Origin of the sequence: uncultured Prevotella sp. (genome assembly GCF_946407605.1) — a bacterium.
Taxonomy (GTDB): Bacteria; Bacteroidota; Bacteroidia; order Bacteroidales; family Bacteroidaceae; genus Prevotella.
Genome location: NZ_CAMJOS010000003.1, coordinates 1 through 57671 on the forward strand (window position 1 = coordinate 1; position 57671 = coordinate 57671).

Consider the following 57671-nt stretch of genomic DNA (forward strand, 5'->3'; position numbering starts at 1 on the left):
AAGAATTGCCGAGTCGCGATTCGGTTAGACACGAAGTGTCAATCCGCTGAGCAGTGAGAGCAATGCTAAATAAAAATTTAAGAATTGCCGAGTCGCGATTCGGTTAGACACGAAGTGTCAATCCGCTGAGCAGTTTGAAATAACAAATACTACAACCTATGAAAAGAATACTAACCCTAACACTATGCCTGCTGACAGTAAGTATTGCCATGCTGGCACAAAAGCCCCACAAAGAGGTGGGTTACGACAAGTCAACGAACATGCTGACCACTGTAGCCTATGGCTATGGCAACTCGGTGGACCAGATTATCTTTAAAGGTAAGGACCAGACCTCTATCAAGGTGAATAACTATGGTTTCCCGACAGAGATCGTCAATAGCCTGACCACTATGGAATTCCAATATGCAGGCACGAGTGCGGTAACCGTGACACAGACAGTCAATGGAGAGAAGAAGACAGAGAAAATACCTCTTGACAGCAAGAAGGTGCTCAGTTTTCGCGAGGAATACAACAAATTCAAACAGGATCCTTCGTTGTTTGACAGGGTTGACAACTTTCTGGCCAATGGTGGAGCAAAGAAGATTGGCAATGCACTCAACTTACTTGATTTAGGGAAACAATTCTCCATCGGTATTTGTTTCGACGAAGCCATAAGAGCTGCCCAGCAGACCGACAACCCTATCATCTCCGTTGACAACATTCAGAAGTTAAAGGAATTGAGCAAATGGATCACAGATTGGGGTGGTCAGGTCTTAGACAACTACAACAATATTACAGAGGGCGTGGCTGATTTTGTCTATCGTAGAGAAATGGAGATATACAAAGAGCAGAAGGAAGCCAACCGCACAAAGGTGGAGGCACGCCTCGAACTGGGCAGAAAGCTGCTGGAAGAAGGTCATAGCCCCGAAGAACTCTCAAAACTGATTGACCAGGCGCTGCATCCTCAACCAAGCACCAAGCCGTCACAGCCTTCTAATGCAGGTCAAGATAATAAAGGCAACGGACAAAAGGGCCAAGGTACAGCACAGAATGGTGGTCAAAGCACTGGTGAAAACACACGAGGAACAAAGGCGATGCTCGAAACAGACTATTTCTATTTCGACAACCCCGACGGCACCATTGAGTCCTTCCCCGAATACTGCTATCCGGACCTGAAATCACGCATGATGAGCATCTCTTCGACGAAGTATGCCACACCACTGAAGAATGAAAAACTCGAAGGCACACTGAAGCAGTATGAGAGCATACTCAACCTTTTCTTTGGACGTCAGACACGCACCGCCGTGTTTGTCTTCGACGGTCAGGAGTCGGCCAAAGCTGCCATGATGACCACCATGACTTATTCGATGTCCATCCTCGGCCTATGGGCAGCACTGGAAGACGGCATGCGCGAGAAGTTCAGCCAAGAACTCACCAAGGCCAACATAGCCCATACCACCAGTAAGACGTGGAAAGACGCAATCAAGCAGGGCAAGCCCGAAGAACTGATGTTCAACGGTCACGAAGGCGGCCGCATCGTGAACAAGATAGACTTGAGCAACTCGTGGCTCTCACTCCTTGCAGGTGCCAACATTGAGATGGTGTTTGACAACTACTTCTATTATGACAAGGACTATGACAAATTAGTGGGTGTGGTATTCGTATATTCAGAGGTTAGCAATCCCAAAGATAAATACACGGCAGCTGCCTATACGGCCATCAAAGCCCTCAGCGGTACCTTGGGCTACTCTGATCCCACGACGAGCAACACCACGCTGGCCTCGATGTTCGAGCATCGTGACATGATAGACTTCTTCAAGAAGCACTTTCATCTGAAGAAACAGACTAAGATTCTCGAGAATAATCCGCCAAAGTGTGTGGCCACCTATGTGGGAACACCGGAGCGTCCGGCCATCGACCTTTGTGGCGACACAGTCTGCATCAGTATTGAGTGCCTCATTGAAGAGGGGGGGGGCGGAAGGAAACCTAAAGAGAAGGAGCAGGAAGACGGGGGTAAAGATAATACCATCATTGTTCCTATTATAGATCCCATCGATCCCCTGACACCAGATCCCCCGAAACCAGGTCCCCCGATAGATGACCCTCAACCCCCTGTAAACGAGCCACAGGGTAATGACAAGGAGCAGATTTACTATTCCCAAAGTAAATATGCCGTCATCGGACAACTGAATCAGGCCAGTGTTGAAAAGCCCTTCGCCGAAAACGATGACTACGTCTATTTCATGCAGTCGACCTATGGCGACAATGCCGTATTGGCCGTAAACAAGATTACTGGCAACCTGACAGAGGTCGTGCCGGGCAAGCGCAAGGGCAGTCGTCCGGGCATCATCAGCATCGGTGCCTATGGTAAAGACCTCTACCTGGACGTGGAAGGACTTGGCATTGTGCGCTACAACGGCAAGGATGTCAGCACGTCAGAACTGATTAGCAAGATAGACCGTGGCTTCATGGATAACTTCAAGAAGATTGTCTTTTCGCCTAACGGACGCTATATGGCCTATGGCGGACAGAATTGCCACCAATACGTGTTCGACCTGAAAGAAGGTAACCGCATCGTGAAGAGTTTCCACGACGGTCTTGACGACTTCCTCGTCACCGACGATGGTGACTTCTTCGGCGTGAACAACTATCGCGCCCTGGTCTATCGCAACGATGGCAACCCCGACAGCGACCCTGCCAGTGTACGTGAGATGTCAGACCTGCTCAACGACCATCCCATCACAATACGACAAATAGGCAGCGACATCTATATCGTAGGTGGCAAAAGAGTGATGAAGACCGATTCCAAGGAGTTTGTGTGGATTGAAACCTCCACCATCACATCTGAAGGTCTCAGACTGTACGACGGAACATTGGATGCCAATGGATCAGGCTTCGCCTATATGGGCGACAACGCATTGAACCGCTTTGTCATTTTCAGCACCACCAAGAAGGCTCCAACCATGAAGAAGCAACTCGTCACCAACATCAATGTTGGTCGCCGTGACCTCCTCGTTGTTCAGAATGCCAGCCAAATCTTTGCAGACAGCCTCGGCAACATCTGGATGGTAGAGCAGTCGGGTGCAGGTTTCGTGGTGGTCTATAACCCCAAAGGACTGGCTGAGATGAAGAACGCCGCAGGCAAATTCATCAAGCAGAAAGAATGAAGTGAACTGAAAATACGCATTTTTAGTTAAAAGAAGAAAAATAATCCGCCGAAAATTTGGCGGATTGTTTTTTTCTTTGTACCTTTGCACCCGCAAACGAAAGGAATGCAGTGACACAATGGTGCCTTAGCTCAGTTGGTAGAGCATCGGACTGAAAATCCGTGTGTCCCCGGTTCGATTCCTGGAGGTACCACTCCTCCTTTCATTATGAATCCCGCGAAAGTCGTGTTGACTCGTAGCGGGATTTTTTTGTTTATGCTAGCAAGCAAAAGATAAACAAAAAGGCGGACTTAATAAAGCCCGCCTTTTGTTCTTTTTAGGTATATAATCTTAGAGGTTGGCAAGAGCCACCACCTTGTCGACAGCAGTGCTGAGACCATCGGTATTCTTACCGCCAGCCTGGGCGAAGTGAGGTTGTCCGCCACCACCACCCTGAATGAGCTTGGCAGCTTCGCGCACCATCTGTCCGGCGTTCAGGCCGTGGTCGCTAACCATATCGTCGCTCATCATCACAGTAAGCATGGGCTTATCCTGGAACTTAGAGCCGATGACGCAGAGGAACGGAGCCTGAACGGCAGCACGCAACTGGAACACGAGGTCCTTCACGGAATTGGGTTGCATCTCCAATACACGGGTGATGACGTTGACACCGTTGACGGTCTGGATCTCGGTGAGCAAGTAGTTCTTGGTACGCTCCACAGCCTGTGCCTGGAACGACTCAATCTCTTTCTTCATGCTGTCGTGCTCCTCGATATACTTTTGGACAACGGCCTCCAGGTCCTTGGCATTGTTGAAGAGTGCCTTGATGGCCTTCAGGTGGTCCTCCATCACATACAGCAGGTCTTCGCACTCGCGGCCTGTCTTGGCCTCGATACGACGGATGCCGGCAGCCACGCTACTCTCAGAGAGAATCTTGAAGAAGCCGATGCGACCTGTTGAACTGGCGTGTACGCCACCACAGAACTCGCACGAGGGACCGAAACGCACCACGCGCACCTTGTCGCCATATTTCTCGCCGAAGAGAGCGATGGCTCCCAGCTGCTTAGCCTCGTCGAAAGGCATGTCGCGATGCTCGTCGATGTGGATATCCTGACGAATCATCTCATTGACCATACGCTCCACCTGACGCAGCTGCTCGTCACTCACCTTCTCGAAGTGAGAGAAGTCGAAACGCAGGGTGTCAGGGCTGACGAATGAACCCTTCTGCTCCACATGGTCGCCCAGAATCTGCTTCAGGGCATAGTCCAGCAGGTGGGTAGCAGTGTGGTTGGCTGCCGAGGCATCGCGCAGGTCGGTATCTACGCAGGCCATAAATGGTGCTGTGAGGTCTTTGGGCAGCTGCTTCACGATGTGAACGGTCTGACCGTTCTCGCGTTTCGAGTCGATAACCTCTACGGTCTCGTTCTCGCCAGCCAGCACGCCCTTGTCACCTACCTGACCACCCATCTCTCCATAGAACGGGGTGTAGTCGAGCACCAACTCGTAGAACTCGTTTTTCTTCTGTGTCACCTTGCGATAGCGGAGGATATGGCACTCGTACTCAGTATAGTCGTAGCCCACGAACTGCTGTTCGCCTGGCTGCAGCTCCACCCAGTCGCTGTTTTCAACAGCAGCGGCATTGCGGGCACGCTCTTTCTGCTTCTGCATCTCAACGTTGAACTGCTCCTCATTAACTGTGAAGCCGTTCTCACGACAAATCAACTCAGTCAGGTCGAGGGGGAAACCGTAGGTGTCGAACAGACGGAAAGCCTGAACGCCATCGAGCTCGGTCTTGCCTTCTGCCTTGTGCTGCTCCATAGCCTTGTCGAGCATTGAGATACCCTTGTCAAGGGTACGCAGGAATGCGTCTTCCTCTTCCTTCATCACCTTGGCAATGAGCTGCTGCTGAGCCTTCAGTTCGGGGAAGGCATCACCCATCTCCTCAACGAGAGTGGGGAGCAGTTTGTAGAGGAAGGCCTCTTTCTGACCCAGGAAAGTATAAGCATAGCGTACAGCACGACGCAGGATACGGCGGATCACGTAGCCTGCCTTAGCATTTGAGGGCAGCTGACCATCGGCAATAGAGAAAGCTACAGCACGCAGGTGGTCAGCGCAGACACGCATAGCCACGTTGATATTGTCCTGCTCCTTGCTAATGGGGTTCTCTGTCTCCTCCTCGAAGGTAGTATATTTCAATCCTGTAATCTGCTGTTCGGCCTTGATGATGGGCTGGAACACGTCGGTATCGTAGTTAGAGTGCTTGCCCTGCATCATGCGTACCAAACGCTCAAAGCCCATACCAGTATCGATAACGTTCATCGACAGAGGCTCGAGCGAGCCATCAGCCTTACGGTTGAACTGCATGAACACGATGTTCCAAATCTCGATGACCTGTGGGTCGTCCTGGTTCACCAGTTCACGACCAGTCTTACCGGAAGCCTTGCGCTGTTCAGGAGTACGAGAGTCTACGTGAATCTCAGAGCAGGGACCACAGGGACCTGTATCGCCCATTTCCCAGAAATTATCGTGCTTATTACCATTGATGATGTGATCGGCAGGCACGTGCTTAGCCCAGTATTTGGCAGCCTCGTCATCGCGAGGAATGTTCTCTTCGGGCGAACCCTCGAACACGGTGACATACAAATCCTCTGGGTTCAGTTTCAGCACATCAACCAGATATTCCCATGCCATATCAATGGCGCCCTCCTTGAAATAATCACCAAAGCTCCAGTTGCCCAGCATCTCGAACATCGTGTGGTGATAGGTGTCATGGCCTACCTCTTCCAAGTCGTTATGCTTGCCGCTAACGCGCAAACACTTCTGTGTATCGGCTCGGCGACGGGGTTCTGGGTCGCGTGTTCCCAGGATAATATCTTTCCACTGGTTCATGCCGGCGTTGGTAAACATCAGCGTCGGGTCGTCCTTGATAACCATCGGAGCCGAGGGCACGATGGCGTGTTGCTTTGACTCGAAGAACTTCTTAAACGAGTCGCGAATCTCTTTTGCAGTCATCATTATTTTGTCTTGTTTTGAAATTTTGCGTGCAAAATTACTCTTTTTTTCTCAAATAAGCGAAGTATTCTCAAGCATTTTTTGTAATTTTGCATCTATAAAGACTCTAACAACACAGAATCATCAATTCTACAGGTTATAAAGCTTAAAAATAAAAGATGTACGTGCGAACCTTATTAGTTATTTTGCTCCTGATTCTTACCTCTGGTGCAAAGGCACAGCAACAGGCTGTTGCCCCCCAATCCTGTACCGTAAAAAAGGTGCAGGTGGAGCGACTGCCCGACCTTAACATCCCACGTAGTGGAGGCCACATGTTGGTCATTAATGACATTCCATACGTGTTTGGTGGTCATACTTCGGGTTTCGTGCCAACACCTACCGCCGAGTATTTCGAAAATGGCGAGTGGCATGTGCTACCTATGGTCTATACCCACGACCAAGGCTTGTGCCAGCCACTCCCGTCAGGCAAAGTGCTACTGGCTGCTGGCCATGAGAAAGCGTTAGGCATAGGACAGACTTTCACCGTGGAGTTTTTTGATCCTGAGATGCGCACTTTCGAGGGCTATGGCTGCATGGAAAAGAAACGCTTCTTCCCTTCTTCGGCCTTGCTGGCAGATGGACGTGTTCTCATCAGTGGCAACTCTTACGAAGAGGACTGCATGGAGGTGTTCGATGGCTCGCGGCAGAACAAGTTCGTCAAGGCGGTATCGGCCTTCCTTGCTTCTCCTTTCATCTTCCCGATAGCTTCCGACGATGCCCTCGTCATAGGATGTATGGACGAATACATGTCTCTTCACTCCGATACGGTAGTCGTGGATCGCTTGAAAGGCGATGCGCCGCAGATGCCGTTGTTCAACGAGTGGTATCCCATATCCGTGCTGCTTCCTAAATCATCCGAAGATAGTCGTATCAGTCAAGATTCGAGCCAATACGCCTATCTGCTCTTGGTGCTTAACAAAAAGAACCAACAGGCGGCTATTGCCAAACTGGAGGGCACCGACCTTCAATTGCTGCCTACCGACTGCAGCATCCCTATGGACCTTGAGGTAGGAGGACGCTTGGAGTGGTTCACATCTGTCATTGTTGATCGCACTGCCCACCGAGGCTATGTCGTGGGACGTGACGAGAGATTCCATCTGTATATCCTCGCTGTAGAGTACGACAAACAGCCCGCCCACCTTACTTTCTATGAAACGGAACTACAGGATTCTCTGCCCTTTTCAACTCCTGTTCTCCTACCTGATGGCGACTTGCTGATGGCAGGTGGCATTACTGACAATAATTTCACTCCTTTTGCTACCGCCCTTCGCTTACATATGGGTACTGTTGAGGCCCAAGAGGCGCAGGCCGGTCATTGGTGGTTCTGGCTATTGCTGGGGACTGTCTTTGTGCTGGTCATTGGTGTTGCTGTGTGGATTTTCAAGAGCAGAAAACCGCATTCGCCTGTTGATACTAATGCTGCGGAGGATTCAACCTCAGAAACCTCAAATAAAAGTGGCGAAGAGTTGATGGCACGCATCTGTGAACAGGTGGAACAGCGGAAAATGTATTTAGACTGCTCCCTCAAAGTGGCCGATGTCGCTGCTGTGGTAGGCACCAACAGCCGTTATGTGTCTGACTGCATCAAGGCTTTACGTGGTTGTACATTCACTCAGTTTGTCAACAACTATCGCATAGAGCAAGGGAAGCGACTGCTATTGCTGCAGCCAGACGCAAAGATTACCTCTGTAGCGCTCCAGTCAGGCTTTGCCAACGAGACATCGTTCTTCCGAACCTTCAAGTCAATGACGGGGATGACTCCTCGCGAATGGGTCGCCCAACAAAACGAGATGAAATCCACACCTTATGGGAGTGACAGCCGCGAGTAGTGATGCCTGAATCAGCGTCAGCCACCATCCGCTTCAGGTCGTTTGAGGCCGATGTCCTGCATTGATCTGTGGCTATGGCATAGTCGCTGAGCGTCATATATCCTTGTTTGTCGATGATGGCTTTGGCTTTTTCCAGTCGCTCTTCACGGCTGTACTTGCTTTTCTGTGGAACTACGACGTCTGTATTGACACGATCGAAAGTGGCCTCGCGGTTCATTTCCTTCAGCAACTCAGGGTCTGGCTTGAAGTTGATGCCTTTGATGCATACGTGCCTGTATTTCGTCTTGGGCTCTTCACCTTCCTGTTTGTTCTTGGCAATTGCCTCTTCTGATGGGCTTGAGGTATCGAAACCCAAGGACAGAGAGAATACACCCAATCCGTCAATCTTGATATTGTGGCCCAAAGGCATCCAATTCTGCATCGTTGATGCGAGTGCGTCGAAGACTGCTCGGATGAGGCCTTCGCTGATGTTGCCAGCATAGGTGCGCATGTGTTTGATAACGGTCTCGTAGTCGTGCAGCGAATAGGTCTGCATCTTTGGATAGACGATTTTTTTGCCGTCTGTCATCTCATCGGGAAGTTCCTGTAAAACAAAATTTGCCATATATTCTATATTTATGCCTTGTGAACTTGTATTCGTCGTCCGCGAACGTATGTTCATGCGTTGCGTACTTATGTTCACCGTGCGAGAACAAAACTTTTCACGTTGCAAAGATACATCTTTCTGCTGAATCCACCAAATAATTCCTTTACAATTTGTACTATCAAGTCCCTATTATGATTATTCGGAGAAGATGATGAGTGGGGAAAAACATCAAATGACTGACATATTTTGCTGTTGTCAGTCGTTTTTCTATTTTTGTAAGTCCTCCTCAATGGCTTATTATGTAAATTTGCGTAAAATTGTAATAACGTAATCAAAAATGTACCAATTATGAAGAAACTTTTATCTCTATGCTTACTGCTCCTGACGGCGATAGCCGGATGGGCGCAAACAACATTTACTATTGACAACTTTACCTATACGGTGACAGACGATGTGAACCATTATGTTTCGGTGGCCCAGAATGACGGGAATAAACCTACTGGTGCTATTACCATCCCATCGAGTGTCACTTATGAGACGGTGAAATATACCGTAACCAGTATTGCTAATAGTGGATTCAGTTCGAATGAGAATATTACCGAAGTGACGATTCCGAATACGGTGACAAGCATTGGAGATTATGCTTTCTATTATTGTTCTTCATTAGCATCATTTAGTGTTCCAGCAAGCGTGACAACTATTGGCTCTACGGTGTTCGAATTTTGTTCAATACCGAATTTCACCTTTGAGGCAAGTAATACTGCAATCACTTGTAATTCTGGAATCCCTTGTACTGACCATCTTTTTCTGTATCGTGACGTCAACAGGGGAGGTTATGAATTGACAACAGGAGCCATAAAAGCACTGACCATTGGCGCTAATGTGACTACTATCTACACCAATATGTTCAATGGTTGTACTCTTTTGAGTTCTATCGATTTTAGCGAAGCCACGGGTTTGACCAGCATTGGAGATTATGCTTTTATTAACTGCGGTAATTATGTTCCTACAGAGCCAGGGGAAGCCACCGTACCTAACTTGACTACTATCGACTTGAGTAATACCAAGGTGACATCGATTGGCCAGTATGCATTTAATGCTTGCTCAAAACTGACAACCATCTCGCTTCCGAACACATTGCAGACCATTAATGATGGTGCTTTCAATGGCTGTTCTTCATTAACATCATTCAGTGTCCCGGGTAGCGTGACAACTATCGGCTCTACGGTGTTCGATTATTGTTCAATACCGACTTTCACCTTTGAGGCAAGTAATACTGCAATCACTTGTAGTGCGACAATTCCTTGTACTAACCTCTATCTGGGTCGTGATATAACTTTTACCGAAAGTGGATTCTCAGGTGTTAGTGCTCTTACTATAGGAACTAACGTCACCAGTATCGGTTCCCTGTTTTTCTATAGTAATATTACATCTGTTACCGTGCCTTGGCTGAGTTCTCCAATTGCCATTGCTGATGACGCATTCTCCGAAGAGACTTTCACAAAAGCTACTCTGTGGATTCCAGGCGGCACCAAGGCTGCCTATGAGGCTGCAGACGGATGGAAGAAATTCGCTAAAATGGATTTCTCCAGCTTCGTAGTTAGCATCACAGGTTCTGCTCATGGTACATTGGAAGTAGGCGAAATCAGCTCCACTAACAATGAAACGGCAACTACTCTCATTGACCGTGGGGAAGATGCCGTGTTCACTGTTACTCCTGCCACAGGCTATAAGTTGAATACCTTTACAGTAAATGATGTGGCTGCTACGCCTACAGAGGGTAGCTATACGGTAGAAGACTTGTCAGCAGACCAGACTGTGGTAGCTGGCTTCACTCCAATCACCTATACCCTGACTTACACGATGAATGGTGGTACTGCTACTCCTGCTAACCCCGCTACTTACACCATCGAGACTGAGACCTTCACGCTGACCAACCCAACAAGAACCGGCTACGACTTCGCAGGCTGGAAGCTGAATGGTGTGGGAGAGGCTATGATGACTGTGACTATTACCAAGGGTAGTACAGGCGATTTGAAATATACCGCCACTTGGACACCTACTGTATATAATATTGTATATACGAATGATGGAACTGCTACTCCTGCTAACCCCACGACTTATACCATCGAGACACCGACCTTCACGCTGAATAACCCCACCAAGACAGGTCACACCTTCAAGGGCTGGAAACTGAATGGCGAGGGCGATGCAATGATGACTGTCACCATCACTCAGGGCAGCACAGGTCACCTGGCCTACACCGCTACCTGGCAGGTGAACAAGTACACCATCACGTTCGAGAGCAACGGCGGTTCGGATGTTGATCCCATCACCCTGGACTATGGTAGCACAGTGACTGCTCCTGCCGCACCTACAAAGACTGGTTACGATTTCGCCGGATGGACACCCGCATTGCCCGCAACGATGCCTGCTGAAAACATGACAGTGACGGCTACATGGACGAAGAAGACCTATACCGTAAGCATCACGGGCGCTGGCGTTACTGCCGATAAGATGAATCCTGAGTATGGTGACGATGTGGTGATTACCATTGCTGCAGACGAAGATCGTACGCTGAACACGCTGACTGTTAACAATGTCGATGTGACAGCACAAGTAGTCAACAACCAGTACACCATCCACAACGTGAGCAGCAACATCACCGTGGTGGCTACGTTCAACTCCACCAAGGAGTACATTATTCTGGCTCAGGGCGTGGGAACCTTTAGCTGCTCGCAGGACCTGAACTTCACAGGCAGCGAACTCAAGGCCTATATCGCCGCTGGTTATAACAAGAGCAGCAAAGTAGTGCTTCTGGTACGTGTCTACGACATTCCTGCTGGCACAGGTATCTACCTGAAGGGAGAGGCTGGTGTCACCTATAAGATTCCTTACTCTACCTCGCAGTCCTACTATGTCAACATGCTGAAGGCTAACCTCACCGAAGGCCCGATTGCTAAGACCTCTGGCGATATGAGCAACTACCTGCTGAGCAAGGAGAATGGTGAATTCATGTTCTGTGCTCCCTCAGAGTCGGCAGTACTTGGTGCCCAGAAGGCTTATCTGCAGGTGCCTACCTCGTTCATATCTAATAATGCACGTGCCATCGGCATTGCCTTCGAGGACGACGAGACCACCAATATCCGCGATTTCGAGCTCTTTACCAACGGCAATGACCGTCTCTATAACCTGAAGGGACAGCGCATTGAGAAGGCCGGACGCGGCGTTTACATCAAGAACGGCAAGAAGGTCGTGATAAAATAACCCTTAACAACATGAAGCTTATGAAGAAAATATATCAACGACCCATCACAAGGGAACTGCTCATCAAGGCAGTTCCCCTGATGGCTGGCTCCTATTTCAGAGTGGGAGAGACAGAAAACGGTGGAGGCATAGACCCCAACACCGAAGTAAACTACGGCCTGAGTAGACGCTACAACACTTGGGACGATGAAGAAGATTATTAACTTAAAACGAACTTCTATATATGTGAGGGGGTCGGAGATATTATTCTCCGGCCCCTATGTTTTTATTTGAAGAAGAAAAATTAATGATGTCTTCTGCCATTTTGTTCAATGCCAAACACATGGATCGCGTCAGTGGAATACGTTCGTTTTGATGGGGCCAGGGGGCCAAGAGCAGCAGGCGCCCTTCTGCACATGCCTCAAAATATTGGTGACCAGGCTTTGAGAACTTATTGAAGCCCCAAGGAGTGATGAATATTTGTGGCAAATGGGCATTCATAACCGTACGCATAACTACCTGTTCACCTGTCGAGATGGCTGGCGATACCAGCACTGTACCGCTCATAGCCATTGTTAGGAACTTATCTCTCTCTTCGGCAATCTGGGCTTCTGTCAGTTTACGTGTCAGTTGCACCCGCTCCATATCAGGATGGTCCAGCAGGAAACGATTGCCTATAGCAGTATACGTCTTTCCTGCCACAGTAACTCCAAACTGGACGCGGAAAAAATCAGGATGTTCACGGCGTATGGCCAAGCGCCGTGGGTTTTCGTGGAGGTAATTGGTTAAACGTGGCAGCATGTCGTAGCTCTTTGATATCAGGTCGTTATAGCCACGCTCGAAAAGTAGCCCATGGCTTCTGTCGTCTTTCTTAAGCCGCCGCTCAGAGGGAAGCGGAAGTGGCGGTGCCACTTCATACGCAGAGGGCCTTTCATTCATCGTAAGTTGAGGCACCGCCTCAACTATCACTGGCTTTGCCTCTACACCCACGAACCTCCTATAGGCCTTGTTGCAACCAGCCTTGAAGCCACTAATCACCTGCCCAAGGTGCTCTTCCATCGCCTCCTGCACAAAAAGGATGCCATGTAGGTGGTCGGGCATCAGCTGGAAAGCCAACAGGCGCACCTCTTTATGAAACTGAGGAATCTGCTCCCAACAGAGAATCACCTCGTGTCCTAAAGGGGTTGGCACTATACAGGGAGCACCAGCCTGACCGTCAGGAACAGTTGAACTGCCTATCAACGTGCCTAATAGGGGACGACGACCCTCCACAGCCATAGTCACCATATAGATATGTCGGCCGTAGTAGTCGTTGATATTGCTGCGTCGTTTCATGGAAGGCACTTTCTCCCCTGCAAAACGCAACTTATCCTGCAACTTCTTCTCTTTCTCGTCCATCATTGCAAAGATACAAAGAAGTGGGGAAACTACAAAGAAAAAAGAAGGAAAAATAGGAATATGTACGTTCTGTGTCTGGTTACGGTTACAGCTGTAACCTTGTAACCGCTCGATGTTTTCGAAGGGATAGGGTTTTGCAGTTGTTCGGATAATCCCTTTCGGTGTTAGGGAACGGGGTTTACGTTATAAGGGATAATCCTTTAGGGGATAAAAGGATTATCCCTTACACTGTAAACTCCTATACTTTACTCTGCAAAGTGCCATGCATTACACCCTAAAGTGCCATGCATTATACCGTAAACGCCTATTGTTTAGAAGCGGTGTTACTGAAGTCCGTCGAGCTGGTGTTTCAGCGCCTGGAGGTCGTCGCGCACTCCCATCAGGCGTGTCAGCACTTCGGCACGACGGTCTGCACCATCGCGGTTGGCATTGATGATTTTCTTGGCTGCTGCCAACTTGAAGCCACGCTCCTTCACCAGGTTGTAAATCAGTCTGATTTCCTTGATGTCGTTTTCAGTATACTGACGTACTTTGTTGGGTCCGGCAGTCTTGGGCTTCAGATAGGGAAACTCTGTTTCCCAGAAACGCAACGTGCTCTCGTTGAGGCCAAACATCTCGGCCACCTCCTTGATGGAGTAGTAGAGCTTGAGGTTTTTGTTCAGATTCAGTGCCATATGAGTAAAGATTTTAGATGTTGCTATAATTTCGCTTTATTCGTAGAGTGAGCGGGGAATGGCGATAGGCAAGCGCTTGCGCTTGAACTCCGAGTTGCGATGACGCTGCAGCACGCGCTCTACCGTCTCAGCACCATAGGCTGCGTTCAGACGCTCAACTGCTTCATTGATTTGAGAATTGAGATTTGAGAATTGAGAATTAGCTGCCGCCTGGATATAGGTGTTGAGAATATCGTCAACCTCCTCGTAGGTATGTCCTGGGGCTATCTGTCCCATATCGCCACCTGCCGACACGCCATTGCCATCGGTAGGCATGATGTCGTAGGCAGCCTTCAGGGCCTTATAGCGAGGGTCGTTCTGGTCAGGATAGACCTCTGTGAAGAGATACTTGCACAGCTCGTAGACCTCGTGTTTCCACAGTCCGCCAATGGGGTTGTAGTCAGCCACATCGCCATGAATGGTCCAGAAACCCAGATAGTGCTCTGTGAGGTTGTCGGTGTCCATCACCATTCCACCTGTGACAGAAGCCAGGTTATAGAGGTAGATCATGCGCAGGCGAGCCTTGATGTTGCCCTGAGAGACGGGGGTTGAAGGATAGTGCTGTTCGCAGGTAGCCTTCATCAGCAGGTACTGTGCCTGCAGGTTCTCCACCCAGCATTCTGTGCAGAAGGCTTTCATGGCCTTGCTGGCAGAATCGTTCTCTTCAATGGTGTTGGTGGTGCAGGGCATGCTGACGCCAATGAACTTGAACTGCTGCTGGGGATAGCGTTTTACCACTTCGTGGCAGACGGCAGCAGTCACCGTAGAGTCGATGCCACCTGAGAGTCCCAGAATCATGGTCTTCAGGTGGTGGTTACTGAGATATTGAGCTGTCTCAGCTACCATGATGTCGAATACTTTTTTGTAATCCATAGTGTGTGTTTGTGTTATAGAATTTGTGATATTTCCTTCAGGTCTTCAATGCCCTTGAGGTTATTGATGATCTTGCTCACATCGTCGCGATCGTGCACGCGAAGGTCGATGATTCCGTCGAAGATACCATCCTCGGTGGTGAAGGTCAGCTTGCGGATATCGACAGACATCTGGTTGGAGATGACGCGTGTGACCTCATTGACCAGTCCGCGACGGTCTATGCCGCCCAGACGGATGGTGGCGTCGAAGAACAGCAACTTGTGCATATCCCATTTCACGTCGAGGATACGGTTGCCAAAGCTGGCTTTCAACTTGTTGGCCACAGGACAGGTGCGCTTGTGCAGCTCTATGCGGTTGTTGTTGTCGATATAGCCCAGGGTGTCGTCGCCAGGGATGGGGTGACAGCAGTCAGGGAAGAGATACTGTCGGATGTTATCCTCGTTGACGTAGATGGGCTTCTTGCGGTTGAACTTCTCAGGCACGACAAACAGTTCTGGCTGCTGTTCTGTTTCCTCCTCAGGCTTTGAGGCCTTGATAAATGGAACATACTTGCGCCAGCCACCGCTGGTTTCTGTCTTTTTCTTGTTCTTTCCGTTCAGCTCGTCGATATCCTTTTCTCCGAGGATGACGACATTCTCGCCAATAGCCTGGAATAACGCCTCACGACGTCTGACGTCGTGGAACTTGCACAGGCGGTCGATGACTGATGGTGACGGCTCGAAACCGTTCTTTTCCAGCCATTCATTCAGCTTCTCCTCGCCCTTCTTCTGAATCTCGCGGTAGGTGCGGCGCAGGATAGCCTCAATCTTAGCCTTGGCCTTAGCCGTAGATACGAAGTTGATCCATGAGGGTTGCACATGATGCGTCTTTGACGTCAGGATCTCTACCTGGTCACCACTCTTCAGCTTGTAACTGAGGGGCACCAGCTTGTGGTTCACCTTGGCACCAATGCAGTGTGAGCCCAGGAAAGTATGGATAGAGAAGGCGAAGTCGAGCACCGTACAGCCCGAGGGCATGGTCTTGATTTCACCCTTTGGGGTGAATACGAAGATCTCTGTGGCAAAGAGGTTCAGCTTGATGGCATCGAGGAAGTCCATAGCATCAGGCTGTGGGTCGTCGAGAATCTCCTTGATGGTGCGCAGCCACTCGTTCAGCTCTGATTCGTCTTCGGTATATTCCTCTTCTATGCCGTCTTTGTATTTCCAGTGGGCGGCCAGTCCCTGCTCTGCAATCTCGTGCATGCGGTCAGAGCGTATCTGCACTTCAATCCAGTGTCCTTGCTTCGACATCAGCGTGACGTGCAGCGCCTGATAGCCATTGGCCTTGGGATGACTGAGCCAGTCGCGTGTTCTGTCTGGATGACTCTTATAAATCTTCGTTAGTGCCACATAGATATTGAAGCACTCGTTGATTTCCTCTTCACGAACCTTTGGCGTGAAGATGATACGAACAGCCAGAATATCGTAGATCTCGTCGAAGGTGACACCCTTGTTCTGCATCTTGTTCCAGATAGAGTAGGGGGTCTTCACACGCTCGTGTATCTCGTATTCAAACCCCATCTTGTTCAGGGCTTCTTTGATAGGCTCGATGAACTGGTCGAACGACTGGTGACGTGATACGCGGGTCTCTTCCAGCTTCCTCTCGATAAAGGCATATTCCTCGGGATGCTCGAAACGGAAACTCAGGTTCTCTAGCTCGGACTTGATCTTATAGAGTCCCAGACGATGGGCCAGAGGTGCGTATAGATAGAGCGTCTCGCCAGCAATCTTATACTGTTTGTTGGCAGGCTGTGATTCCAGTGTGCGCATGTTGTGCAGACGGTCTGCTATCTTAATCAGGATGACGCGGATGTCAGCACTCATGGTGAGCAGCAGCTTCTTGAAGTTCTCTGCCTGGGCCGATGCCTGCTCGCCAAAGATACCACCGCTGATCTTCGTCAGTCCGTCGACAATCTGTGCAATCTTGGCGCCGAACATGTTTTCTATATCCTCTACCGTATAGTCGGTGTCCTCCACCACGTCGTGGAGCAGGGCTGCACAAATGCTGGTAGAGCCCAGTCCAATCTCAGAACAGGCAATCTGTGCCACAGCAATAGGGTGCATGATATAGGGCTCACCCGACAGTCGGCGCACACCTTTGTGAGCCTGTCGTGCGAAATTGAATGCCTTGGTAATCAGGTCTACCTTCTTGCGATGTCGCGAGTTCAGATAGTCGTTTACCAGCCGCTCAAAGGCATCGTTAATCAGTTTCTCGTCAGCGGCTTCTTGTTTCAACTGCTCATCATCCATAAATCATCCTCCTTATACCTTATTATATATATTAGCGCACTCTGAGTCTTTGTCCTACACGGATTGTGTCCTTGCGAAGTCCGTTGAGCTTGCGGATCTTGGCTGCAGTCGTTCTATATTTCCTTGCAATACCACCTATCGTGTCACCACGACGCACTGTATGATATTTGGCACCAGAAGAGCGCTTGTCTGATTTGCTTGATTTTACGCTTTGTTCGTCAACCTCGACAAGCAGACGCTTATCTGAAGAACTGGCGTTATAGACGGAATCCTGCATCTCAATAAAACGTGTCACATCGGTCAGTGGCAGTCGGATAGCATAGGGCTTCGTGGCACCAGGCACAATGTCGCGTTTGTATTCAGGATTGAGTGAGCGCAGCATCTGAATGTCGAAACCGCAAATGCTGGCCACCTGGTTGAGATTGATATTGCGGTCTACCAGCACCGTGTCGGTCTTGACGGGCAGACGACTGCTCATCGGACAGATGTTATGCTCGCAGTAATAGTTCATCACATAGTTGGCTGCGATGAAGGCAGGCACATAGCCACGAGTCTCCTTGGGCAGATAGGGGTATATCTTCCAGTAGTCGCGTTCGCCACCAGCACGTGAGATGGCCTTGTTGATATTACCAGGACCGCAGTTGTAGGCTGCAATCACCAGGTTCCAGTCGTTATAGACCTTATAGAGGTCGCTTAGCAGACGGGCTGCAGCATACGATGCTTTCACAGGGTCACGACGTTCGTCAACCAGTGAGTTGGTCTCCAGACCGTATTGCTTGCCAGTGCTCAGCATGAACTGCCACAGGCCAGTAGCTCCCACGCGAGAGACGGCTGTGGGGTTCAGGGCCGACTCGATGATAGGCAGGTACTTCAACTCCAATGGCAACTGATAGGCATCGAGGGCCTCTTCGAATATGGGCATATAGAAGTTAGAGGCACCCAGCAGGAAACCTACAGTACGGCGCATACGTCCTGTGTAGCGGTCGATGCACGACTGCACCACCTCGTTGTAAGGCATCTCCATGACGGTTGGCATGCGATACAGGCGCTCTATATATACCTCCTTCGAGAAGGTGGGGTTCTCGTCTTTCGTCTGACAGTCGTTGTCTGGCTCGAGGTATGTCTTCGACATATACTCGTTCATCAAGCTGTCCAGGTTGTAGGTCATGGACTCAGGGAATTCGATGTCCTCTTCAGAGCCCTGCTCGTCGATGACTTCTTCTATCTCGTCAGCACTCTCGTACTCTTCCTCCTCTTCCTCTACAACCTGTGCATGAAGGGTGGCAGGTAAGAATGCCAGCAGACAGAGAGGCACGAAGAAGCTCCGCGCAGCCCATTTGAAAGATGTATATTTCCTATTCCTCATTCGTCATTTCTCGTTTAAAAATTGATACTGCAGTTGACGCCCAACGATGTGGCGTACAGCGGATTCATGGATGACTTGTTCTCCATAATCGTAGGACGTACCTTCAGACTCAGGTCTTTGGAGATGTCGAAAGCAGACAGCTCAGCATCGACATAGGCATCAATCACCGAGATGGCATAGACGCCTATCAGACAGAAGAAACTCAAGTCACGCCAGCGGCGGTATTTGTCCTTTCGGCTCTTGAATACCTGTTTATAGCGCTCGATGTTCGAATCGTTAATCTGTTTTCCCAGATGGAGGAACTGATTGTAACTGGCTGTCGTCGGGTCATTGTCCATAATGTCCAGATAGGCCTGCGAGTAGTCGTGATACATCATATTGTTCCACATCATGGCATAGATACATCCCACGAAACCTCCATAGACGATGGGCAGCTTCCAGTATTTGCGGTTGTAGATCTGTCCTCCGCCAGGGATTACCAGTGCCAGCCACAGAGCTCGCTGTGGGTTGGGTCGCCATGTGCTCCAGTCGCGTTTCGCCTTCATGGTGGGAGGGTCCAGCTCTACGATGGACTTCATATGTTTGATGGTGTCGCTGATGGCTGCGGTGTCAACAGCCATTGCTTCATACATCGAGTCGATAGCCATGACGATAGAGTCAGAAACCTCGTTCTGTGCCACAGCCGATGACGGTAAAAAGGTAAGAAGGTAGAAAGGTAAAAAGAAAAATAGCCTTTTCACCCTCCTGTTAATCCTTGTTGTCATATCCGACATCTTCATCTTTACTTTTTTACCCTTTTATTCTTGTTTATTTTCCCAACAGCGACAGGATGCGGTTCAGGTCATCCTCGTTGGTGAATGCGATACTGATCTTTCCATTACCCTTGGCTGTGCACGACAGCTGGACCTTTGCCTTCAGACGGTCAGAGAGATACTGCTTCTTCTCATTCAGACTCTCAGACAGAGGCGTGTCGGTTGTGATACGCTTACGTACCAACTGCACATCCTCGCCATTCTTCAGGGCCTGCACCATCTCCTCCACCTTACGTACAGAATACTGGTTCTTCTGTACATCACGGAACAGCTTCAACTGCATCGAGGGAGAGTCGAGCGACAACAGGGCACGGGCATGTCCCATATCAATCTCGTGGTTCTTCAGGGCCATCTGAATCTGGGCGGGCAGCTTCAGCAGACGCATATAGTTGGTAACGGCAGTACGGCTCTTGCCTACACGCTCCGATATCTTCTCCTGCGTCATGCCACTGGCCTCGGCCAGATGCTCATAGGCCAGCGCAATTTCAATGGCATTCAGGTCCTCACGCTGGATATTCTCTACCAGCGCCAGCTCCATCACACTCTCATCGTCAGCGGTACGGATATAGGCAGGAATAGAGGTTAAGCCTGCCATCTGCGAAGCACGCCAGCGACGCTCACCAGCAATGATCTGATAGCGGTTCTCGCTAACCTGACGCAGGGTGATAGGTGCAATGATACCCATGTTCTGGATACTGGTGGCCAGCTCCTGCATGGCTTCCTGGTCAAACTCACGACGGGGCTGGTCAGGATTGGGTTCTATCTGCTCGATGGGAATCTCGTTCAGGTTCGATGAGCCCTGTGTCTTCACGTCGCTGGTGTCAATGAGGGCGTCCAGCCCACGTCCATTGCCTATATCGTCCAGGCCACGGCCCAGCACACTCTTGTCAAATTTCTTTCTGACTGCCATAGTTACTTCGTCTTGCTAATGATTTCCTTTGCTAAAGCCAAATGGTTTTTACTGCCGGTAGAGTCGGCATCGTAGAGGATGACGGGCAGACCGTGTGACGGACTCTCCGACAGTTTTACGTTACGCTGAATGACGGTCTTGAAGACCAGCTCCTGGAAGTGACGCTTCACCTCGTCGTAAATCTGGTTGGCCAGACGCAGACGAGAGTCGTACATCGTCAGCAGGAAACCTTCAATCTCGAGTTTCGGATTCAGCTTTGATTTGATAATCTTGATGGTATTGAGCAACTTAGAGATACCCTCCAATGCAAAATACTCACACTGCACAGGGATAATCACGGAGTCTGCAGCTGTCAGCGAGTTAACAGTGATGAGGCCCAGCGAGGGTGAGCAGTCAATGAGGATATAGTCATATTCGTTGCGGATGGGGTCCAACAGCTTCTTGATAACTTTTTCGCGGTTGTCCAGATTCAGCATCTCAATCTCTGCGCCCACCAGGTCTATATGACTGGGAATAATGTCAAGTCCTTCAATATCAGTGGTATAGATAGCCTCACGCACATCAGTATGATTGATGATGCACTCATAGAGCGAGCAATCCACCTCCTTCAAGTCAACACCCAGTCCACTCGAGGCATTGGCCTGCGGATCAGCATCCACAACCAGTACACTCTTCTCAAGCGTAGCCAGCGAAGCTGCCAGATTAATGGTTGTTGTCGTTTTGCCAACGCCGCCTTTCTGATTTGCTAATGCAATGATTTTTCCCATTTCAATCTTTCTCCTTATTAGATAATAGACTGCAAAGGTAGTAATTTTCCGTGAAACAACGTTGTTTCACCAGATTTATTTTAATTATTTTAGATTTTTGGGTATTTCAAAGAAAATAAGTATCTTTGCACGCAAAAACAGAAAAAGAATGACAGAAAGACCTCTGATATTGATTTCCAACGACGATGGCTATCAGGCCAAAGGCATTATGTGCCTGGTAGATATGTTGCGCGATATGGCAGACATCATCGTCTGTGCACCTGACTCAGCCCGCTCGGGTTTCTCGTGTGCCTTCTCTGCCACCATCCCTCTCCGACTGAATTTACAGAAGAAAAGTGAGGGCGTGGAGATATGGTCGTGTAATGGTACGCCTGTTGACTGCGTCAAGATGGGACTGGCCAATATCTGCCCCCGCAAGCCCGATATGATTATTGGTGGTATCAACCATGGTGACAATGCCTCGGTAAATACGCATTATAGCGGTACGATGGGTGTTACGCTGGAGGGCTGCATGAAGTTTATCCCTTCTGTGGCCTATTCTCTTTGTGACTATCGCGGCGATGCCGACTTTGAGCCGCTTCGCCCTTATATCCGTCATTTTACGGAGAAGGTGTTGCGCGAGGGACTGCCTAAGGGCATCTGTCTGAACATTAACTTCCCGCTGGCGCCTACATTCTTAGGGGTGAAGATGTGTCGTATGGCTTATGGCTCTTGGTGTAACGAGACCACCCAGTGCCATCATCCGCGTGGCTATGACTACTGGTGGATGGTGGGACACTATCGCAATGAGGAACCGGAACAGGAGGATACAGACCGTTGGGCACTGGATCACGGCTATGTGGCTATCACGCCCACACACATGGATGTGACGGCTTATGAGTTCTTGAAACAGAAAAACGACTGGGAACAATGAGATACTATCTGATAGCTGGTGAGGCCTCAGGCGATTTACACGCCTCACGACTCATGATGGCCCTGAAGGAACAGGACGCTGCAGCTGAGTTCCGATTCTATGGTGGTGACCTGATGCAGTCGGCTGGTGGTGTGCGTGTAAAACATTATCGTGAGTTGGCCTATATGGGTTTTGTGCCTGTGTTGCTGCATCTGCCTACCATTCTTCGTAATATGAAGCAGGCCAAGCGCGACATCGTGGCGTGGCAACCTGATGTGGTCATCCTTGTCGACTATCCTGGTTTCAACCTCGATATTGCCAAATATGTCAAGAAACACACCAACATCCCTGTTTACTACTACATCTCTCCTAAGATATGGGCTTGGAAGGAGTATCGCATCAAGAATATCAAGCGCGATGTAGACGAACTCTTCTCTATTCTACCCTTCGAAGTGGAGTTCTTCGAGGGAAAGCATCATTATCCCATCCATTATGTCGGCAATCCTACTGCCGATGAGGTGAAGGAGTTTTTAGTGGAAAGTGGCGCTCGGCCGAAGGACGCTTGCTACCAGAGGGACGCAAGAAAGAGGAAAGTGGAAGGAGGAAAGAGGAAAGAGATCAAACCCATCATTGCCCTGTTGGCTGGTTCCAGAAAGCAAGAGATCAAGGATAACCTGCCCACGATGATTCAGGCAGCCAAGAAGTTTGAGCAAGACTATGAACTGGTGCTGGCAGGTGCTCCCAGCATCGATGATGCCTATTATAATCAGTTTATAGCTGGCACTAACGTGCGCCTGGTGAAGAACCAAACCTACCAACTGCTTTCTGAAGCCCATGCTGCACTGGTGACGAGTGGTACTGCAACGCTTGAGACAGCGTTATTCCGTGTACCTCAGGTGGTATGTTACGAGACACCTCTTCCTCGTCTGATAGGTTGGCTGCGTAAGAAAGTGCTGAAGGTGAAATATATCTCACTGGTTAACCTGATTGCAGACCGTGAGGTGGTGCGTGAACTGGTTGCCGATACCTTCACGCTGGATAACATCTCTCATGAACTGGAAGTGATTCTCTCTGATCCACAACGAGAGCAGATGCTGAAAGGCTACGAGGATGTCTGGGCACGACTCGGAAAAGAGAATGCCCCTCGTAATGCAGCGAGAATCATGATTGAACTGTTGGGAAAAACGTCAGTTTAACCCAATTTCAGACTCAGCAGCGTCAGGTCATCATTGACCTCGGCACCATCGCGGAACTGATCGACCAGTGCCTTCAGACACTCGTCAAGTTCCTTACCATTTTCAAAGTGGTTGTTGCACAGGAAGTTCATCAGACGCTCCTCGCCAAACTGCTCCTGTTTTTTGTTCTCTGCCTCTGTCAGACCGTCAGAATATACCAGTAGCGGGTGTCCCATGATGCTCTCAATCTCCTCACCTTCATATTCCAATTCAGGCCACAGACCAATTGGCGCATTGGGCTTCATCTCAATGAAATGTGCAGGATGTGGGCCGTTGTCGCCTTTCTCTACAGGAGCGTCAGTCAGAACAGGCGGGTTGTGACCGGCATTACAGAATGACAGCTTACCGGTATTCAGGTCAAGCAGTCCCATAAACATCGTCACAAACATGCCTTGCTCGTTATTCTCTGTCAGCGCCATATTCATATGGGTGGCAATCTCTGCCGGCATCATGTGCTGGGCTGCCATAGTACGGAACAGACGGGTAGCCTGAGCCATGAACAGGGAGGCGGGAACACCCTTGCCGCTGACGTCGCCCAAGCAGAAATACAATTTGTCGCCCTCTAACAGATAACCATACAAATCACCACCAACCTCCTTGGCAGTTGTCATCAGGGCATGCAGATCCAGACCTTCGCGCAATGGGAACTGATGGGGCACCATCGACATCTGAATATCGCGGGCAATACGCAGCTCACTTTCAATACGCTCCTTGGCTGCAGTGGTCTCTTCCAACTGATTATAAGCCACTTTCAGTTTCTGGTGTGCCTCTTCCAAACGCTGGTGGGCATGCTTCAGACGCTTGGCCGACCTGTAACGGAAGAAGATAAAAATAGAGAAGAAGACCACCACCAATGCCAATGCTATCAAGGAGCTGATCATGCGCTGGCGAGCCATTTCTGCCTGCTGGATAGCTATCTGTGCTTCCTTCTGCTGGGTCTCGTAGATAATAGCCAACTCGGCAGTATCGTCACCCTTCCTCTTGACAATAGCACTGTCCAGTGCATTACAGAGCTGTAGGCTGACAGCCATCACAGAGTCCTTGCGGAGGGCTTCTACGTTGGCACGCAGCTTGGGAAGCAGGTAGAGCTGGATATTGTCGAGCGATGGTTCCAATCCCCAGTCTTCAATCATCTGGTCTAAGTAGCGATAGTTGTCAGCAGCCTCAGTATAGAGACCTGCTGCCATCAGGTAGTCGTTAGCATAGATTCTGCCTGTGCTGGTCTTGGAAAATTCAGTCTGCAGGAAGGCCTTATAAGCCTTGGCGGCTTCGGTATTCCTGTTCAGTCCCTGCATGGCCACCGCTCTCATAATCTCTATTCGTCCCTGATATTCATCGAAATACTCTCGACGGGCATCAGGCTTTTCGCTATATAGGCCAAGCAGCATCTCTGCACGGTCAATCCAATAGACGGCCTCGTCAAATCGACGGGTGTTGATATATGCCAGACTGGTATATACGGTACCTATGACTGCCTCCTGTAATCCACGAGCCGTACTGTCTGTAGACCATCGGTTGACATAGTGCTCACGGGCTGAGTAGAAACTCTCCTGTGCCTCTTCACCATGACCCAGGTTCAACTGGCAGCAACCGATATTATTCAACAGGATGGCATAGTCAATATCCGAGCCATAGCCCGTCTCTTGCAGTTTCTTCACGGCAGGCATGGCCACACGCAGCGCACCTTCATAGTCGCCTTTGACGAGTAGCAGTTCTGACAGTCTGCGGGCTGACTTGACGTAGGCCATAGAGTCTTGTGCTGTCTCAATCTTGCCGTCAATCACCTTTTTATAATAGAACTCAGAAGTGCGATATTGCGCCTGACGATAGTAGGCCACACCTCTCCAGCGGTTAGCGTCCATAGATGAGATGCTGCCATTTTGCTCAAAACTATCGGCCAGTGCTAACACACGGTCATAGTCTTTTTGATAGCCTGCTTCAAAGATAAGGCTGTCGGCATGTTCTGATTTGAAGTCGGATGTTTTTGTGTTGTGTTCACACGACACAATGACCGCAATGTTTGCGACCAAGCATACCATAGGCCATAGTCTCGTTAGTTTCATCATTTTATATGTTATTGATTTCGTTTGCAAAGATAATGATTTTCCACTAAAGTCAATCTTTTTTTTCCAAAAACTTTTTGCGTTCTTGCCAAATCTCTATAGAATTGATAATATTTTGCCATAGGATGTAGCAACCAGGCCCCACAGAGGATAAGGGATTCAGGTAGGTGGTGCCCAGCCAGATGGCAAAGGCGGTGTTCTTCTGCCCTAAGGCCTGACCTGCTTCCTGGGTCCTGTTGAAGAAATGACCTATGAAGCGACCTACTGCAAACTGGATGATACAGAGCACAAGTCCTAATAAGGCTATTGTAGTGAGTAGCAGCAGTGAAGCCTCGGCATGTACGATATTCTTCACGGTGGTACCAGTCACAATCATCAACGAACAGCCCCAGAGGTAGAACGACAGGTCACGGATGCTTGTAATCTTTTGATGCAGTTTGTGCATCGTGTGCTTGACCACATAAGCCAGCAGCATGGGGACTACAAGCAGAATGACAACTTGATAAAGAATCTTGGTGAAGGCACTCATGAACGAGACATCGGCTCCTTTCTCAATCATTGGGAAACATAGGGGCACCAGCAGCACCGTGATGAAATTTGACAGGAAGGTAAAGGTGGTGGTCTGCTCCAAAGAACCGCCCAGCTTCTGTGTGACTACAGCGGCAGCAGTGGCGCAGGGGGCGATGATGCACATCAGCAGGGCTTCCATCAGTACCAGCTTCTCGTCTTTCAGGTTCAACCCCAGAATCAGTGCCATCACGATGCCTACAAACAGCAGGTTGAACACACTCACCCACAGATGCCACCATACTGGTCTCATCTTGTGGAAGTCCACCTTGCAGAACGTCACGAAGAGCACCAGGAACATAAACATCGGCAGGATAGCCTCCATGATGGGGTCAAAGAACAAGGCTGCCCCTTCTAGTTGTGGCACAAAGGCAAAAACCAGATAGGCAACGGCACCAATACCCATTGATACAGGCAGTGTCCAGTCTTTCAGAAATTTTATGATGTCCATAATCGCGACAAAGGTACATAATTTATTGGAGTTAAAGGGAGTTAAGGGAGTTAAAGGGAGTTAAAGGACGATAGTTTATTGAGCAAAATTAACTATATTTGCGAATCAATTCATTTATTACCTAACTAAAAAACCGATTAATTATGGATTACAAGATTATTGACATCGAAGGTGTAGGCGACGTTTATGCTGAGAAGCTGCAGGCCGCAGGTATTAACAAGGTGAGTGAGTTGCTCGAGAAATGTGCAGCCCCCAAGGGACGTAAGGAACTGGCTGAGGCTACGGGTATCTCAGAGAAGCTAATTCTGAAATGGACCAACCATGCAGACCTGTTCCGCATCAATGGCGTGGGTCCTCAGTTTGCTGAGTTGCTCGAGGCTGCTGGCGTAGATACTGTGAAGGAGTTCCGTCATCGTGTGGCAGAGAACCTGCAGCCCAAGTTGGTGGAGATCAACGAGAAGAAGAATATCTGCAATCGTGTTCCTGCCGTCAGCGAGATACAGAAGATGATTGACCAGGCCAAGGAACTGGAACCAAAGATGACCTACTAAGAGTCATATCATACAGAAATCCCCAGCCAGCGCTGGGGATTTTTTATTTGTCGTATGCGTGTACAGGATAGTCGATGGTGTAGTGCAGTCCTCGACTCTCCTTGCGCTCCAGTGCAAAGCGGGTGATGAGGTAACCCACGTTGATCATGTTACGCAGCTCACAGATATCCTTCGTGGCCTTCACACGCTTAAAGAGGTTCTCCGTCTCTTCGTAGAGGGTATCCAGACGTACCCAGGCACGATGCAGGCGCAGGTCTGAACGTACGATACCCACATAGTTGGACATAATCTCACCCACCTCCTTTACACTCTGCGTGATAAGCACCTTCTCCTCGTTGGTCATCGTGCCCTCATCGTTCCACTCAGGCACCTTCTCATTGAAGTCATACAGGTCAACATGCTCCAGCGAGTGTTTAGCGGCAGCATCGGCATAGACCACTGCCTCAATCAATGAGTTGGAAGCCAGACGGTTACCGCCATGCAGACCAGTGCACGAACATTCGCCAATGGCATAAAGACGTTCAATACTTGAGCAGCCGTTGAGGTCCACCTTGATACCACCGCACATATAGTGGGCAGCGGGACGAACAGGGATATAGTCGGTGGTGATGTCGATGCCCATGCTCAGGCACTTCTGATAGATGTTGGGGAAGTGTTTGCGGGTCTCGACAGGGTCTTTATGGGTGACGTCCAGACAGACGTGGTCCAGACCGTGAATCTTCATCTCCTTATCAATGGCACGGGCCACGATGTCGCGTGGCGCCAGTGATAATCGCTCGTCATATTTCTCCATGAAGCTCTCGCCATTGGGCAGACGCAGTATGCCGCCATAGCCACGCATAGCCTCAGTGATAAGGTAGGCTGGGTGGGTCTCGCCAGGCGAGTAGAGGGCGGTGGGGTGGAACTGCACAAACTCCATGTCGGCCACAGTACCCTTGGCACGATACACCATTGCCTCACCGTCGCCAGTGGCAATGACTGGGTTTGTGGTGGTCTGATACACGGCACCGCAACCACCTGTACACATCAGTGTCACCTTCGAGAGATAGGTATCCACCTTCTCAGTCTCGGGGTTCAGCACGTATGCACCATAACAGTTGATATAGGGGGTGCGTCGTGTGACCTTGGCACCCAGATGGTGCTGGGTGATAATCTCCACGGCAAAATGATTCTCTTTGATGGTGATGTTGGGGTTGTTTCTCACTGCCTCCATGAGTCCACGCTGAATCTCGGCACCAGTGTCGTCAGCGTGGTGCAGGATACGGAACTCAGAGTGTCCACCCTCACGATGCAGGTCAAAGCTGCCGTCTTTCTGCTTGTCGAAGTTCACACCCCATTCCACCAGTTGCTTGATTTGCTCAGGTGCGTTTCTCACCACCTGCTCCACAGCAGCGCGGTCGCTGATATAGTCACCTGCAATCATCGTGTCCTCGATGTGCTTGTCAAAATCATCAACGGCCAGGTTCGTAACACTGGCCACGCCACCCTGGGCAAACGAAGTGTTGGCCTCGTCGAGCGAGGTCTTACAGATAAGGCATACCGAGCCCTTTTTGGCTTGGGCCACTTTCAAGGCGTAGCTCATACCAGCCACACCTGCTCCGATAATCAGAAAGTCGTATTTGTAGACCATACAAATCAAATTTATGGTGCAAAGGTACGAATTTATTCTTATTTTTAATTCTTAATTCTTAATTTTTTGTATCTTTGCACACAATTATGAAGAAAAGATTGATTTTTGGATTGTCGTTGCTTCTGTCTTCCACGCTTTTCGCGCAGACAGAAGGCTTGGTGAGTGAGGTAGATAGTGTCGTTGTTGACTCCATAGAACAGCAACTGCCATGGCCTAATTGCTTGCAGGTCAGGCTCGACTCTATGATGCGCGACCCCTTGCTCGACTATACCCAGCTGGGACTGATGGTTTGGGACCTGACTGACGACCGTCCATTGTTCAGCTTCAACAAACAGCAGCTGATGAGGCCGGCATCTACCATGAAGCTGCTCACGGCCATCACTGCCCTCGACCGCTTGGGTGGTAACTATCAGTATCACACCTCTTTATATTATAAAGGTGAGATAGTGAGTCATACCCTCAAAGGCGACCTCTACTGCGTGGGAGGCATGGACCCTGCCTTCGATGCTGGTGACCTGCGTATCTTTGCCGATGCACTGAAACAGGTTGGGGTAGACACCATCAGCGGAAGTATCGTGACCGACATCTCTCTGAAAGATACCCTGAAATGGGGCGAGGGATGGTGTTGGGATGATGATAACCCTGACCTGTCGCCACTGCTGGTCGGACGCAAGACGGGTTTCGTCAAGCGCTTCTCTACTGCTCTGGCAGAAACAGGCATTACTCTTGATAATGTGACGACCACCAATGGCGTATTGCCTTCCGATGCTGTGCTGGTATGCGAGCGTAAACGCAGCATCGACTATATCCTGCAGCGTATGATGAAGGATAGCGACAACCTCTATGCTGAGTCTATGTTCTATCAGATTGCAGCCAGCAGTCATCGTCCTGGTCGTGCCAACGATGCTGCACGTGTGGAACGTGCGCTGATAGAGCGTGCTGGCCTGAACTCCTCTCACTATCGTATTGCCGATGGTAGCGGACTCTCGCTCTATAACTATCTCTCTCCGGAACTGGAGGTCAGCATTCTGCGTTATACGTTTAAGCACCAGGCAATGTACGAGCACCTGTTGCCCTCACTGCCCATTGCTGGTGAGGATGGTACGCTGAAGAAACGCATGAAGGATACCTCTGCAGCAGGCAATGTGAAGGCCAAGACGGGCACGGTGACTGGTGTCAGCGCATTGGCAGGCTATTGCACGGCCTCCAATGGTCATCGTCTGTGCTTCTCCATCATGAATCAGGGCATAGAAAAAAGCTCGGATGGCCGAGCTTTTCAAGATAAAGTTTGTATGATTCTATGTGATTAGAAGTTCACACCGAGGTTGACGAAGAATGCGCCATTGTGCACAGAAGCATCGTCATTCTTTCCAGGAATTTTCCAGTCAGCAATGTTGGTGAGGCCAAACTGATAACCCAATTCCAGGTAGAGTTTGTTATACTCAGCACCGCAACCAACCTTGATGCCTACGTCGGGACGGGTGAACTTGTTGCTGCCAAATGAGCTTTCCTTATCTGCGCCTTCACCGCCTTTCATCTTACCGCCAACACCATAGCTGAAGGTAGGACCAATAAAGGGAAGTACAGCAATCTCATCAGTAGCTGCGATACCATACTTCAACAGAAGAGGAATTTCCAAGTAGTTCAGACTTACATAGGTGTTCTTGTCTTTTGAAGCACCGCGCTGGGTGAAGTACAGACCACTCTCCAAGAAGATGGGGGTAGAGTCTGAGATACGGAGACCGAGGACACCAGCAAAGTTCAGACCTGCTTTGGCACCATTTTCATCCATGTCACCTGTCAGGTTTGACACGTTAATACCAAGGCGCATGCCATAATAAACTGTGCTCTCATTGAGTGAGAAACCGCCGCTGTTGAACTGAGCGAACGAAGGTGCTGCGAACAGCACGGCTACGATAGCCACTAATAACTTCTTCATACTTTTTGATTTTAAGTTAATGTTTGATAAAAACTTTGTGCAAAGTAACACATTTTTTTTCATTTCGCCAAACATTTTGACAAAAAATATGCAATCCTACAGCAAAGAAATAGTAAAAAGGTAAACTACAGCGGCAGGAATGGCCAGTAACGACGAGTCAAAACGGTCTAACATACCACCATGACCCGGCAGGATATTACCGCTGTCCTTGATGCCTAAGGTGCGCTTGAAGAGACTTTCCACCAGGTCGCCCCAGGTGCCAAAGACCACCACGGTAAGACCGAGTCCTGCCCATTGCCACATATTGAGATTCGACTCGTTGGGGAAGTACAATCCCAGCAGATACCATACCAGCACGGCGATGGCTACTACCAGCAAGCCACCGCCAATGCTACCTTCCCAGCTCTTGCCTGGCGAAACACGGGGGAACAGCTTATGACGTCCCAGCAACGAACCGCAGAGGTAGGCGCCGGTGTCGTTCATCCACAGGAACACGAATACGCTCAGGGGCAACACAAACGAGTAACTGCCTGCCTGTGGGAATGCCAGCACGTTGAGCATCGAGAAGGGTAGGGCGATATACAGCTGTGGCAGCATGGTATAAGCCCAGTTGTTGATGGGATCCTTGGCCTTCAGGTAGAGCTCAGCCACCATCAGGTAGATAATCGTTATTAAATAAGGTATAAACACCGTGTCGCTGGTGGTCCAGCCACTGCAGTGTCCGGCCATGGCCAGAAACAGGTACACACCAGCCACTGTCGAGATAAACTGGTTCACCTGCACATAAGGCCGTTCATTAACCAGTCCGCAGAACTCCCAGATGGTGAGTCCTGTGACGAGTGCAAACAGAAACACCATAGCCAGCGGGTTCATGAAGCTGACCACGACGGCGGTGACGAAAAATACACCTGTGATTGTTCTAACAATAAAGTTCTTCATAATTATTCGTTTTTGGTGAAAGGTGAAGGGTGAAAGGTGAAGGGAGGTTAGTTTTGAGGTGAGTCTTTCTTTCCCTTCACCTGTCACCCTTCACCATCTTCCAGAGGAGCTTGTTCAGCAAGCTCCTTCTCCCGCTCCGCCGCCATTTGTTCTGCCTCAGCACGCATTTGAGCCTCGAGGAGTTCATCGGCACGAGAGGTCCAGGGGCGTTTGCCAAAGATGTTCTCCACATCCTCGGCAAAGATGACCTCACGCTCCACCAGGAGCTGAGCCAGCTGGGCGTGACCTTCCTTGTGTTCAGTCAGGATCTGCTTGGCACGCTCATACTGCTCGTTGATCATCTTCAGCACCTCGTCGTCAATGAGCTTGGCAGTGGTTTCAGAGTAAGGACGCTGGAACTGATACTCCGCATTGTTATAATAGCAGATATTGGGCAACTGCTCACCCATACCTGCATAGGCAATCATACCGTAAGCCTGCTTGGTCACACGCTCCAGGTCGTTCATGGCACCAGTAGAGATATGACCCACGAAGAGCTCCTCGGCAGCACGTCCACCCAGCAGAGAACACATCTCGTCGAGCATAGCCTCCTTGGTCTGCAGCACACGCTCCTCGGGCAGATACCACGCAGCGCCAAGGGCCTGACCACGAGGCACGATAGAGACCTTCACCAATGGGTTGGCAAACTCCGTAAACCATGAGATGGTGGCATGACCAGCCTCATGGATGGCGATAGAGCGCTTCTCGGCCTCAGTCATCACCTTGGTCTTCTTCTCCAGACCACCGATGATACGGTCCACAGCATCCAGGAAGTCCTGCTTGCCTACCTTCGGACTGTCGTGACGGGCAGCAATCAGGGCAGCCTCGTTACATACATTGGCGATGTCGGCACCCGAGAATCCTGGTGTCTGACGGGCCAGGAAGTCCACATCCACAGTATCGTCGAGCTTCAGAGGTTTCAGGTGTACCATGAAGACCTCCTTACGCTCGTTGAGGTCGGGCAGGTCAACATGTATCTGACGGTCGAAACGTCCTGCACGCAGCAGGGCTGAGTCGAGCATATCCACACGGTTGGTGGCGGCCAGGATGATTACACCGCTATTGGTGCCAAAGCCGTCCATCTCTGTCAGCAGGGCGTTCAGCGTGTTCTCGCGCTCATCATTACCACCCATGGCAGGGTTCTTACTGCGGGCACGACCCACAGCATCAATCTCATCGATGAAGATGATACAGGGACTCTTAGCCTTGGCCTGCTGGAACAGGTCACGCACACGACTGGCGCCCACACCCACAAACATTTCCACGAAGTCGGAACCACTCATCGAGAAGAAAGGCACTCCAGCCTCGCCGGCTACAGCCTTGGCCAGCAGCGTCTTACCTGTTCCCGGAGGACCCACCAGCAGGGCGCCCTTGGGTATCTTACCTCCTAAGTCCGTATATTTCTGCGGGTTCTTCAGGAAGTCCACAATCTCTTGTATCTCTTGTTTGGCACCAGCCTGACCAGCCACATCTTTGAATGTGATGCCCAGCTCGCCGCCCTTTTCATACATCTTAGCCTTGCTCTTGCCTACGCTGAAGATGCCGCCACTTCCCATGCCGCCACCTCCACTCATCCTGCGCATCAGGAACATCCACAGGAATACCAGGAAAAGGATGGGTAACAGGGAGCTGATGATAAAGTTCAGGATGCCATTGCTACTCTCGTGCTCGTAGTCGAACTTACCTGAGAAGTAACCACGTGCACGGGCGGAGTCTACAAACTCCTCAATCTTGGCATTGCTGCCATATTCCACGCTCAGGTAAGGCTCAGCGCCAGTCTGGGCAGTGGTCTTATGAAACACAGCCTGGATGCTGTCGGGCTTCACATACATCTTCAGTGTCTCTGTCGACTTGTTCACCACGATGCGCTCGGCATAGCCGTTCTTCACAAAGTTCTTGAACTCACTATACGAGGCCTGGCCAGTGGTCACCTCTTTCTCTCCCTGTATGTCGGTAGAACCGTTGGAGAAAAAGAAGAATGCCAGCGCAGCGATGGCTATCAGATATACCCAGTTCATGTTGAACTTGGGCATCTTCGGTTGGTTATTTTGATTCTGTTCCATATTGTTTACTTGTCATTTCAATCAGTCTAGGTCGGGAATGTGCGTCAACTGGGCATCATCCCACAGGTGCTCCAGGTCGTAATACTGTCGCACGTCGGGCAGGAAGATATGAACCAACACGTCAGTATAGTCCATTGCCACCCACTGGGCGTTCTCCAATCCCACCACATGGGCAGGACGCTCCTGTAGTTCCATGCGAGCCATATCACCCACCGACTCTGCAATGGCTTCCACCTGTGTGGGCGAGTTACCCTGACAGACGATGAAGTTATTACAGATGGTGCCGTCGATGCCGCTGAGGTCGGCAACCACGATGTTACTACCTTTTTTCTCTTGTATACCTTTAATTATTGTTTGAACCAGTGTCTCTGTTTGTACCATTAATATAATTATGTGTTTATGAGATGCAAAGATAGTGTTTTTTATCCGATTACCTTCAATAAAAGTGTTTTTTTTGAGGATTTTTATAAAAAAGTCCCAAAAAGTTTTGGCGGTTCAAGAAAAAGTAGTACCTTTGCACCCGCAATTCAGCAAGCGCGCTGAATCTAAATACAAGTTTGGGGTATGGTGTAATGGTAACACTGCAGATTCTGGTCCTGCCTTTCCTGGTTCGAGTCCGGGTACCCCAACAAAGAGAATCGCTAATTGGCGGTTCTCTTTTTTTGTATTCAATCCTTTTCTACCCGTTGCGTTATTTTTTTCAATAGAAAAGGGTGCGAATTCAAAAAATAATTGTATCTTTGCACGGAATATTACGTTCAATACAAGCTAAACAATAATAATGAAACAGAAAAAGACAATAGCCGCTGCGCTGACCATGATGCTGACGGCTGTTCCATTCGGAGAGATGCAGGCCGAGAATCTGAACGATTCGCTGGCGCTGCCCGAAGTGGTAGTAACAGGAACCAGAAACGCTACTGATGTGCGTCACCTGCCAATGACGGTGACCGTGATAGGGCGCGACATGCTGACGGCAGAGCACCAGACGAGTGTGCTGCCCACGGTGATGCGCGAGGTGCCCGGATTCTTGGTTACCAGTCGTGGTATGATGGGCTATGGCGTCAGTGGAGGCGCTGCAGGTGGTATCAATATGCGTGGCCTCGCTGGCGGCTCAGGTCAGATGATGGTGCTGATTGACGGCCATCCCCAGTATCAGGGCATCTACGGACATCCTATCAGTGACAGCTATCAGACGTTGATGGCCGAGCGTGTGGAGGTGTTGCGCGGTCCTGCATCTGTGCTCTATGGCTCGAATGCAATGGGTGGTGTGATGAATATCGTGACCCGTCAGGCCAAGAAGGACGGCATCTTTACGAATGTCAACCTGGGGGCAGGCAGCTATGGTACCATCCAGACCGAGGCCTCTAACCAGGTACGTGCCGGCAAGTTCAGCAGCACTGTCTCTGCACAGTATAGCCGTTCTGACAACCATCGTCCCCGCATGGGCTTCGAGCAGTATGGCGGCTACCTGAAGTTGGGCTATGACATCAACGACAACTGGAATGCCTATATCGATGCCAACGTGACCCATTTCAATGCCAGTCAGCCTGGCTCGGAGGAGAAACCGTTGTGGGATGCCGACCAGTGGATTACCCGTGGTGTGGTGTCAGCTGCCCTTGAGAACAACTACGGATGGACCAGTGGTGCGCTGAGTGTCTATACAAACTTTGGACGTCATAAGATTGACGACGGTACTTCAGACCCCACCACGCCCACAGCCCGCTATTTCCGTTCTAAGGATGCGCTGACAGGTGTGTCGCTCTATCAGAGCATGCAGCTCTTCGAGGGCAACCGTGTGACGGCAGGTGTTGACTATATGCATATCTATGGCAATGCCTACTACACCTCGAAGGCTACGGGTGATATCCTCGACACACCCAACAAGCAGAGCGGTAAGTCGTATCGCAACGAGGTTGCCGGCTATGTGGACTTCCGTCAGGACCTGATGGACTGGCTGACCGTTGACCTGGGCGCTCGCGTGGACTATCATAACATCACAGGTACGGAGTTTGTGCCTCAGGCAGGTGTCGTGGTCCGTCCTATCGAGGATGGCGAAATCAAGGCGATGGCCAGCAAGGGCTTCCGCAATCCCACCATGCGCGAGATGTATCTCTATCCCCCTTCTAATACCGACCTGGAGCCTGAGCGTCTGTGGAACTACGAGCTGTCGTGGAACCATCGTCTGGAAGACGGTACCGTCTATGGCGTCAACGTGTTCTACCTGAAGGGCGACAACCTCATTCAGCAGGTGCCTGTCGATGGTAAGCAGCGTCTGGTGAACACTGGCGAGATTGAGAACTGGGGCATGGATGCCGAGCTGAAATATCCCATTGGCCCTTATTTCTATGTACGTGCCAACACCTCATACCTGCACATGAAGAACAAGATTGTGGGTGCTCCCGAGGGTACGGGCTATGCCGGTGTGGACTACCACCAGGGCAAGTGGTTTGCCTCGCTGGGATTGAAGCGCATCAAGGACCTCTATACTGCAGTGGGCGATGACGAGACCAAGGAGGACGTGCTGCTGGTTAATGCCAGCGTCACCTATGCCCTGATGCAGAACATCAGTCTCTGGGCTCGTGGCGAGAACCTGCTGGCCCGTAAGTATGAGTTCAACAAGGGCTTCCCCATGCCTCGCGCCACATTCATGGGTGGTGTCAGCCTCTCCTTTTAATGTTTAATGTTTAATCTTTAATGTAAAAATATGAACGCAACAACAGTTAGACTTTACACTTTGAATTATGACGAGGCAAAGACCTACATGTGGGCAGCCATCTTCGTGGCTTGCAACCTGGTACTGCCTCAGGTGTTCCACCTCATTCCCCAGGGCGGCATCATCTTCTCGCCCCTGTCGCTGGTTATCCTTGTGGGTGCCTACAAGTTTGGCTGGAAGACGGGTCTGCTGGCAGCTATCCTCTCACCCCTGGTGAACCATGTGCTCACAGGCATGCCTGCCACAGAGGTGATGGGTGTGATGACCATGAAGCTGGGCGTGCTGGCACTCGTTGCCGGACTGGCAGCACAGTATTTCAAGACCCTCTCACTGCCTTTGCTGCTGGGTGTGGTGCTGGTCTGCAAAGCCATCGAGGCCCTGGGCGAGCTGATCCTCACAGGAGGCATCAGCGCCACGATAGCCGACTTCACCATAGGTTGGCCAGGCCTGCTGCTCCAGATAGTTGGTGGCTATCTCATCATCAAATATCTCCTGAACAAATAACAGTAATCCCCAGCCAGGCGGCTGGGGATTATTGTTTATTCTTCCTCGTTTTCTTCTTCGTCATTTCCTTACCTCATAATTGTATTGTCATTAGTCCTCCAAATCGGCAATCAGACGCTTCAGCCTTTGTTGCAAGACCTCCACCAATTCCGGTTTCTCCAGTTCTTCTTTTATCTGCTGTGTCGTGCCGAGTTTGATCACAGTCTCAGCCCCATAAGGGCTAGGGTAGTTCACCACTGCCAGTTCCAGGTAGCGTTCATCCTCTGACCCTTTCACTTGCACGTTCGTCACCTTCAAGATTACGTGTGATGCTCCGATCCTTCTTTCTTTCACATCCTCCCGTTCATACACCACCGGAAACTCTCCCGTCTCCGGCACCTTCTCCTCCACCTGCTTCCGCAGGTTCTGGATCATCATTTCAAGAAACTCTCTCATGATATGACTATTTGCTAATTTTGAATCCCAATTTCATAATCAGTTTCAGAGTTCCAATAGAAGTATTGCGGTCGTACTCTTTCTCAGATTCTGGCAGGTCTTCGTATGGAACCAAACACGGATGAGTCTTTAGTTCATCATTGCGCTGTTCCCCGTATGTCCATCCTTGATTGATACGGGTCTCCGACCACACCTCATGGACGTTCTTCGACATCTTCTCTACCAATTGTTCTAATTCCTCGGGCAGCTTGACATCAGAAGTATCTATAGGCTGCGGAGTGTACTTTCCTGTTTTCATAATTCGTACGTTTTATTTGACTGATAACAATGATAGAGAGTCGTTCTTCGTTTTAAGTCTATCACAAATATTTATCAAAAAGTTTGATATCTTTCTGGACGGTCTCGCTTAATCTGTTCCACAATCTTTGCTTTGGCCAACTTATGCATCTTGATGCAGAAATAAACTAGGACAAAGAAACTGATGCCGCCAAGGACGGGATTGACGGTGCCACTCATGGCAATGGCATCGTAAACGCCATGGAAGAGTACGGGGATTAGGAGAACGCGGGCTGCTGCTTTGGGCGAATGGTCTACAAAATGATAGATGGAATAGTAATAGCCCATCAGGACAGCAAAGGCATAATGACCAGGAACAGCCAAGAGTGCTCTGGTGATGGCAACAGTTACCCATTCTTCCTCACCAAACACATACCCAATATTCTCAATGGCTGCGAATCCTAATCCGATAAAGACGGCATAGACGATGCCGTCAAAATGCTCGTCAAAGAAAGGATTATTCCTCAATAGCAGCCATAGTGCCAGCAGTTTAAAGGCTTCTTCGGTCAGGGCTGCCACGACAAACGCATCTATCGTAGTACCGATAATGCTTGTCGCTTCGCCATCAACACCAAATAAAATAGTTTCGAGCCCCAACTCTACGAATGTTATGGGAAAGCAGATGGCGATACCCCAAAGAACGGCCCTGGCCAACCATGAACCAGGTTCGGGCTGAGGGTCTTTCTTCCAGATGTAATACAAAAGTAAAATAGCAGGAAGCAGTGCCGCTATGAGTATAATTATGATATTCATCGTTTGTTCCTAGTGATGTCGAATCCTAATTTCTTTACCAGTCTAATGGTCTCACGTGCCATGATTCGGTCATATTCTTTCTCACTGTCAGGCAGCGCGGAGTAGGGAATGAGGTCTGGATGCTTCTTTCGGGCATCATCCCTCTCTTTTCCGTAAGTCCATCCTTCTTTGATTCTTGCTTCCGCCCAAACCTCATGGGCATTCTCTGCAATAGCCTCCTGCAGTTCATCAAGGTCTTCGTCTATGATGACATCTGACAACTTGACTGGATGAGGCTCGTATTCCTCTATAGACTGGAGCACCTGAATCATGTAATTACGCGACTCTTTCCAGGCATTAAGGAAGTCTGCGATGGGAATGTTGTAGATATAAGGCTCTTGATAGGGGTCGAAAACAGTTACAGAGTCTTTATTGATATGGGTTACCACCACTGCATGGTTTGTCGAATCTTCCAAGTCAATCTCTTCCATATATAGTTTCTCGCGGTCAACACCTACCACTACATCATTGTCTCTTTGAAGGGCTTGACGAATATCCGAGAGTGTTGAGTCGTACCTCCTGCTGACCATCAGTCCCGAATATGCCAGTAGATTACCTATACAAAAGAGTGGCGTTCCTTTTGACTTCAGCCAACCTCTAAGTCGGGCAGACGATAGCAGTTCCTCTTGGTTGTATGGTATGCCACGACGATGTAGAATAAATATCTCACAGAATACCGCACAGACATTCTCGCCACTCTTAGCAGCCATCTGCAACATCGGTAGGAAATCCTCTTTTATCTGATATTCGTCAATATCTACTTGAGTGGCAATGTCAAGCACTTCCCTCAATTCAGGGTCTGCTTTCATGGCTTTCAGCACGTCCATCGTCTCCTGCTCATTGGTATTTCCATCCAGATATGCAGCCAACAGCTCGTCAGATATATGTTTTTTATTTGCCATAAGCTTTTATGTCGCTAAGGGCGGCATGAGTCAATTGAGCCATTGCGCGCCGTTTGATGTTATATAGGTTTGCCGTAGTGATATGCATCTCTTGTGCCAATTGTTCTGGTTCCCAGTCTTCAAGAACAAGGCGTTGGATGACCAACACATATCTCTTATTGTTCATTCTGGCGAAAAGACGTTCAATATCTTCTCTTGCCGAATTGCTTTCTGTAGACAGTCGTTCTGTATTCTGCATGTCATATAGAGTTTCATGACTGGAGTCTTCTATCATTTTATGACGCTTTTTAATAAAGAAACGAATGGCCAACACCTTTATCCACTGGTATACAGAGCTACGATACTCAAAGTTCCTGAGTTTCTGAGCATCATTCTCCATTAGGTAGATATACAACTCATTCACCAGTTCATCATAATCCACCTCATAGTCGAACACAAGACTGATGATCTTACCGAACAACGGTCTGCAGTTGACGAAGAAAAACGTCTTCGTCAACTTATTGTCCCTTGCAATCAGTCCTTTTATGATTTCCTGGTCAGTCATCTTCAGTCATTTTCATGATCCATGGAAGATATCGTGAGAATTCATAGTCAAGTTCGCTGACAATGTCTAATTCTTCGAAAGGACGAATATCATGATGAATAAACAACTTTTTGTTGCTTTGCAAGTCTTTTGCAAATTCAGGATGTTCATATTTGTCTTCATTGGCTTTTGGCTTCCTGAATCCCATAAGAAGTTTCTCCACATTCCATCTGTTATGTTCAACTTTCGCAAGAACCTTAACCTCTTCGTCAGACAACGTGTAATAATCATGCGATTTGTCTCTAATGTCTAATCCTCGCATGGCGCGCAGTGTGGCCAACTTAGTTCTCATGGTGTATGCATTATAGAGGTTGGACCATTTTAATGCAACAGAAAGATCTTTCCAATAATTATCAGCCTCGGCCCAAATCTGCTCAGGAGACATGGCGTCTAATGCCAATATTCCTTGGAACTTATTAGTACTGTAATTGGCAGTCGAGTATAGGTAGTTGATAAGTTTTGCCCGTTTCAATGCATGATTATCTGCGCAATAAGCCGTTTCGTTCATGCCAAAGGGGTAGATGTGGGCATAACGGGCATTACACTTTTTCTGATTCAATGTTCCATTCGTGACAGTTGAGTATGTCAGTTTCTTGTCATCTTTCTTAATGTCTGCATTTCTTAAATTCGTAACAAAATTGTCTGATCGGTCTTGACGTATGAAAACAGGCACCTCATTATTGTATATTTCATCCGGCATATTCATACCCATCACGAAGTTCTGACGCTGATCGGCTAGAGCGAGGAAAACGGACATGTACTGTTGTTTGTTGTGCTCTTTTGCCCATTTACTTATTTCTTCTTGAACATTCTTTGAGAATACATCACCTTTGATAAACTCAAACTCCACGTCAAGGAAATCGGCATCTTTACCTTGGAAGCACAGATAATCTTTTACCTTGTTTGTTTTATCATTATTAACAGTAAAGTCTCGATAATAGAATGACTGCACCTCAAAGAAATGTCGGTTACGGATGATAAATTCATCTTTCTCCTTGTCGGCGTTGATATCTATAAATGTTATTCTTGTCTTCTTCTTATCAGAATTAGGGAAGTGTAGTACATGAGCTGCCTCCATGGCGAAGGCAACCGCAAAATTAGTCGTTCCTACAAATACCAGATGAACGTACTTGTCATCATCCGGTGTGATACCATTTCCATAAACGGCAGGGTAGGGGTATGTAGTGCCAGGATTGTCAAAGTCCTTATACTCACGTTTTACAAATACCTGTTTAGCCCATCCGGTATAGAAGTTATAGGGTACAAACTCTATACCCAGATCTCCCACCTTCTTAAAGATCTCAGAGGTCTTAAAAGCTGCGTATGTATCCAAATCCTTAAACACACAGACTATCTTGTTGGGTCTCCCTTTCGTTTTTGGATTTTCTAAATATCTGCAAATGCTGTCCACGCATTCCACGTTGATGGCATCATGTGCCGACTTTTCATGATTACCAACGATATAAAGTTGTTCTGCTGCCTCTAAATAAATATCCTTAAAGGCTTCTGTAGATATCCGGTGTCCGTAATTGATAATAATTCGTTTCATCTGTTTGTCGGAGAACGATTTCTGCAGTTTCTCCCTTATGTCAACTACTTCTGCCGAAGTCAGGATTAGTATGTATGCATCCTTGTCCTTGTCAAAGATATGGGAGATGAACGAAGGTACCATCTCATCATAGCCCATAATGATATAATGTCCTGACTTCAAATAGTGAATATGTCCTTCTTGATGGTTTGTCACCCGTCGTTCTATCGAATTAGTGATGATACCGATGATGACGCCATTGAAGATAAATGCACCAATCAGGAACGTGATGCTACTGGCAAATAGCATCCATCCGTGTACATGAGTATTATCGCTACCCATGTAGAGGTTGTTCAGCGCGTTTGAGTCTATCAATAGATAGAGAGGCAGCAAGAATTTGTTGATATGCTCTGCATTACAAAAATTCTCCCACTCGGTATTCGAGGCTGCCAGGAATAGATATGACAACCCTAGGGCGATGAGTAGAGCGATGCCCAGTATGGTCAGCTGTCTCAGCAGGTCATGTGCCAGTACCCTGTCAAATCGTAGCCACAGTGTTCTTTTATTCTTAGTTTTCATGAGAAGGATGCTCGGGAATGGTATTGTCTTTTATGATACTCTTAAGAACGTTTATGTAGTATCTACTCTCAGTAGAGTCCAAGTCTTTAATACTCTTTATGACCTTACCTGCCTCTTCGTTATATTCCTCTTTTGAAGTGTTTTTCTCTAAAAAGTCAAGAAGCTTATCCTTTAAATCGGCTTTTTGCTTTTGTTCGCGGTCTTCTTCTTCCCATTTTCTCTTGTATAGACCATGTATTCCATTTGCTATGTGGTCAAACAGCTTCAAAAGCAGGAAACCTCCCACAACAATAACTGCGACAAGCACAATAGCTCCGCATATTTCTTGGAAAATCTGTACGTCCTTGTCATTTGTTGCTGCTTCATACTCATAAACACATTTCATAATTGCAGCTGAATCTGGACAGCACTGTAATAACATTGTAATCATAATCTTCTATAGTTTTGGTTTTTGTTTGCAAATATACAAGATATTCCTCAAAACAACAAATAAATTGACTCTTTTTTCTATCTGTTACTCATTCATATTGGCAATCTTTTCTAACTCATCAATTCTCTCTCCTAATTCGTTCAACTGACGTTCCGTGTAGTTTAAAGCGGCATTAAAACGATTGATTTCTTCATTAATTAATTCTACTTCCTGCATCTGGAACTGCTCATATTCTTCTTGTGAGAGGTCTAATGGCGTGCCATTGGGGAAGCATTTCCACTTCTTGGCAATCTTAAAATGCTTTTCCCTTGCAGATTTGGGTAAGAGCGACAGACTACCCATATACCCATAGTAGAAACCATTGATGTAATGCTCGAAACAGTTGATAATCAGTGAGATATTGTCTCTCTCAAGTTGTGAGTAGTTGTGTCTCTCAATGGCTGACAGTATTTCATCGTTCAGATGATCCATTTCATCGAACATACTGTTATAGTACGTTGAGAATGCCATAAGTTCTTCCTTATCAATGTTGTAATATGCCAGAACATAGTTTTCAAGACTATTGAAAGAGAACTCTGGGGCGGGCATCGTTTTATGGAGTGATTCAACATCCTTTTGGATTTTCTCTGTAAATAATATCATATCCTCCTCGGCGTATTTTCTGTCCTCCTCAGTTTTGGCATTGTCAATGGCCTGATAGAAACTGGCTATTTCTTGTTTTATTGTTTTACAGTCTTCTGTCAGCAGTTCCATGGTATTCATGCCCGATGTCAGTTTCGTTCCGATTTCATTGCATGTCACTCCCGCAATATGATGTACAATCCCAGCTCCTATCATCAAGAGCACAAGAATGACACCCAATGCAATGCCGGCTTTTGTCATCCATTTGCGAATGGGCTTGGCGGGTTTGCTTTTCAGGAACCCCTGCAGCCGTTGTACTGCCATGTCAAAGAATTCGTGTCCCGTGGCAGCAATCGCCTGATAGTTAGACAACTCCTTCATGCCTTGGGGCATCACCTTCGGCCATACAAAACCATCAAGCATAACAGGTATGATGTTCTTGTCATTCTGCAAGGCACATAGCACTTCGCGACGAATCCAGTCACCTTCGTTCTGGCATCTGTCGAGCGCATTCTGGGGTAGTACCAGGATAAAGTCTTTACACTCGCTTATCACGTTGATAAGCTGCTCGTTAAACTTTCCAGATGTCAGCGTGTCGATGTCAAAGAAGACACTATAACCTGCATTCCTCAGTTTTTCAGCTATCAAGTTCGCCGTGTCATAAGCTTCACGACGGTAGCTAATAAAGATGTCGTATCTTACCTTCTTCATATTCTTATTTTCTTTTGCAATGCTTTTATAAGTTTACTTATTGCGTAAGAATGCTGAGAGCCAATAGTAAAATCGACATAATCTAGACCGACAAGTTCTAAGAGAATAGAATCGTCATATTCTGTATTATCAAGCTTCACAGGAATAATTGCTTTCTTGAAGTGTACGGCCGTATTAACTTCTTTCATTGTCCAGGTTGACTCATTTGCACCTTTTGATGAAAAGAAAAGAAAAACCTCCGAGTTTCTAATAGCCTTAACTATAGTCGTTTTAAATTCATCACCACTATCAATTCCCTTCTTGTCGATCCAAACCCTATAGCCTTTTTTCTCAATCTCGCCCACAATTGCTTGAACTCTGTTGGTATCAAGTCTGGAATAACTCACAAACACGTCATACTTTTTTCCAGAATTGCCGATAGGCTTAGCAATGCTGCTAAGATCTATTTTGCCTAAAATTCTAACATCCTTATCCTCTGATTTCCTGAATAGAGATATATCAGATTGAGTCTTGGGATATGTTTTACTTCCAAATTCTTTAACAAGAGCATTGTATTGCGCCACAGATATTTTAGTATTAGGTGTTGCATCGTCCCTAATATCTCCCAATTCTCTATGAAGCTTCAGAAAATCAACCGCTATCTGAAGTCCAATATTCAACTCTATTAATACTTTATTTAATCTGATAGACCCTTTGAAATAGTTAACCAGTGCTTCATATTGTTTATCCCCAATTTTTGTGTTAACTGTTGTATCGTCACTAATATCTCCCAATTCCTTATGAGCCTTCAGAAAATCAATCGTTGTCTGAAGCCCGATATTCAGTTCCGTTAATACTTTATTTAGTCTTATTCCCATATATCAAATGTTATTTATATCTGAGACAGTACAAAGATACAAAATTAAATTCGGATTATTTTAGATCGCTGTATCTCATAGAATTTTAAGAGCTTAATTAATAGTCTGGAAAAATCAACCGGACGCTAGTGAACATGATAATTGCTTTGAGAGCCTTATACTACGTATCTATATTATTGATTTCCATTTCTGTTACTACTGTTATATAGTAATTGTTTTAGTTCTCCAATGTTCTTACATGCTAGAATCGCGTTCTTGCTCACGTACATACCATACTTCTTTCCTAAAATATTTTTCAACCAATTAAGACTTAATTTAGCTCGGTTGAAATCATAATTGTCTTGTATTGGACTTGTATTACAACAAGTTTCAATTATAGAAAATGCTTCGTCAAGAGACTTTATTGACTTTGACTTTTTAAGAGTAGGTGTTGCATTCTGTACTGTTGCCTCTTTTGCAGTGTTACTTGTTTTTTTGTCTATAATAGTATCTTTAGGAATGGTAGTGGTTGTCTTGCCTTTTATAAGTTGATAATATTTATCCTCTAATAATTTATACTCTTTGATTCGCTTTTCAATTTGCTCCTCTTTTTTTTGAATGCTTTGTTCATATTGACTGATACTCTTTGTTAAGGATTCTATTCTCTCTTTTAAAGAAAGAATTACGCTTTGATCATTTTGAACTTGTTCTTCCTTTTGTGAAACTTCTTGTTTGGATAAATCCAATTGCATGGACAAAGATGAGATGCTTTTTTGAAGTGATGCCAACTCTTCCTCTTTCTTTTTTACATGCTCTTTCAGTTTTTGACATTGATTTGATAAATCTTCAATGGATTTCTCCTGATAGCACATCTTCTTCTCATAATCCTTCTTGGTGTCTTCAAGCTTTTTCCTTATGCTTTCCAACTTTTGACTTTCATTTTGCAAGTCAACAATGCGACTCAAACTATGCCAATTTGTACGTGCTAATGCCAAATGTGATTCATCATGCAAGGGAACATCACTGCCGTCTATCCCATATAGTTTGGGAAATTGCCAGCCGCACTGGTCGCAAAAAAGAGATTCTATTTGCACTTCTTTTTCGCATACGAGACAACGTTTGGTGGTATTACCAATAAATTTGTTTTTAGTATATAGTTCTTTCAAAATATAGTCCTGCTGACCTGAAAGAGCAAGATATTCCTTAGCCTTTTCTTTGATTTCTTTTCTTACGGCTTCCTTTTTTGCTTCTTTTTGTTTTTCTATCAGTCGCAACTGTTCCTCTTTTTCTATTTTGGCCAGCCGTTCTTTCTCATTCAATACAGCTCGAAGCAATTGTGGTAATGCCGTTTTGGGCTGCTCTTGAAAATCAACATAATCCAAAGGCCGAACAAGCATTTTAAACTTCTTGTTATATGGACTGTCATCTATGCGTACTGGAATTATCAGCTTTTCGCCATCGAGAGCTTCGAAAACCTCTCCGGCAGTCCACATGGAAGCATTAGAATGCTTAGACGAGACAAAAACCACCATTTTTGAATTGGCTATAGCATTTGAAATAACCTCAATGAATTCTTGGCCACTATAAATACCTTCTTTGTCGAACCAATATGAGATATTATTCTTGTCAAACAACTCCAGAATAGCCGTGATAGGATTATGTGGAATGATTACATCATCCCTAATATAGTCCTTTCTCGAATAGCTGATAAATACATCATATTTCATCTGTTCCATATATTTGTCATTAGTATAGCTTAATTTAATTGCTTCCATAAGGTTTTACCATGTTTCTCCCATTTCTGTTAATGCATTCTGGGCATCTTTGTCATTTTGAACAGCAGCTTTCTTATACCAGATAATGGCTTCTTCTCTATTTTGTGGAACACCATAACCATAATGATAATATGATGCCAAATTATATTGAGCTATTGAATGTCCTTTTTCTGCTGCTCTTTTGAAATAAACGAATGCCATACTTTTGTCTTGTGGTACCCCAAAACCTTGGTCGTAACAGAGCCCCAGCAATGTCAAAGAAAAATAATTATCTTGGTCTGCAGACTTCTGAAACCATTTGACAGCCTCTTCTTCATCTTGATGGATATATTCACCCTCGTAATAATAATAACCTAAAAAAAATTGGGCATAAGATTCTCCTTGCTCCGCAGCTTTCCGAAACCATTCAATAGCCTTGCTTTGATTTTCTGAGACGCCGTCTCCATTTCGATAGCAAAACCCTAAATTAAGTTGTGCATCAGCATATCCTTGATCTGCTGATTTCTTATACCACTCAAAGGCCTTCTCTGAGTCATCTCCGTCATAATAGTCTCCTAATTTGTATTGGGCTTCTGCATTACCTTGCTCTGCTGCTTTTAGCCACCATTCGGCGGCCTTTTCCTCGTCTTCAGGAACACCATCTCCATCTTCATAACAGTCTCCCAATTTTAACTGGGCAGGCGCATATCCTTGTTCCGCTGATTTCCGGAACCATTTGGCAGCTTCATCCTCGTCTTCCTCTTCAATACCTTCACCTTCCAAATAACAATAGCCTAAATAGTACTGGGCACACATATCCCCTTGTTCTGCAGCTTTTTGCCACCATTTAAACGCTTCTTCTTTAATTTTGGGTAACTCCGTTCCATTGAAATAGTAAAGACCCATGTAATATTGTGCCTTAGCATAGTTTTGCTCTGCGGACTCTCGAAAATATTTAACCGCTTCAGTGTAATTACTATCTCTATCAAAACTCAGCCCCTTTTCATATAAATCTCCTGGGGTGTCATGCAGAAATGCGTACGAGAGTACACCTATTACTATTAAAGCGATGAGTAAATAAAAAGATAATAAAATGTATTTCGGTTTTTTGATGATAGAAGACTTTGACGCATTATTGTCTCTATGATTGGAATCAAAAGTTGGGGCTTGTATGGAAACGGGATACCATGTTTTAAGATTGCTAAGTAATTTTTTGCGTTCAAGAATTGCATTCCAGTCTATGACGTCTTTATCACCGTAATGAAAAGAAAATTTATCCGTCATTTTTGAATTGTCTATAAGAACCAAAACAATTCTTTTTTTCTTGTCCTCTGCAAAACGTAATTCTTTCAGTGCCCAGGTGCTGTACATAGACGATTTACTTAACATGAACAGAATGGTCTCATGACGATTGATGGCGTTGATGATAACATCGACAAACTGCTTGTCGCTCTCTATGCCATCGAGATCCATCCAACAGTTGACGCCAACTGTCCTATCAATCTCCTCTTTAATCTTTCGGACTTTCTCGTAGTCTTTACGACTATAGGATATGAAAACTTCGTTAGCCATAATGCTCTATAATGTCTTTGGTTATTTGTTGTTCTAGGTTTTTACACGTGGTGTGCGGCAGCAAAAGTACAAAAAAAATATTGAAATGCAATCTTTTTGACAGAAAATTTATCAAAAAGATTGCATTTGTTCGAAAACAATACCTACTCAATCACTTCAAAGAAGTGCTTCCTGCTCCAGTCAATAATATTCAATAGGATTCCCCGAACATGAGCAGTTCTCCCATCTGGAGGCAACAGTCTTCAATGGTGGCTTCTTTGCGGCCTAGCCATGTGAGACAGTTGTCGATGCTGTCGAAGGAGTGGATGATGATGCGGGTGGTCTTTCGGGTGAAGTCGAACTGCAGGAACCAGATATAACCCACTAAGTCAATCTGCCCCCGCTCGTAGCAGCGCAGCTCCATGGACATACACTCAAATTCGTCTTCTCGGCCTGGGGCTCCCGGGTATTGGACGCGAATCACGGCATTGCTGCGGAACAGATTGTCCCTTTCCTGTTGGTGCTCTGCTCGACATCTCAGACCGCACAACAGCTCGTGTGACTGACGGGAGCTGATGCCGTAAACATCCACATCATGGGCATACCAGTTGTTCTCGGGTGGCGTCTTTTGCCATTCGGTCCAATAGTAGAGGATACCTTTTTCGGTAGGGTAGGTCTTGATGGCATAGTCGAACCACGTGACAGGAACCTGTCCCTAGTGTCATTGCTCGTCGGTCAGCTGCTTGTTGGGCCTTATCCTCCATGACTATCGTCAGCGGATTTTTCGACTGCATATACTGCTTTGACAATACATCAGGGTCTGTCAGCACGTATCCTTGCTTTTGGACACTTTGCAGGTAGTAACTGTTGCTTGGAATGACAAGTGAGAACTTTCCGTTATTAGCACTCAATACGGCATTACTGCCTTTTACTGTTACGGTGGCACCACTTAATGGCGTACCATGAATTACTGCGCCATTACTACCAAGGCGACCTTTTGTCTTAACATATCCCTGTTGGGTTTGGGCTAAAGCAGTCGTGGCAAAAAATAGTAGTATAAAATGTAAAATGAAATTCCTATTCATGTTATTGGTTTTTAAATTCGATAATATCATCAGGACCACAATGGCCGTTTACAATATCGTTTTCTAATAAGAGAGCATTCGAAGAGATGGGATAGAATTCCTTCTGCTCTGCCAAAGGAATGGTAATCGTCACGTATCCATCGTCGTCCGATAGCACCTTGTGGCCGTCAATCTCGATTTCTGTATTTGGCGCTGTTTGTTCTGTATCTGGATTCCACAGCATAAAGCGGAGATTACCATAGACAGAGCAATCGTGATGAATGTCGATGGTATTAGACTCCGAAAGAATAATTGTTGTGTCTACTGGTATAAAATCACGGCAATTAATTTGCATACGGACTTCTTTGTTGATAAAGCGATGGGGAATATTTGAGAATACTATAGCGGCATCTAATGTGTGGATGGTGTCCGTCTTCGTCTCATTTTCCAACGTCATGGTGATGATGGCATCCTCCAAGGGAGGCAAGTTGTCATTATGCACAGAAGCTTCGTTCAGTCGCACCTCAACATCAACAGGCTGATTGGTAACCCATACGCCTGCTAATGCAGATATAACAGCAATAATGCCAATGGTACACAATGCCACTTTCCGTATCAACAGGCGTTTGTGGCGTTGCCAGATGGCATCGAACTCTACACCAAGCAACTTGGAGATAAGTTGCACGTAGGCCCGCTCTTTGTTCATCCATGGCCAACGATATATCTTCTCATGGATGTTGGCACCAAGAATCTCTGGTAAACCAAGCGTGTTGACAATGGGATTGAAACACTCCGTGTCGGGATTGGTGCTATGCGGTTGCCCATCGACAATGAAGAAATGAATCTGCTTGGTACGTCCTAATTGGTGAAAAAACTCAATCTCCTTGCCCACCCATTCTGACTTGGCAGAGTTTGGTGAACAAATGACAATGAGGTTCCGACTTGATTTCAACCGTTCCTGTAGTTCCTCAGTCAATCCACCAGGTTGAATGTCCGTAGGTGCAAAGAACACAGGCTTGATAGGAGTCCGTTCCCACCCATGTTCACTACAGAGCGTTGCCGGCATGCGGTAATGCTCCAGTTTCTTTTGCACCTTCTTGCCCCACTCAGTATCCTTGGAGCTGTAGCTTATAAAGGCATAGTATTTGAATTGCAGTTCCATATAATACTTATTGCTGATGTTCTTTCTTCCATTGCTCGTATGCCTGGATGATTCTTTCCTTCTCTTCCTTGCCTACCTGCTTCAGACCAAATTGTACTCCAATGGTATTCTCAAAGTGGTGCTGACTGATAATATTGTCTTTTATGATGACGATATCCTTCGGTTTGCCTCTCATTTCATCATTTTTTTTATATAATGAGGTTGCGTCTTTGATAGTCCAGTCTGCAAACTCCAACATAATATATTCGCCAGACAATCCCTGTTGACGTGCTGGAGTATCACCGTCAACAACTGTTGCAGTGAACACATAGTCTTGCATGGCAGTAGGGTCTTGAACAATCATCGCCTCCTTTACGTATTCAATATTCTCCCTAACAGTTCTTGTTTTAGGATGTTCCTGCCCCAGCACCTTCTCACAGATGGCCAGTGCCTTGAGATAATACTCCAAAGCCTTGGGATAGTCGCCCAGATTGTCATAGACAGATCCGATGTTGTTGTAGGACGTGGCTACATCAGGATGTTCCTGTCCCAGAACCTTCTCCCTGATGACCAGTGCCTTGAGGAGATATTCCATAGCCTTTGGGTAGTTGCCTAGATCACTATAGACCAATCCGATGTTGTTGTAGGACGTGGCTACATCTGAATGTTCCTGCCCCTGAACCTTCTCCCAGATGGCCAGTGCCTTGAGGTAATAATCCAAAGCCTTTGGGTAGTCCCCCTGCTCAAAATAGATATATCCAATGTTGTTGTAGGACGTGGCCACATCGGGATGTTCCTGCCCCAGCACCTTCTCACGAATGGCCAGTGCCTTGAGGAGATTTTCCAAAGCCTTGGGATAGTCACCCTGACTCTTGTAGACTAATCCGATGTTGTTGTAGGATGTGGCCACATTTGGATGTTCCTGCCCCAAAACCTTCTCACAGATGGCCAGTGCCTTGAGATAATACTCCAAAGCCTTTGGGTAGTCCCCCTGCTCAAAATAGATATATCCAATGTTGTTGTAGGACGTGGCTACATCAGGATGTTCCTGTCCCAGAACCTTCTCCCTGATGACCAGTGCCTTGAGGAGATATTCCATAGCCTTGGGGTAGTCCCCCTGATCACTATAGACTCCTCCGATGTTGTTGTAGGACGTGGCTATATCAGGATGCTCTTGCCCCAGGACCTTCTCTAAGATGACCAGTGCCTTGAGGGTATATTCCAAAGCCTTTGGGTAGTTGCCTAGATCACTATAGACCAATCCGATGTCGTTGTAGGCTATTGCTGTCCATTCGTGCTGTTCACCAAACTGAAGAAAGGATTGCCGAAGTGTCGTCTGATAATACTTTAACGCCTTTGCATAATCTGCTAAATAATCGCTAATGTACTTACCTGCAATAATTGACCACTCTAAATTGGTCGTGTCAAGCGATGTGCGTAATTCTAGATAATATGCTGCGGAGTCTCTTTGGTGGTCCTGACCGAATCGTTGATAGAAACTAAAGCAGTCAGCAGCAATATCCTCTATGCGTTTATTGGTTCCTTCCTTGCTCGACTTCAAGTCCTTCTGACGCTGTGCCAGATATTCTTTCTCCTTGGCTTCTGCAGCTTGCTCCGCTTTCACAGCCTCGATACGACTACGCATGTCACCTCGGGAACGTAGGAGGGAGTCTGCGCGTTCCAGCTCACCGTTTTCCAGACAGTCACACACTCTGCGCTGGAAATCATTCAGCTGGTCATAGTCGAGCGTAGCATAGTATTTTGCAAGTTCCTTAATAATCTTCTCATTGTCCTCGCGCTCACGATTAATCTCCTGAAGCAGCTTGTTTTTCTCTTCGAGCGACACGTTGAGAGCATCCACTTCGTCCTCACGCTTCTGCAGACGCTTTTGCAAGTCACGGCGCAGCCTCCTCTCATTGGCCAGTAGGTCGGCCTGTTGCAATTCTGGCTTTTCCATCAGCAGTACGAACGGTTCTTGCGGGTACTGATATTGTCGGCAAGCCTCGATGTCGATGAGTGTGTAGTCCTTCTTCTTCACGCTGTCTATGATGAAACTCTTGGTTGTCACAGGGAAACTAAAGGCTCCGTCGTTACCTGACAGAACGGCAGAGCGGCCCCTAACGCCCACGAGTGCTTGGGCAATCATTTCACCCGGCACCAACTTACCATTCACCATGCGGCCACGGGTCTTCACGATGCCATGCTGCATTTGGGCGTATGATGCCATGATTGCCAATGACAATGTGAATACTAAAACGAAGATCTTTTTCATATCGTTTTATTTTAGAATTTTTTTAGGTTGTTATAGTGCAAAAGTATAAAATAAATATGAAAATGCAATCTTTTTGACAGAAAATTTGCCAAAAAGATTGCAATTATTTCAAAACTGATAGGTTGGGGTGGAAAAATGCTTCCAGTTATTCAGGTAATAATAGTCCCGAAATGACACGGACGTATCTCTTTGAGCAGTGATGCATCCTGCTTTCTCACGCTTGACGGCAAACGATAGCGTTTAAGCTTATTTTTCAGGCTATTAACCCATTCCTCATCCTTTTGCAGATAACTGATGAATGCGAAATTTTCTTTTTTGTGCCATATAGTATTTCAGCACAAGCTAATTCAAGGTATGTACAAAATACTTGTCAAATCATCCATCAATAAAGTTTCCCAACTTATCTATTAAGCACCATCGGTCTTCTAAAAATATACAATTATTGAAATGTTGGGGAGTAACATCAATTTCCGCATATACCCATGCTGTTCCTTCAACAAAGTCCTCTGGCCTTTTTATCCAACTCCCAGCACTCTCCATTTTAATAAAATTACCATTGACATCAATAAAACCATGTAAATCCTCATTTTCAACATATGCAAGTCCATCCTGAAAGTGGAAGCCATACTTGTAAATGTCTTCTCTAAAAACATTACTGTTAAAAAACTGACAAGGGATTACCAAATTCCCTTTGAGATCAATAAACCCCATTCTCCCATAATCATTTTCAACACAAGCTCTTCCTTCCATAAAAGGACAAGCCGAACTCCATTGACATGGGATTACATTATCCCCATAATGGTCTATATATCCCCATTTTCCATATTCGGTTTTTACAGGAGCAAGTCCTTCTGAAAAGTCAAACGCGTTACTCCACTTACATTCTATTATACTATTTCCTTCATAATCTATAAATCCATACTTTCCTTCTTTGTTTTTAACAAGAGCTCGACCGTCGGAGAACGAGCACATCCAATTCCACTGACAAGGTACAACAATATTGCCTGATTTATCAATAACTCCATATTTATTACTATTGTCTGCCACAACTATTAGTCCTTCAGAAACAGAGAATGCATCATTCCAAATACATGGAATAACAATCGTTCCTTTTATATCTATGAAACCATTTTTGCCATTATCAGCAGAAACAATGCACAATCCCTCTTTGAAATTTCCAGTTCGTTTCCACTTGCAAGGAATAACGACTTCGCCTTTTACATTAATAAAGCCCCATCTACCATTATCATTTTGAACTGCAGCAAGGCCTTCAGAAAACTCTTCTACATCATTCCAGATACTGTCAATTACTAAGTCGCCCTTATAGTCAACAAATCCCCATTTACCCTGTTTCTCACTACTGTGAAGTTTGGCTTGTATAACCCTTTGTGGCCTTTCTTTACTTAAGTTTTTTTCAAACCAAATCGTAGGAACAGACTTAAGTGCTTCGGCATTTTTTATTTTAGTTTCTACCTCAGCCATCTGCTTTGCACTCTCTTCTGCTCTACGCCTACTATCTATCTGCTCTTTTAAATGTACCTCAATAAAATCACTATAAAACTCATTTGGTATCTCAAGCACATATTGTTCATGAATGTCTTCATAATCTAAAGAGACGAACTCAACCTTATGCTTTCCAGGCATTAGATGTATGATTTCATCTTTATTGGCTAAAACAAGACAAAGAGGCTTTTTGAAATGCAACAATTTACAATCAGAATCAGCTTCAATGTGAATTTCCACGCCTTTGTTTTTTTTCTGTGTCTGTACATATGGTGCTATGCGATCATTGATGAGTTTCTGAATAGATACCTTAAAGAGACCCTTCATCTGCACTTCGGAGAACTGGTGGGCACCAATTAATTCTTTTAACTCCCTGGGCAAAAACTCGGGTATGCCATCGAACGTGTCATCAATAATAATAACTGGTACAATATGACATTGGCACTTGGCTGCGTACAAAATCTCTTCACGCACCCAGTCTCCCTGATTTACACATCGATCAAGTGCCCCCTTCGTCAAAAGCAATAGGAATACGGGAGCCTGACTAATTGCATCTTTAATTCGTTGGTCGAATACACCATCTTTCAACTCATCAAAGTCAAGAAATACCCTATATTGATTCTCAAGTGCCTGTTGTATGGTACGTGCATACTTATCGCCACCCTCACGACGATAGCTGATAAACACATCGTATAACCCCTGAGAGCCCTGTACGGACTTGTTAAACTGTGACCTTGGGGGGGTAATCCTTTTTCCCGTCTTATTAAGAAACTCCATCTTTTTGTTCTTGTCGATGACAGTGTTGGTTACGACCTCTGCTTTCATACGTTCAATAATGTCCTTAGAGAGTCTACTGGAGGTGTCGATACGGATGAATTGCTCCTTGCCTGTTGTCTTTTCTTTAGCACTAACTTTCACAATGCTATTCGCATCTATTTCAAAAGAAACTTCAATCTTCGGAACGTCATGTGGGGCAGGACTGATATCTGAGAGAATGAACATCCCAAGACTCTTGTTCTGTTTAGCCCAGATATGCTCACCTTGTAGTACATGGATTGTTACCTCTGTCTGATTATCGGTAGTTGTTGTGAAAGTTTCACATTTCTTACAGGGGATAGTTGTGTTTGCCTCAATGAGCTTATACATCACTCCCCCAATGATTTCAATTCCCAGCGTCTGCGGTATTACATCAAGCAGTACGATTCCGCCTATGCTTCTTTCCTTATTAATAATAGCTCCCTGGATAGCCGCCCCTAGGACAGCCATTTCGTCAGGGTTAAAACCTTCTGAAGGCTCTTTGCCGAAGAAGGTTTTCAAGAGGGTCTGCACAGCGGGGATACGACTTGAACCACCCACGAGGATGACCTCATCGATATCGGCAGTAGAGATGCCTGCGTCGCGAATGGCATTCTGACAGGGAACCAAGCATGCCTGAATCAGGTCGTTGGCCAATTGCTCGAATTTAGCTCGGGTCAGTACCTTCACAAAATGTTTCGGTACACTGCCAACAAACATGATATTTGGAATATAAATCTCTGTGGAGGTAGACGAGGAGAGCTCTATTTTCGCTTTCTCAGCGGCATCTTTCAGACGTTGCATGACTATAGGTGTAAACTTCAACTCAATGCCTTCATCATTCTTGAATTCTTGAGCTAGCCAATTAATTATAACCTTATCGAAATCGTCCCCACCAAGATGTGTATCTCCGTTCGTGCTGAGTACCTCAAACACGCCGTCACCAAAGTCAATAATGGAAATGTCGAGCGTGCCACCGCCAAGGTTGAAAACTGCAATTTTTATGTTTTTATTCGCATTGTCGACACCATAGGCCATAGCAGCAGCTGTAGATTCGCCAATAATACGACGTACATTCAAACCAGCAATCTGTCCAGCTTCTATCGTGGCTTGACGCTGTGATTCGCTGAAGTATGAGGGTACAGTGATAACGGCATCTTTTACCTTTTGCCCAAGATGGTTCTCTGCAATTATCTTCATCTCATACAAAATTGACGCACTGATTTCCTGCGGAGAGTATTTGTTGCCATCAATCATGATGTATGGGTAGCCGGTTTTACTCATAACCGTATATGGAACATAACTAATATCCTTCTGGACCTGTTGGAATGTCTCACCAAGAAAATGTTTTATGTTATAGATAGTATTTTTAGGATTAATAGAGGCACGTTGTTGACTATTTAGTCCAACAAGTCGCATATTATCCTCTAAAAAGGTGACAACAGAAGGTGTAAAGCGTTTTCCTTCATTGTTAGTAAGAATGATAGGCTTGTTACCATCAAAAACGGCAACACGTGTATTTGTTGTTCCAAAGTCAATACCTATGATCTTCCCCATATTGCAATTGTTGAATTTTTTATTATTTCTTATTAGGTGTTCGAAGACGGTTCATCATCAATCTGTCTGAGACTATCATTATAATGCGCCCCATTGCTTTACAATCTCAAGATGATACAAGTGGCTTCGTATAATTGTTTTAGGTTGTTGGCAGCAAAAGTACAAAAAAGAATTGAAAACAGAGCGTATTTTGCAAAAAACTTTCAACATTTCAGCAAAATACACTCCAAGTACAATACATGCTTTTTGAAGCCATCTTTTTACGGGAATGTCAGGCGTACTAATGAGATAGCCCTTTAGGCGGTCGATGGCCATGTCAAAGTATTCATGGCTTACTGCGGAGATTGCCTGGTAGTTTGGCAACTCCTCTATCCCCTTGGGCATCTCTTTTGGCCATTCGAAACCATCCAGCATTACTGGAATAATGTTCTTTTTTTGTTCTATCGCACAGCTTACTTCACGTCTTATCCAGTCATTCTCATCTACACAACGATCCAAGGCTTTTTCCGGCAATACCAGAATAAAGTCCTTGCAACCACCGATAACTTCTAGAGTTGTTCATTAAACTTTCCCGAGGTCAGCGTGTCCACGTCAAAAAAGACGTGATACCCCGCATGCCTCAGTTTTTCTGCAATCAACTTCGCAGTATCATATGCTGTGCGGCGATAACTGATAAAAATGTTGTAAGTTTTCTTTCTTGCCATATCTCAGAGCTTTATTCTATTTTAACAATCCAGATTCGTACCAACTATAGACTGAGCGTACTTTCACTCAGTTTCATGTCTGGTCATAATTTATAATTTAGCCCCACACTCCGGACAGAACTTGGCAGAGCCAATGATTCTGGCACCACATTCTGTACAGAACTTGGTACCTGCAAATGATGCCTGGGAAGTGCTGCCTGTAGTTGAAGAATAACTTGCACAAGCCCGTTCTGCAATCTCTAGAGCCTTGTCATCGAGTTTTGACTGCTCTACAAGGCCCCAGATCTGCGTAATCAGTACAGGCCAGAAGAAAAGCATGGAGATAACGGTAGGAATAGCCTGCTGCCCAAAGATACCAACATTGGCATGGAATAAGACTCCATCGGATTGTGGTGTAAGGGAAATCTTCAATGCTGAACGCATGCCAATGACAGCCTTGAACATATTTCCTTTGGTGATACTGATGTCACGACCGCCACTCATCAATGTATCGACGTTCACTTCAAAGCCGTCTAATACAAATTCCTTACAGATAGCATCGGCTATGTGGGGAATGCTTGAAGTAGGTGCTGCCAACACCTTCTTTTTACTATAGGTTGCCATAATTGTTCAGATTTTGAAGTTCGTGATAATGATAAATAGCCGAAAGTACATTGGTTTCAGCAAAGAGTTGTTTGATGAACTGCTGTTCTTCCTCGCTAAAGCGCTGCTCTGCCTCATGAAGCAGATTGATGACACGCTCCGACTGCTCTTTCAGTTCTTCTTCAGTGACGATACCGTCGGCCATGATTTTCTGGAATGAAGGTTGCTGGGCAATCAGTTCATCCATATTGATTATTCCTTGTTCGTTGAAAAGCATAATAGTATTGTTTTAGAGTTTTTGACCACAGTTACGACAGAATTTCCAACCATTCTGGATGGATGCTCCGCACATCGGACAGCATGTTGAGTTGGCAGAGCCATTTGTCGGTATTCCTCCGTTTTTGATAATCCGATACTGTTCGCTGTCGCCCCATTTCAGAATCTC

Annotated in this window: 48 protein-coding genes, 2 tRNA genes and 1 pseudogene (1 of these 51 running past the window's edge); 12 read left to right on the forward strand and 39 right to left on the reverse strand. The window is 46.8% G+C overall.

Annotated elements, in window-relative coordinates:
• The first annotated feature begins 158 nt into the window (after window positions 1-158).
• Window positions 159-3146 (forward strand): hypothetical protein, encoded by a 2988-nt coding sequence (locus tag Q0R57_RS01945; RefSeq protein WP_294743403.1) that lies wholly within the window; start codon window positions 159-161, stop codon window positions 3144-3146.
• A 120-nt stretch (window positions 3147-3266) separates the two neighbouring features.
• A tRNA-Phe gene (locus Q0R57_RS01950) sits at window positions 3267-3339 on the forward strand.
• A gap of 137 nt (window positions 3340-3476) precedes the next feature.
• Here Q0R57_RS01950 and alaS read toward each other — a convergent pair.
• Window positions 3477-6140: an alanine--tRNA ligase gene (gene alaS / locus Q0R57_RS01955; RefSeq protein WP_294743404.1), complete on the reverse strand. Its 2664-nt coding sequence runs from the start codon at window positions 6138-6140 to the stop codon at window positions 3477-3479.
• A gap of 155 nt (window positions 6141-6295) precedes the next feature.
• Between alaS and Q0R57_RS01960 the strand changes: the two genes are divergently transcribed.
• Window positions 6296-8005, forward strand: a complete 1710-nt coding sequence (locus tag Q0R57_RS01960; RefSeq protein ID WP_294743405.1) for a helix-turn-helix domain-containing protein — start codon at window positions 6296-6298, stop codon at window positions 8003-8005.
• On the opposite strand, the gene Q0R57_RS01965 is transcribed toward Q0R57_RS01960, so the two are convergent.
• The gene (locus Q0R57_RS01965; RefSeq protein WP_294743406.1) at window positions 7914-8609 is read right to left on the reverse strand and encodes a hypothetical protein; all 696 of its coding nucleotides are present in this window, start codon (window positions 8607-8609) and stop codon (window positions 7914-7916) included. The genes Q0R57_RS01960 and Q0R57_RS01965 overlap by 92 nt on opposite strands.
• A gap of 330 nt (window positions 8610-8939) precedes the next feature.
• On the opposite strand from Q0R57_RS01965, the gene Q0R57_RS01970 reads away from it, so the two are divergent.
• The gene (locus Q0R57_RS01970; RefSeq protein WP_294743407.1) at window positions 8940-11858 is read left to right on the forward strand and encodes a leucine-rich repeat protein; all 2919 of its coding nucleotides are present in this window, start codon (window positions 8940-8942) and stop codon (window positions 11856-11858) included.
• Window positions 11859-11878: 20 nt separating this feature from the next.
• Window positions 11879-12061 (forward strand): hypothetical protein, encoded by a 183-nt coding sequence (locus Q0R57_RS01975; protein WP_294743408.1) that lies wholly within the window; start codon window positions 11879-11881, stop codon window positions 12059-12061.
• Between the two features lie 40 nt (window positions 12062-12101).
• Here the strand turns inward: Q0R57_RS01975 and Q0R57_RS01980 are convergent, their stop codons facing one another.
• From Q0R57_RS01980 to Q0R57_RS02015, 8 genes are all read right to left on the reverse strand, one after another.
• Complete coding sequence (locus Q0R57_RS01980) at window positions 12102-13238, reverse strand: hypothetical protein (protein WP_294743409.1); 1137 nt, start codon at window positions 13236-13238, stop codon at window positions 12102-12104.
• 320 nt (window positions 13239-13558) lie between these two features.
• Window positions 13559-13909 carry a MerR family transcriptional regulator gene (locus Q0R57_RS01985; protein ID WP_294743410.1) on the reverse strand — a complete coding sequence of 117 codons (351 nt, stop codon included), beginning with the start codon at window positions 13907-13909 and terminating at the stop codon, window positions 13559-13561.
• A gap of 36 nt (window positions 13910-13945) precedes the next feature.
• Complete coding sequence (gene nadE, locus Q0R57_RS01990) at window positions 13946-14821, reverse strand: NAD(+) synthase (RefSeq protein WP_294743411.1); 876 nt, start codon at window positions 14819-14821, stop codon at window positions 13946-13948.
• A 14-nt stretch (window positions 14822-14835) separates the two neighbouring features.
• Entirely contained in the window at window positions 14836-17109 is a 2274-nt protein-coding gene (locus Q0R57_RS01995; RefSeq protein ID WP_294743412.1) for a RelA/SpoT family protein, read from the reverse strand.
• A gap of 31 nt (window positions 17110-17140) precedes the next feature.
• Window positions 17141-18475, reverse strand: a complete 1335-nt coding sequence (locus tag Q0R57_RS02000; protein WP_294743413.1) for a lytic transglycosylase domain-containing protein — start codon at window positions 18473-18475, stop codon at window positions 17141-17143.
• Window positions 18476-18489: 14 nt separating this feature from the next.
• Window positions 18490-19155 (reverse strand): DUF5683 domain-containing protein, encoded by a 666-nt coding sequence (locus Q0R57_RS02005; RefSeq protein WP_294743414.1) that lies wholly within the window; start codon window positions 19153-19155, stop codon window positions 18490-18492.
• Between the two features lie 127 nt (window positions 19156-19282).
• Window positions 19283-20197: a ParB/RepB/Spo0J family partition protein gene (locus Q0R57_RS02010; protein ID WP_294743415.1), complete on the reverse strand. Its 915-nt coding sequence runs from the start codon at window positions 20195-20197 to the stop codon at window positions 19283-19285.
• Between the two features lie 2 nt (window positions 20198-20199).
• The gene (locus Q0R57_RS02015; protein WP_294743417.1) at window positions 20200-20964 is read right to left on the reverse strand and encodes an AAA family ATPase; all 765 of its coding nucleotides are present in this window, start codon (window positions 20962-20964) and stop codon (window positions 20200-20202) included.
• A gap of 148 nt (window positions 20965-21112) precedes the next feature.
• On the opposite strand from Q0R57_RS02015, the gene surE reads away from it, so the two are divergent.
• Window positions 21113-21877, forward strand: coding sequence for a 5'/3'-nucleotidase SurE (gene surE, locus Q0R57_RS02020; protein ID WP_294743418.1), 765 nt, complete (start codon window positions 21113-21115; stop codon window positions 21875-21877).
• A complete protein-coding gene (lpxB, locus tag Q0R57_RS02025) occupies window positions 21874-23052 on the forward strand; it encodes a lipid-A-disaccharide synthase (protein ID WP_294743420.1) in 1179 nt (392 codons plus the stop codon). Before surE ends, lpxB begins: the two co-directional genes overlap by 4 nt.
• Here the strand turns inward: lpxB and Q0R57_RS02030 are convergent.
• Entirely contained in the window at window positions 23049-25157 is a 2109-nt protein-coding gene (locus Q0R57_RS02030; RefSeq protein ID WP_294743421.1) for a PP2C family protein-serine/threonine phosphatase, read from the reverse strand. The two genes, lpxB and Q0R57_RS02030, sit on opposite strands and share 4 nt — an antisense overlap.
• A gap of 49 nt (window positions 25158-25206) precedes the next feature.
• Entirely contained in the window at window positions 25207-26172 is a 966-nt protein-coding gene (locus Q0R57_RS02035) for a transporter (RefSeq protein ID WP_294743423.1), read from the reverse strand.
• A gap of 143 nt (window positions 26173-26315) precedes the next feature.
• Here Q0R57_RS02035 and Q0R57_RS02040 point away from each other — a divergent pair, with 143 nt between their 5' ends.
• Complete coding sequence (locus Q0R57_RS02040) at window positions 26316-26723, forward strand: DUF4332 domain-containing protein (protein WP_294743426.1); 408 nt, start codon at window positions 26316-26318, stop codon at window positions 26721-26723.
• A gap of 43 nt (window positions 26724-26766) precedes the next feature.
• Here the strand turns inward: Q0R57_RS02040 and nadB are convergent, their stop codons facing one another.
• Window positions 26767-28353, reverse strand: a complete 1587-nt coding sequence (nadB, locus tag Q0R57_RS02045; protein ID WP_294743428.1) for an L-aspartate oxidase — start codon at window positions 28351-28353, stop codon at window positions 26767-26769.
• Between the two features lie 86 nt (window positions 28354-28439).
• On the opposite strand from nadB, the gene dacB reads away from it, so the two are divergent.
• Window positions 28440-29663 (forward strand): D-alanyl-D-alanine carboxypeptidase/D-alanyl-D-alanine-endopeptidase, encoded by a 1224-nt coding sequence (dacB, locus tag Q0R57_RS02050; protein ID WP_294743430.1) that lies wholly within the window; start codon window positions 28440-28442, stop codon window positions 29661-29663.
• Here the strand turns inward: dacB and Q0R57_RS02055 are convergent.
• The 4 genes from Q0R57_RS02055 to rsfS all read right to left on the reverse strand — a co-directional run bounded on the left by Q0R57_RS02055 (window position 29660) and on the right by rsfS (window position 33714).
• Entirely contained in the window at window positions 29660-30292 is a 633-nt protein-coding gene (locus tag Q0R57_RS02055) for a porin family protein (protein WP_294743432.1), read from the reverse strand. The two genes, dacB and Q0R57_RS02055, sit on opposite strands and share 4 nt — an antisense overlap.
• A gap of 96 nt (window positions 30293-30388) precedes the next feature.
• On the reverse strand, window positions 30389-31231 hold the full coding sequence (locus tag Q0R57_RS02060) for a phosphatidate cytidylyltransferase (RefSeq protein ID WP_294743434.1): 843 nt from the start codon (window positions 31229-31231) through the stop codon (window positions 30389-30391).
• Window positions 31232-31314: 83 nt separating this feature from the next.
• Window positions 31315-33333, reverse strand: a complete 2019-nt coding sequence (gene ftsH, locus Q0R57_RS02065; protein ID WP_294743435.1) for an ATP-dependent zinc metalloprotease FtsH — start codon at window positions 33331-33333, stop codon at window positions 31315-31317.
• A gap of 21 nt (window positions 33334-33354) precedes the next feature.
• The gene (gene rsfS, locus Q0R57_RS02070) at window positions 33355-33714 is read right to left on the reverse strand and encodes a ribosome silencing factor (protein WP_294743437.1); all 360 of its coding nucleotides are present in this window, start codon (window positions 33712-33714) and stop codon (window positions 33355-33357) included.
• Between the two features lie 177 nt (window positions 33715-33891).
• Between rsfS and Q0R57_RS02075 the strand changes: the two genes are divergently transcribed.
• The 3 genes from Q0R57_RS02075 (at window position 33892) to Q0R57_RS02085 (ending at window position 36550) form a co-directional block, all read left to right on the forward strand.
• Window positions 33892-33962: transfer RNA gene (locus Q0R57_RS02075), tRNA-Gln, on the forward strand.
• 152 nt (window positions 33963-34114) lie between these two features.
• Window positions 34115-36007, forward strand: coding sequence for a TonB-dependent receptor (locus Q0R57_RS02080; RefSeq protein ID WP_294743439.1), 1893 nt, complete (start codon window positions 34115-34117; stop codon window positions 36005-36007).
• A gap of 30 nt (window positions 36008-36037) precedes the next feature.
• Complete coding sequence (locus Q0R57_RS02085) at window positions 36038-36550, forward strand: ECF transporter S component (RefSeq protein WP_294743441.1); 513 nt, start codon at window positions 36038-36040, stop codon at window positions 36548-36550.
• A 90-nt stretch (window positions 36551-36640) separates the two neighbouring features.
• Here Q0R57_RS02085 and Q0R57_RS02090 read toward each other — a convergent pair whose 3' ends face one another.
• From Q0R57_RS02090 to Q0R57_RS02195, 22 genes and pseudogenes are all read right to left on the reverse strand, one after another.
• Window positions 36641-36985 carry a hypothetical protein gene (locus tag Q0R57_RS02090; protein ID WP_294743443.1) on the reverse strand — a complete coding sequence of 115 codons (345 nt, stop codon included), beginning with the start codon at window positions 36983-36985 and terminating at the stop codon, window positions 36641-36643.
• A gap of 7 nt (window positions 36986-36992) precedes the next feature.
• Window positions 36993-37283, reverse strand: a complete 291-nt coding sequence (locus tag Q0R57_RS02095; RefSeq protein ID WP_294743445.1) for a RyR domain-containing protein — start codon at window positions 37281-37283, stop codon at window positions 36993-36995.
• Window positions 37284-37357: 74 nt separating this feature from the next.
• A complete protein-coding gene (locus Q0R57_RS02100) occupies window positions 37358-38074 on the reverse strand; it encodes a PrsW family intramembrane metalloprotease (protein WP_294743447.1) in 717 nt (238 codons plus the stop codon).
• Window positions 38071-39015 carry a RyR domain-containing protein gene (locus Q0R57_RS02105; protein ID WP_294743449.1) on the reverse strand — a complete coding sequence of 315 codons (945 nt, stop codon included), beginning with the start codon at window positions 39013-39015 and terminating at the stop codon, window positions 38071-38073. The genes Q0R57_RS02100 and Q0R57_RS02105 overlap by 4 nt, the downstream gene beginning before the upstream one ends.
• Entirely contained in the window at window positions 39005-39559 is a 555-nt protein-coding gene (locus Q0R57_RS02110; protein ID WP_294743451.1) for a sigma-70 family RNA polymerase sigma factor, read from the reverse strand. The genes Q0R57_RS02105 and Q0R57_RS02110 overlap by 11 nt, the downstream gene beginning before the upstream one ends.
• Window positions 39552-41705, reverse strand: coding sequence for a hypothetical protein (locus Q0R57_RS02115; RefSeq protein ID WP_294743453.1), 2154 nt, complete (start codon window positions 41703-41705; stop codon window positions 39552-39554). The genes Q0R57_RS02110 and Q0R57_RS02115 overlap by 8 nt, the downstream gene beginning before the upstream one ends.
• Window positions 41695-42135 carry a hypothetical protein gene (locus tag Q0R57_RS02120; RefSeq protein WP_294743454.1) on the reverse strand — a complete coding sequence of 147 codons (441 nt, stop codon included), beginning with the start codon at window positions 42133-42135 and terminating at the stop codon, window positions 41695-41697. Before Q0R57_RS02120 ends, Q0R57_RS02115 begins: the two co-directional genes overlap by 11 nt.
• A gap of 84 nt (window positions 42136-42219) precedes the next feature.
• Window positions 42220-43467 carry a toll/interleukin-1 receptor domain-containing protein gene (locus Q0R57_RS02125; RefSeq protein ID WP_294743455.1) on the reverse strand — a complete coding sequence of 416 codons (1248 nt, stop codon included), beginning with the start codon at window positions 43465-43467 and terminating at the stop codon, window positions 42220-42222.
• On the reverse strand, window positions 43464-44324 hold the full coding sequence (locus tag Q0R57_RS02130) for a toll/interleukin-1 receptor domain-containing protein (protein WP_294743457.1): 861 nt from the start codon (window positions 44322-44324) through the stop codon (window positions 43464-43466). Before Q0R57_RS02130 ends, Q0R57_RS02125 begins: the two co-directional genes overlap by 4 nt.
• A 173-nt stretch (window positions 44325-44497) precedes the next feature.
• Complete coding sequence (locus tag Q0R57_RS02135; RefSeq protein ID WP_294743459.1) at window positions 44498-46078, reverse strand: TIR domain-containing protein; 1581 nt, start codon at window positions 46076-46078, stop codon at window positions 44498-44500.
• A gap of 6 nt (window positions 46079-46084) precedes the next feature.
• Window positions 46085-47629, reverse strand: coding sequence for a toll/interleukin-1 receptor domain-containing protein (locus Q0R57_RS02140; RefSeq protein ID WP_294743461.1), 1545 nt, complete (start codon window positions 47627-47629; stop codon window positions 46085-46087).
• Window positions 47630-47819: 190 nt separating this feature from the next.
• Entirely contained in the window at window positions 47820-48200 is a 381-nt protein-coding gene (locus Q0R57_RS02145; RefSeq protein WP_294743463.1) for a hypothetical protein, read from the reverse strand.
• Window position 48201: 1 nt separating this feature from the next.
• On the reverse strand, window positions 48202-48693 hold the full coding sequence (locus tag Q0R57_RS02150) for a hypothetical protein (protein ID WP_294743465.1): 492 nt from the start codon (window positions 48691-48693) through the stop codon (window positions 48202-48204).
• A gap of 1 nt (window position 48694) precedes the next feature.
• A complete protein-coding gene (locus tag Q0R57_RS02155) occupies window positions 48695-49834 on the reverse strand; it encodes a toll/interleukin-1 receptor domain-containing protein (RefSeq protein ID WP_294743467.1) in 1140 nt (379 codons plus the stop codon).
• 7 nt (window positions 49835-49841) lie between these two features.
• Window positions 49842-52085 (reverse strand): tetratricopeptide repeat protein, encoded by a 2244-nt coding sequence (locus tag Q0R57_RS02160; protein ID WP_294743469.1) that lies wholly within the window; start codon window positions 52083-52085, stop codon window positions 49842-49844.
• Between the two features lie 375 nt (window positions 52086-52460).
• Window positions 52461-54365, reverse strand: a complete 1905-nt coding sequence (locus tag Q0R57_RS02165; RefSeq protein WP_294743744.1) for a WG repeat-containing protein — start codon at window positions 54363-54365, stop codon at window positions 52461-52463.
• Window positions 54348-55940: pseudogene (gene dnaK / locus Q0R57_RS02170) on the reverse strand (molecular chaperone DnaK); the annotation flags it as partial. The pseudogene dnaK and the gene Q0R57_RS02165, both read right to left, overlap by 18 nt.
• A gap of 78 nt (window positions 55941-56018) precedes the next feature.
• Window positions 56019-56438: a hypothetical protein gene (locus Q0R57_RS02175; protein ID WP_294743471.1), complete on the reverse strand. Its 420-nt coding sequence runs from the start codon at window positions 56436-56438 to the stop codon at window positions 56019-56021.
• Window positions 56439-56488: 50 nt separating this feature from the next.
• Complete coding sequence (locus Q0R57_RS02180; protein ID WP_294743473.1) at window positions 56489-56644, reverse strand: TIR domain-containing protein; 156 nt, start codon at window positions 56642-56644, stop codon at window positions 56489-56491.
• A gap of 90 nt (window positions 56645-56734) precedes the next feature.
• A complete protein-coding gene (locus Q0R57_RS02185; RefSeq protein ID WP_294743474.1) occupies window positions 56735-57247 on the reverse strand; it encodes a zinc ribbon domain-containing protein in 513 nt (170 codons plus the stop codon).
• On the reverse strand, window positions 57234-57473 hold the full coding sequence (locus Q0R57_RS02190; protein WP_294743476.1) for a hypothetical protein: 240 nt from the start codon (window positions 57471-57473) through the stop codon (window positions 57234-57236). The genes Q0R57_RS02185 and Q0R57_RS02190 overlap by 14 nt, the downstream gene beginning before the upstream one ends.
• Window positions 57474-57515: 42 nt before the next feature.
• Window positions 57516-57671: the end of a M48 family metallopeptidase gene (locus Q0R57_RS02195; protein WP_294743477.1), read on the reverse strand. Its footprint extends 729 nt past the window's final position; only the last 156 of its 885 coding nucleotides appear in the window; its start codon lies off the right edge, out of view — the gene reads right to left on this strand; it ends in the stop codon at window positions 57516-57518.

Bases quoted from the DNA above. Each gene is read 5' to 3' on its own strand.
- Q0R57_RS01945 (WP_294743403.1), top strand. From the start codon at position 159: ATGAAAAGAATACTAACCCTAACACTATGCCTGCTGACAGTAAGTATT.
- alaS (WP_294743404.1), bottom strand. From the start codon at position 6,140: ATGATGACTGCAAAAGAGATTCGCGACTCGTTTAAGAAGTTCTTCGAG.
- Q0R57_RS01960 (WP_294743405.1), top strand. From the start codon at position 6,296: ATGTACGTGCGAACCTTATTAGTTATTTTGCTCCTGATTCTTACCTCT.
- Q0R57_RS01965 (WP_294743406.1), bottom strand. From the start codon at position 8,609: ATGGCAAATTTTGTTTTACAGGAACTTCCCGATGAGATGACAGACGGC.
- Q0R57_RS01970 (WP_294743407.1), top strand. From the start codon at position 8,940: ATGAAGAAACTTTTATCTCTATGCTTACTGCTCCTGACGGCGATAGCC.
- Q0R57_RS01975 (WP_294743408.1), top strand. From the start codon at position 11,879: ATGAAGAAAATATATCAACGACCCATCACAAGGGAACTGCTCATCAAG.
- Q0R57_RS01980 (WP_294743409.1), bottom strand. From the start codon at position 13,238: ATGATGGACGAGAAAGAGAAGAAGTTGCAGGATAAGTTGCGTTTTGCA.
- Q0R57_RS01985 (WP_294743410.1), bottom strand. From the start codon at position 13,909: ATGGCACTGAATCTGAACAAAAACCTCAAGCTCTACTACTCCATCAAG.
- nadE (WP_294743411.1), bottom strand. From the start codon at position 14,821: ATGGATTACAAAAAAGTATTCGACATCATGGTAGCTGAGACAGCTCAA.
- Q0R57_RS01995 (WP_294743412.1), bottom strand. From the start codon at position 17,109: ATGGATGATGAGCAGTTGAAACAAGAAGCCGCTGACGAGAAACTGATT.
- Q0R57_RS02000 (WP_294743413.1), bottom strand. From the start codon at position 18,475: ATGAGGAATAGGAAATATACATCTTTCAAATGGGCTGCGCGGAGCTTC.
- Q0R57_RS02010 (WP_294743415.1), bottom strand. From the start codon at position 20,197: ATGGCAGTCAGAAAGAAATTTGACAAGAGTGTGCTGGGCCGTGGCCTG.
- Q0R57_RS02015 (WP_294743417.1), bottom strand. From the start codon at position 20,964: ATGGGAAAAATCATTGCATTAGCAAATCAGAAAGGCGGCGTTGGCAAA.
- surE (WP_294743418.1), top strand. From the start codon at position 21,113: ATGACAGAAAGACCTCTGATATTGATTTCCAACGACGATGGCTATCAG.
- lpxB (WP_294743420.1), top strand. From the start codon at position 21,874: ATGAGATACTATCTGATAGCTGGTGAGGCCTCAGGCGATTTACACGCC.
- Q0R57_RS02030 (WP_294743421.1), bottom strand. From the start codon at position 25,157: ATGATGAAACTAACGAGACTATGGCCTATGGTATGCTTGGTCGCAAAC.
- Q0R57_RS02035 (WP_294743423.1), bottom strand. From the start codon at position 26,172: ATGGACATCATAAAATTTCTGAAAGACTGGACACTGCCTGTATCAATG.
- Q0R57_RS02040 (WP_294743426.1), top strand. From the start codon at position 26,316: ATGGATTACAAGATTATTGACATCGAAGGTGTAGGCGACGTTTATGCT.
- nadB (WP_294743428.1), bottom strand. From the start codon at position 28,353: ATGGTCTACAAATACGACTTTCTGATTATCGGAGCAGGTGTGGCTGGT.
- dacB (WP_294743430.1), top strand. From the start codon at position 28,440: ATGAAGAAAAGATTGATTTTTGGATTGTCGTTGCTTCTGTCTTCCACG.
- Q0R57_RS02055 (WP_294743432.1), bottom strand. From the start codon at position 30,292: ATGAAGAAGTTATTAGTGGCTATCGTAGCCGTGCTGTTCGCAGCACCT.
- Q0R57_RS02060 (WP_294743434.1), bottom strand. From the start codon at position 31,231: ATGAAGAACTTTATTGTTAGAACAATCACAGGTGTATTTTTCGTCACC.
- ftsH (WP_294743435.1), bottom strand. From the start codon at position 33,333: ATGGAACAGAATCAAAATAACCAACCGAAGATGCCCAAGTTCAACATG.
- rsfS (WP_294743437.1), bottom strand. From the start codon at position 33,714: ATGGTACAAACAGAGACACTGGTTCAAACAATAATTAAAGGTATACAA.
- Q0R57_RS02080 (WP_294743439.1), top strand. From the start codon at position 34,115: ATGAAACAGAAAAAGACAATAGCCGCTGCGCTGACCATGATGCTGACG.
- Q0R57_RS02085 (WP_294743441.1), top strand. From the start codon at position 36,038: ATGAACGCAACAACAGTTAGACTTTACACTTTGAATTATGACGAGGCA.
- Q0R57_RS02090 (WP_294743443.1), bottom strand. From the start codon at position 36,985: ATGAGAGAGTTTCTTGAAATGATGATCCAGAACCTGCGGAAGCAGGTG.
- Q0R57_RS02095 (WP_294743445.1), bottom strand. From the start codon at position 37,283: ATGAAAACAGGAAAGTACACTCCGCAGCCTATAGATACTTCTGATGTC.
- Q0R57_RS02100 (WP_294743447.1), bottom strand. From the start codon at position 38,074: ATGAATATCATAATTATACTCATAGCGGCACTGCTTCCTGCTATTTTA.
- Q0R57_RS02105 (WP_294743449.1), bottom strand. From the start codon at position 39,015: ATGGCAAATAAAAAACATATATCTGACGAGCTGTTGGCTGCATATCTG.
- Q0R57_RS02110 (WP_294743451.1), bottom strand. From the start codon at position 39,559: ATGACTGACCAGGAAATCATAAAAGGACTGATTGCAAGGGACAATAAG.
- Q0R57_RS02115 (WP_294743453.1), bottom strand. From the start codon at position 41,705: ATGAAAACTAAGAATAAAAGAACACTGTGGCTACGATTTGACAGGGTA.
- Q0R57_RS02120 (WP_294743454.1), bottom strand. From the start codon at position 42,135: ATGATTACAATGTTATTACAGTGCTGTCCAGATTCAGCTGCAATTATG.
- Q0R57_RS02125 (WP_294743455.1), bottom strand. From the start codon at position 43,467: ATGAAGAAGGTAAGATACGACATCTTTATTAGCTACCGTCGTGAAGCT.
- Q0R57_RS02130 (WP_294743457.1), bottom strand. From the start codon at position 44,324: ATGGGAATAAGACTAAATAAAGTATTAACGGAACTGAATATCGGGCTT.
- Q0R57_RS02135 (WP_294743459.1), bottom strand. From the start codon at position 46,078: ATGGAAGCAATTAAATTAAGCTATACTAATGACAAATATATGGAACAG.
- Q0R57_RS02140 (WP_294743461.1), bottom strand. From the start codon at position 47,629: ATGGCTAACGAAGTTTTCATATCCTATAGTCGTAAAGACTACGAGAAA.
- Q0R57_RS02150 (WP_294743465.1), bottom strand. From the start codon at position 48,693: ATGAATAGGAATTTCATTTTACATTTTATACTACTATTTTTTGCCACG.
- Q0R57_RS02155 (WP_294743467.1), bottom strand. From the start codon at position 49,834: ATGGAACTGCAATTCAAATACTATGCCTTTATAAGCTACAGCTCCAAG.
- Q0R57_RS02160 (WP_294743469.1), bottom strand. From the start codon at position 52,085: ATGAAAAAGATCTTCGTTTTAGTATTCACATTGTCATTGGCAATCATG.
- Q0R57_RS02165 (WP_294743744.1), bottom strand. From the start codon at position 54,365: ATGGAGTTTCTTAATAAGACGGGAAAAAGGATTACCCCCCCAAGGTCA.
- Q0R57_RS02180 (WP_294743473.1), bottom strand. From the start codon at position 56,644: ATGGCAAGAAAGAAAACTTACAACATTTTTATCAGTTATCGCCGCACA.
- Q0R57_RS02185 (WP_294743474.1), bottom strand. From the start codon at position 57,247: ATGGCAACCTATAGTAAAAAGAAGGTGTTGGCAGCACCTACTTCAAGC.
- Q0R57_RS02190 (WP_294743476.1), bottom strand. From the start codon at position 57,473: ATGGATGAACTGATTGCCCAGCAACCTTCATTCCAGAAAATCATGGCC.